Origin of the sequence: Pedobacter lithocola (assembly GCF_042650845.1) — a bacterium.
Taxonomy (GTDB): Bacteria; Bacteroidota; Bacteroidia; order Sphingobacteriales; family Sphingobacteriaceae; genus Pedobacter; species Pedobacter lithocola.
Genome location: NZ_JBHSBW010000001.1, coordinates 115,343 through 173,013, shown reverse-complemented (window position 1 = coordinate 173,013; position 57,671 = coordinate 115,343). Strand labels below are relative to the sequence as shown.

Below are 57,671 nucleotides of genomic sequence, written 5' to 3'. Positions count from 1 at the left end.
AATTAATGAACCTGCTGATCCATAAGTGCCGCCCACATTGCTTGAACCAATGTAAAAGGAGATAGCAAATTTACCTATCATAAATAAAACAGCAGTAACTACCGCACCTGATATCACATCTCGCCATTTAATTAAAGCATCTGGCAATACCTTAAAAATAACACCAAATATCAATGAAATTACCCCAAGCGTAATAATTTGATTGATTATATAAAAAACTACAACTGAGATATTTTGAAAACGGGCTTGCAATCGTTCATTAAAGCCATCTAAAACTGTTGTTACAGAAAGGGAAACCAATAAGATAAAACCTAAACTTACAATTACTGAGAATGATAAAAAACGATTTTGTAACATCTTTAACCAATCTCTTTTAGGTTTTGGTTTCAACCCCCATATCATATTTATTGAATCTTGAATATCGCCAAAAACAGTTGTAGCACCAATAAGTAGCGTAATTAAACCTATTGTAAATGCCACGGTACTTTTACCGTTCAAATATGCTCCCTTAATTATTTCTTGTAATTCTAAGGCAGTATCTTTACCTAAAAAGCCAGCCAACTGACCATAAACCTGACCTTCCGCAGCCTCTCTTCCTAAAAAAATACCGCAAAGAGAAATGATTACCACCAACAAAGGTGCCATCGAAAAAACGGTGTAATATGCTAATGATGCACTTAATTTAGTTACTTTATGATTGGTGAAACCTGTGAACGAAGCTTTTAAAACTTCCCAAATTCCCTTTGCTGATACTTTCTTCTTTTTCATAAATGCTTCGGCTGATATAATAAATATCAAAACCGAAGATTTTACCCATTTGTTTGCAAATCTTAATAAAAAGATAGAAATAAGTATTGGTTGGTCATTCTTAAACCATCCAAATATTCTAACAGCGAGAATTAAATGAATATTTTAAAAAAGAATAAAAATTCAATTTCTGTACTTATTTAATTTTAATCCAGGCAACAATATCATTAATTAATGTAGCCGATACGCTTGAAAATGCTTGGTATTGAGCGCCAGTTCCCTTTTCCACTTGCTGACTTAAAAGATGATTTAATTCAGGATAAAATTTAAATTCAGCGTTTTTGTTGTTTGCTAATCCAGCTTTCCACAAATCAAAATCCTGTTTCGAAACCTGGTAGTCATTTCCTCCTTGGATAACAAAAATTCGTGGTTTTGTTAACTTCTGTGCCGCCGCAACTTGGTTGTAATTATTAAGATCTATCCAATATGAGGCCGGTAATCCTAATATTATCGAATCTGGCTTAATCGTACCCAATTGAGTTATTCTACCTTTATCAATTTCTTTAATTGCTAAATCAAATTGCGATTTAGCATTTTTAGCGGTGTCGTTTGTTTTCTCGAACAAATATTTGTTTTGTTCTTCAATCATATCGGCTAGTTTTCTTGCGGGTGCAGCGGCCAAAATAATTCCGCCTAAATCAGGCACAGCGGTTGCAATTCTTGGAGCAAGCATTCCACCTAAACTATGTCCGAAAAGATAGATGTTCTTTAAATCAGCACCTGGAATTGTTTTTGCCATAGCTAGTGCGGCTTGCGCATCATCCATCACCTCTTCTTTAACCGTAAAAGCTTTTCCAAACTCATAAGGATAAATTAAAGTTCTTTTAACGTATCTGATAGAGCCAATGCCTTGAGCAGCCAATCCAGCCGCTAAATCTTTAAATGGTTTATTCGGCCCTACAGTTTCATCCATATCGCCAGGACCAGAACCATGCACAAAAACCACCACAGGAAAGTTTTTATTGTTTTTCGGAGTGGTAATTACCGCCGCAAGTTGGTGTTTGGCATCTGTAATATAAGCTTGCTTTTCTGAGTATAATGTTGTATCAGCATAAGATGGAGCTAAATATTTGGAAACTGTAGGTTTTGGAGCAAGAAAAAACCCGACAATTTTCTGTGTTTTGTTAAATCCTAAAATGAAATTCTGACTGCCACGTTCAAATTCACCTTCTACAGTTACTGCAAAAAACTCACCTTGAGTTTTACTTTGAGTTGCATCCAAAGCTTTAGCCTTACCTAAACTTAGATTAATGTCTGTCCATAGTTTTTTTAATTGCTCTTCTGATAATTTTGATTTAACTGTTTCATCAAAATTATTATAAGCTTCTGTGTATTTTTCCTCTGTTAGAAGTTGAAAAAAGTTATTAGCACTATTAAAAAGGCTGATTACGTTTTGAGAGAATGATGCGGTTGATATAAATAATAGCGCAAATGCCATTAAAATTACTTTCTTCATGAATGTTGTATTGTATAAATTGTTATAGCGATAAACCAAAGTTAATAATATTTGATTCCTATTTTATTAAATTACAACTAATTGATTAGTTTTTTTAATGTTAATAGAAGCTTTTGATTTATCCAAGTAACATTTAAATGTCTTCGATTTAAAAAAAATTAAATAAATTTTAAGATGCTTGCAATAAATAGAGATTTAAGCGTTTATGTATGTGAGAGCGTTAATTTAGATGACGGGGATGCTGCTTCGGCGGAATCCCCGTTTCTTTTTTTTACAAGCTTTTCCCTCAAATTATCGTATAAACAAAAAAGAGACAATTTTTAAAAAAGTCTCTTTTAGATATATGATAGAGTTACGAATTTTAATTTTTTATTTCATGCACATTTGCTGTGTTTTGAAAATCATTTGAGAAATTTTTAAATCTCCTAGGTTTTAGGATTACCCACAAACCTAAACCGATAAGCACTAAAGCAGTTGTAATTCTTGATAGTTCAAAATCCAGTACGGTAATGTCTTTCATTGTAAATATTGCACCAATAATGGTTAAAGCCAGCCAGCCACTACCTTGGAAATTTTTACGGTAACCCATCCACAAACCAGCACCGAGCATTATGGTATGCCAGCTTAATACCCAATGTGGTATATCCACTCCAGTATTTCGCAGCAAGAATACTGAACCAATTACAACGATTAAAATACCTAAACCCATTTGTTTATCTGCGTGGTTTTTTTTAATTAAATTTTCCATGACCTTTTGTTTTTATATATCAAATGTATCATGAAACCCCACGCATGAGAATGGCATATCTATGAAACAGATTAAATTCTCGGTGAATGAAATAAAAGTATCGGTAGAAATATTTGCGAAGTTTTGATTGTTAAAAAAATATCGGTGAAATAAATAGGCATCGTCATCTCGACAAAGGCGCAGCGTAACGAGAAGAGCTTTTAACTAAAACTAACTAATTAAAAAGATTTCTATACTTTGTTCGAAAGGGTGGTTTTATTAACCTGAGTTCGATTCTTAAACTTAATTTTCTGCTGTTTTATTGGCGTATTGCTTATACGACACGTCTTGCTGAATTTATTTCAGCATCTTTCCTGCAAAAAGAACCCTGAAATAAATTAAGGGTGACGTAAACAAAAAAAGGCAACTTATTATATTGTGAAGGAAAATTAATAATTGTACTCAGATTATTATTCTACCCGCCCTACTTAAAAACTAAAATTTCATCGCCATCAGCCATAATCACTTTAGATGTTAAGCCAATAAATAATCCATGCGCAAGTATTCCATCAATTTGGTTTAATGAAAAAGCAAGCTGTGCAGGATTTTCAAGCAATCCAAAATCCACATCTACGATGTAGTTTCCATTATCGCTTATAAAAGTTCGACCATTTGTTTTTCTTAATAAGGTTTTCCCATCAAGCTTTTCTATTTGATTTAAAACAAATTGCAGCGCTAATGGAATTACTTCAACCGGAACATTAAATGCCCCAAGCATTTTTACTTTTTTAGATGAATCGGTAATTATAATTGAGTTTTTACTTAAAGATGCTATTATTTTTTCCCGGAACAATGCTCCACCTCCACCTTTAATCAGGTTTAGTGATTCTGTAAATTCATCGGCACCATCTATACTAATATCTATCGAACCTAGCGTTTCGAGTTTTAAAATAGGAATGCCTAAAGAAATTGCAAGTTCTTCAGTTTTTACTGAGCTGGCTGACGCCTGAATTTTCAATCCACCATTTACAAGCTTTGCCAGTTCCTGAATTGCTAAAGTTGCCGTACTACCTGTTCCTAAGCCAACAATATCATTGTTTTTAACAAATTGAACGGCAGCCTTTGCAGCAGCCAGCTTTTCGGCATCCTGGCTATTATTTTCAAGTGGTTTCATTATTGTAAAAATATGGAATAATATTTATTTGCTATTGGGGTTATGAGCAATAAAAAGTTAGTGTAGCGTAATAACCTCACCCTATGAAAGAATGTGTTATCTATTATTCTGTAGCTATCCATCTCCTTTAAGAGATGGGAAACGAAGTCGAATGTTTTGAACTGGGATTGCAAGGTATAATTGGGTCAAACCAAAAAAAGGCTGATGTTTCCATCAACCTTTTTTAAAATTATTATTTTATTAATGTATTAAAACCTGCCAACTAAAGAAACGCCATAAGTTTTTGGGTTGCCTAAGTGTGCTGCACCAAAGTCGTATGCATAATCTACATAAGTCTTATTAGCCAAATTTCTTCCCCAGAAAAATAAATCGAATTTTTTGTTTGACACGCCCAATTTTGCATTATATATATTATAACCTTTTTGTTCGATTTGATTGGCAAGGTCGAAAAATTGATTGCCTGTGAATAACCATTCCCCTCTGGCAATCAAATTAATTTTGGAGGATTTATCCAATTCGTAAGCGTATTGAATCGCTAGCATCGAAGTAATTTCGGGCGTGTATATTTGTTTGTTGCCGTTTAAATTTACTGTAGCACCATTTTGAGGCAACTGTAACGATGTATATTTAGCATCTGTGTAACCGAAATTATAATCAATATTTAAGCCTTTAACTGGCTTTGCTGAAAGTTCCAATTCTACACCTTTACTGGTTAGCTCACCCGCATTTCTAGTAATGGTTACGGCATCAGGTAAAACCAAAACAGGAACTTGCGCATCTGTTAATTTGATATAAAAAGCTGCCAAATTAATGCTTAAACGTTCATCAAAGAAAGTATTTTTTGAGCCTATTTCGAAGTTATTACTGTATTCTGGCTTATATGGAACCAAAGGTAAAACTGATGGATCAGAACCTAATTGTGTTATCCCTCCAGCTCTAAAACCTCTGCTGTAGCTGGCATAAATAGAACTGTTATCTTCTATTGCGTAAGCTAAATTTATTTTTGGAGAAAAGGCTTTAAAATTAGCTGTTGATGAGGTATCATTTTGTGTAGTTACCGGATCCATTCCATCCATTAAAAATTCACCTAAGGCAGTTTGTTTTTTATGCTCATAATCATATCGTAAACCGGCTGTAGCAGCAAGCTTATCCGTAATTGCATAAGTTATTTGTCCAAATGCTGCTAAACCATAACTTTTACCCTTGTTTGTATTAAGGCTGGTAAAAAATGGAAATGGTGCGCCAACAAATGCAGCATCAGCACCGAAATAGGTTCCTTGTTTTACCGGACTATTTTGATGAAAACCATACAAACCGGCAACCCAACTTAGTTTCGAATTGCTCGATGCCGGAGAACTCAGTTTAAATTCCTGTGTGTAAACCTGAACTTTATTAAAGTCTTTTCCATAATTATTTACGATGGAAACCCCATCTATTGGAGAAAAATCGCCATCAATTGGTTGTGTGTAATAACGGTAATTTGATTGATAAGCAGTTTGAGAACTAAAATTTATTGATTCGCCCGCATAATTAGCAGATAATGAAGTGATAAATAAGTTATCTACCATCTTGGTTGTTGAATTCTGATTCAACACAAATGGATTTTGTAAGGCATCGTTAACAGAACCCGCTAAAGGAAATGTACCATTGTTACGGTTTTCATTGTGCTTAACATTTAAGGTTAACGCAAATTTAGAACTGGCTAAAAACTTTAAATAATAGTTACCAAGATAGCCATGCTGCTTATCAAATTTAGAATTGTTAAAAGCATTGGTGTAAAGCCCATCCATGCGATTGTACAAACCTGCGGCTCCAAAAAATAATTTATCTTTTACCAAAGCGGTGCGAATGCCTGCACTATAACGCTGCTGACCGAAATTACCTAAATCTACACCTGCAAAACCTGTAGTATAATTAGTAGGCTGTTTGGTAATGATGTTAATTACACCACCCATAGCATTTCTACCATACAAAGTTCCTTGCGGACCACGTAATACTTCTATCCTTTCCACATCAAATAATGAAGCAATATATGTGTCTAAACCAAATTGATTTACACCATCTATGTAGGTTGCTACCGCCGGATCGTATGAAGTTGTTCCAATTCCTCTAATTGAGGTTACATTTCTGCCATCACCTGGATTACTGCTGTAAAGGTTTGGAACAATTGTAGCTAAATCGCGAGTGTTTTGAATGCGAAAATCGTTCACCTTTTCTTCCGTAAATACGGTAATTGCCACCGGGATTTTCTGAACATTTTCTTCGGTTTTTTGTGCCGATACCGTTATTTCATCCAATCTGGCATTTGATTGCTGCAATACCACATTTAAGATTTCATTTCCACTAATGGGTTTAACAACGGTAGCATATCCAATTGCACTAAACCTTACATTAATCCTATTTTGTGGTACATTTTTTAATTCAAATTCGCCGTTAGAATTTGTTACTGTACTTAAATTTGTATTTAAAACCTGAACCGTTACTGCTGAAATTGCTACGCTGTTTGCATCTCTAACTGTTCCTGTAATTTTACTATTTTGCTGTGCATTCGCTGCAAAGCATATTAACATACTTATGCCTATCAATGATAAGAATCTCTTCATTTTCGCTTTATCCTTTTTTTAAAACAAAACGGCCGGCGTTTCCACCAACCGTTTAACCAACTTATACTAACTATTTTTGTTTTATTTATCCAACGAATTAATCCAGGCAGCAATTTTTAAAGCATCAGCTTTTTTTACCTGTGGCATTGGCGGCATTTCTGTTGAATAACCCGGCCAGTTTTGTGGCTGAGGATTATGAATTAAATTATAAATTTTTTCTGGAGAATATTTACGTTTTGCAATTTCTAAAAACGGTGGACCTATTTGCCTTTTGGTGGGGTTATGACAAGCCAAACAAGTATTCTTAGTTAACAATCCTTCTACCTCTTTATACGTTGGCGCTTTTGCTGATGCCAATGTTGTATTAACTTTTACCGGGGTAGTATTTGTTGCACCTTTAGCTTCTGGTTTAGTTCCTGTTGATGCTTTTGGAGTTGCCGATTTTTTAACTGGCGTTGCCGAAGCCTTCGGTCCGGATTCTGAATTTCTGGTACTTACTTCACTCATTGGCAATTTATCTCCATCAGCGATTTGATTTAAGGTATAATAAGCTACAGGATGAACTAAAGAATAAAAACCTTCTTTATCACGAACACCATCTAGAGTTAAAGTATGGATGTAATATTGACGGAGATTTGGAATGATAAGTCGTGCTTTCATACCGTCAGCTGAAACTTTAACACCAGCAATTTTTAAGGTTTCTACATTTACCGGAGGCGAACCATATACCGGGTGATATTTATAAATAAAACTTTCTGCTGCGTACGATGCCAAATCTTCTGCTGATTTACGGTCAACAGGTTTTGTAAATTCAACCTCAAATCCATCTGGCATTGAACGAACAGCTTTCATTTCGAAAGGCACTTTGTTGTTGTAAACCAAGCGTTCTAAACCTTCGTTTGCATCACCAGCCGAACCCCAACCACGGTTGGTTTCGCCAACAAATAATGAACCATCAGTTCCCCAAGCCAATCTTAAAACACCCGAACGGAATCCTTTTCTAAATAAGAAAGCAGCACCCTGTTCCTCACCTTTTACAGTTTCAAGGAAAATTCTTGAGATAATACTCATGCCTTGGTCGCCAGCTAAAATTTGCCCTGCAAAAGGACCAAATGTGTTTTCCGGAATTTTTACGGGTTCTGATGATGAGATGCCTAAAATGCCATATGGCAACCAAACCGATGGTAAACGCAATTCTGGAAACACTTTCTTCATATCAAAAAGCGTTTTAAAAGTTTCGTTAACTCTGTTCTCTGGTTTTATGTATCTGCCTTGTTCATTTTTAATGCGGCGTTCATCTATATTGGCGTAGAAAAAATCTGATTGTAATTTTACAGGAGAATCCGATCGGCTGCTCCATTTTAAACTTGCCGGATGACCCATAAAATCACCTTTGTTTACTTTCCATAAACCTCCAGAACCTACCCAATCGCCTTGGTTTTCGGTATAATAAAACTGATTATCAATCATTCCGATACCAGCAGGCGAACGAAAACCAGCTGCATAAGGTGTCATTTTTCCATCTTCGGTAATGTTCATTGCCCAGCCACGCATGGGCACTTTACTTTCTCCTCTCCACCATTCTTCATCGCCAAAAGCTACATTCGCCGTTACCAGGAATGTTCCATCAGCCGCTATTTTTGGTCCGAAACTATACTCATGATAGTGACCGCTTATTGGCCATGCATAAACTGTTTCATAAACATCGGCTTTGCCATCCATGTTTTTATCAACCAATTTGGTTAATTCGCCACGTTGTGCTACATATATTGCCCCATTTTTTTGGGCAATGCCTAAAATCTCGTGTAAACCTGTTGCAAACTTGCGGAAATAAGGTTTTGTACTCGTTGGGTTTTCAACAATCCAAACATCACCTCTTCGGGTAGAAATTCCTAAATCTCCGTTTGGCAGCGTAACTAAGCCCCCAACTTCTAAAATTGGTCCTTCCGGAACACGTACTTTATTAATTCTAAAAAAATCTTCTTCCTTGGGTGTTTCCTGGGCAAAAAGCGCTGAGCAACTTAGGCTTAGCGCCATCATTGCCAATGTTTTAAATGTATATCTCATCGTAATACAGACTAAAATAAAATAGAGTAATTCAATTTGCTTCCAATTGCTATAATTAGTTGCTTTTTACCGTCAGCATCTCTAACGATAGGTTTTTCGCCATTTGGAAATTGTAAGTAATATGCTTTATCGTCAACAACGTACAAGCCTTTAGAAACCTCATTTATATCCGCTACTTCGCCTAAAAGCAAGTATAAATCTTTAGCAGGTTGCTCTAAAGTAATCTCTCTAGATAAACCTTGACCGTTATCCAAAACCTTTACAGCATCAGTAACTTTATTTCCATAAATCAGGTATTTAAATTCCGGGCGATCTTGATTATCCAGTACATAACCTTTAGTACGAAAGCCTGTTCCTGCCGTATCAGTTGCCCATGCCGCATTAGCGGTTGCCAATTTTGAAATGGCCATTACCGGTTTTTTTATAAAGCGGGTTACGCTACCTAATGGACGAGAAGTTCCGTTACCACGACCATCCCACATTGGGGTTGCATCTAAAAAACCTCCATGCCAACCGTGTAATAATGTTCCATTGTCTAAATCGTAGCTGTAAGCGGTTTGTTGCGGACTGCCAACTGAAATAGCATGAACGGAACGTACACCCGGCATTTCATCAACAAAACTTCTAATCATGGTATTAACTGGCGCATCAACATAAATTGGGTCTGCTCCACCACCGCCACCTCGGCGACCAGTTTGTGCAGTAGCTGCTGGAAGATCTATTATAGAAATATTTCTAAAAGCGATAGAACCATGGTCGCCTTGAATGCGGATTGGTGCCATTGCTTTTTCTGTTCCGTAACCACCTCTTGTAGCACCCCAAAGTTCTACGTTTTCGTGAATGGTTACGCCATTTAAATCGACACTAATTAACCTTGCGTTGGCTATTTTTTTACCAGAACTATCAAATTTCGGTGCCTGAAAAACAATTTTAATGTGTTGCCATAAGCCTGGCGCTTTACTTGCATTTTGGCGTGGTGCAATACCCCCATAACCTTTTTCACCTTCAGGCTTATCATTATCCCAACGTTCGTACAAGCCGCCGTTATTTGATGAAAGTGGATTTTTAACTGTCCACGAATCTTCTAATTGAATTTCGTAATTGTTTTGCAAATAAATTCCAGAGTTGGTTCCCCTTGCTGTAAGGTAATCCAGTTCTAAAACCATATCGCCATATTCCTTTATCGTAGTTAAATCAAAACCTACCTTTTTGGGTTCCGATATGTTTAACAAGATACCTGTTCCTTTGGTACCTTTTATAGCATTTACTTCCTCTAGATTTACTGTTACATCGCCCACTACAGACCAAGAATTTCCTGGTTCTTTAAATGCCGATAAATCTGTAAGCGGGATGTTGGGTTGCTGAGCAAAGGCCAAGCATGTTCCAAACAGCCAAATAAAAGCCGTTGACCCAATTTTTAAGACGTTAATCTTCATAATATTTGGTTTTGATAATGTTGTTGTATTGGATAATCAATTTAGTGATTAATCTATCAATATGTGCCAGATTGAGCCTGTCGAAATCGAAAGTTTTCGACAGGCTCATCAGACAAATAATTTTTATAGTTTATTTTTCTGTAGATAATGAATATGGAAAATCTACCGGGTTTGTACCTCTGGTTTTATTTGGTGTAGCCGTCATATTAAAATTTAGTACAGCGCCTTTTTGTAAACCACTGTGGCTTATCCAATTTTTAGAGTAAGGTTTTCCATCCATTTGCAGCGATTGAACGTAACGGTTTTCATTACTATTTGCAGCAGCATTAATTACAACGGTTTTTCCGTTTTCTAAAGTCAGCGTTACTTTTTTAAATAAAGGCGCACCTAAAACATACTGGTCTGTTGCCGGGGTTACCGGATAAAAACCCATTGCAGAAAACACGTACCAAGCAGAAGTTTGTCCGTTATCTTCATCACCACAATAACCATCGGGAGTAGCTTTGTACATTCTATCCATAGTTTCGCGAACCCAATATTGAGTTTTATATGGCGCACCACCGAAATTGTATAAATAAATCATATGCTGTATTGGTTGATTGCCATGTGCATATTGCCCCATATTGGCGATTTGCATTTCACGAATTTCATGAATAACACCTCCGTAAGCACTTTCATCAAATACAGGTGGCATCGAGAAAACTGAATCCAGTTTGGTTACAAACTTTTCATGTCCACCCATTAATTTTGCTAAGCCATCAATATCCTGAAATACCGACCATGTGTAATGCCAACTGTTACCTTCGGTAAACGCACCACCCCACTTAAACGGACTAAAAGGACTTTGGAAGGTTCCATCCTGATTTTTTCCTCTCATTAAACCAGATGATGGATCGAAAAGGTTTTTATAATTCATTGCCCTTTTCTTATATATTTCAATTTCAGAAGCCGGGCGTTTTAGCGCTCTACCTAACTGATAAATTGCGAAGTCATCGTAAGAATATTCTAAAGTTTTTGCAGCGTTTTCATTTACCTTAACATCAAATGGTACATAACCCAATTCGTTGTAATATTTCACACCATCACGCCCTACCGCATCCATTGGCCCTTCGTTATTTGCACCATGTTTTACGGCATCCCATAAAGTATTAATATCATACCCACGAAGACCTTTTATGTAAGCATCAGAAACTACAGATGCCGAATTGTTACCAACCATAATGTTAGCAAAACCCGGACTGCTCCATTCTGGCAAGAAACCACCTTCTTTATAATCATTGATTAATCCTTCTTGCATTTCTTTATTTATCGATGGATAAACCAAATTTAAGAATGGATATAATGCCCTGAAAGTATCCCAAAAACCTGTACCTGCGAACATATAACCAGGTTTAATTTCACCTGTGTATGGGCTCCAATGTACAATTTGGTTTTTTGCATCTAGCTCATATAATTTATTAGGGAAAAATAATGTACGATACAAGCAAGAATAAAAAGTACGCATTTGGTCTATCGTACCACCTTCTACAGCAATTTTGCTTAACGTTTTGTTCCACACCGCTTTGGCTTTGGCCTTGGTTGCATCAAAATTATCACTAGCCAATTCTCTTTTTAAGTTTATTTCTGCTTGTTCAAAACTGATAAAAGAAGAAGCCGTTTTGGCCGTTACCTTTTCTCCTTTGGTGGTTTTAAAACCAATCACTGCACCGGTATGGTCGCTGGTAAGTTCTAAATCATTTCCAAGGGTTTTTCCACTCCAGGTTTTAGCCAAAGTAAAATCTTTATCGAAGTAAATAACAAAATAGTTTTTAAAATTTTTAGGCAATGGACCACGAGCATATTTAGTTGTGTAGCCTATAATTTTTCTTTCTTTCGGAAAAATCTTAATGTAAGAACCTTTGTTTTGTGCATCTACCACAACAAACGAACTATCTGTTTTAGGAAAAGTAAACCTAAACTGAGCGGCTCTTTCTGTTGGTGTCAATTCTGTTGTAACATCAGCATCAGCTAAATAAACACTGTAATAATAAGGTTTTGAAACCTCTGCTTTGTGGCTAAACCAACTTGCTCGTTCATCATCAGCAAATTTTAGTTTTCCGGTTACGGGCATAATTGCAAAAGCACCATAATCATTCATCCACGGTGAAGGCTGATGCGTTTGTTTAAAACCACGAATTTTGTCAGCATCATAAGTATATGCCCATCCATCGCCCATTTTACCTGTCTGTGGCGTCCACATGTTCATACCCCAAGGCACACCAACGGCTGGGTAAGTATTTCCGTTTGATAAGCTCGGCTTAGATTGCGAACCCATCAAAGGATTAATCCATTCTACAGGATCGGTAATTTTGCCTACCTGTTGAGCAAAACTTCCGGTTGCCGCAAAACTTAATAAGGCGATGAATAGTTTTTTCATTATTTATATATCAGTTTATGTGTTTGCTGTTTATCTTTTTTCGTTGTACACCTGGAATTCTGCCAGTTGTACCTGACCATCAAATTTATCAATCAATACTCTAACTTTTTTTCCCCAAACCCTGTTAAAGCGATGTATTTTTATTTTCGATGCATCTGTTCCTGAAGCAATTGGTTTCCAAATTCCGTTTTCGCTGTATTCCAGGCGATAGGCTTTTATACTTGGTTTTTTTTCGGCAATTACTATCATGTTAAATGGCTTGTCTCTTTCAAAACTAACTTCGTACCATGGTGCCTTAACGGTAGCATTTGATAACCATGCAGTGCTGTAGCTATCATCATTTGCAAAATCCATTATCCACATATCATCGCTCCAGCTTGCGTTTGCAGGCTGCTTTTTGGCGATATTTGATGAAATAATTGGTGCAGCAGATACGGGCAATGCTGGCAATGGTCCATCATTTTTCCATTTTTGCCCAACTTCTTTTAATGTTGCTAAAGCATTTGCATCAATCAATCCATCGCGGTTTGGCGCAACATTTAATATGAAATTGCAATATGCAGTGTTTAATGGTTTTAAAATCCCATCTACCAATTCGGTAGCGGTTTTTGTGGGCACTTTTGGGAAATCACTTTTCCAAAACCATGCGGTATTAATTGGTAAGCACGATAAAGCTGGTAATCTGTTGCTTTCTTTTTGAATATGCTGACCAGCACCTTGTTCATAAGATTTGATATCTGTATAGTACAATGCTTCTGCCGGATATTTTGCTGCATTTAAATCCATTACCAAACACTCGGGCTGGATGGATTTTATAAGCGAATATATTTCTTCAAATGGAACATCATCGTAAGAAATTCTCGACCATGGCGCATCCCAACCATCAATTATTAAAGCATCAATTTTACCGTAATTGGTTAACAATTCCCTAACCTGCGCTTTAATAAAATCAATTTTTTCGGGTGTGATTTGGTTTGGACGGATTTTATGATGTGTATCCAAAATAGAATAGTACAACATTACTTTTAAGCCAGCCTTGCGGAAAGATTCGGTATAAGCTTTTACAACATCTTTTTTGTAAGGACTATTCATTACGCTATAATCCGTTGTTTTGGTATCCCAAATTGCAAAACCACTGTGGTGTTTAGTTGTTAAACAGCCATAACTCATATTTGCCGACAAAGCTGCCTTAGCCCACTGGTCGGTATTTAGTTTTTTAGGATTAAATATAGAAGGCGATGCTTCAGGATCTGCCCAATCCTGATCCATATAAGTTGGAATGTTGTAATGAATGAACATACCAAAACGAAGATCAACAAAATCTTGCTGGCGCTTTGCTAGACTTACTGTTTGCGCCATTAAAAAAGTTGACCACAAACATGCAGCTATAAAGAATATTAAGGATTTAGTAGTTGGTTTACACATATCGAGCGGTTGGATATTTAAATTTGAGGATTTTTTACGTAGTCTGCCCACAGTCCATCTAAATCTTTACCTGTTAATTGATTCCAAATCCCAGAGGTATAGGTATGATCTCTTAATGAGGCATCAACAGCTTTAATCGTTCCTGATTTAACATTTTTTTCAATCCAGGTGAAAAATCTAGCGGTAATGCGGTAACTGTTTTTATAAGAATGTTCGGGCTTTAAATCGGGCATTGTCCATTTTGCACCAGGGTTATCTACACCAAATTTCGAACGGGCATAATCTGCAATACCTTCTGTTAACCAACCCGGGCCAACACTTCTGCCATAATCCTGAACGATATGCATTACTTCATGAGTTACTACATCAATATCTTCAGGATGTTTAACCATCCAAATTGAACTGAAAGTTACTTTGCCGTTACTTGTAGCAGCAACACCTTTGTAATTTGTATCAACAGCAAATTTTACTTCCTTTAATGTATTTGGATTATATTCTTTAGCCAGTTTAGGATAAACCTCAAAAAATGTTTCTATTAATCGTTTTTTTAGTTTTGGATCTAATGCGGCAAAATTGCTTTCGAAACTTAATGTGTAGCCCTTTTTCTTAATGATTTCTTGAGCTTTTAGCTGCGAAAGAGGAATTATTGCAGCGAAAAATAAAAAGCAAAGTAAATGTATTTTTTTCATGTGTTTAATTTTGTGTCTGATGCTTAAATTCTGAACTATAAATAATTATCGTTATCAAAAAAATAAAAATTGTTAATTTAATTGCCTACTAAATGGTTTTACCAATCTAATTAAAAAAAAAGGTTTTACCCTTTATTAACAAAACTTTTTACCTCATTGCCTAAACTGTCGGCAGTATTTTCATGGAGGAAAGTTGCATCGCAACAACTTGCCGCACCAATAAGCGCTGCATGTTCTTTTAGTTTTGTTACCTTAACATCTGCATCAATTGCATTGCCCTTTAAAGTTGCAATTAATTCTGGAGAAAATGCAGTAAATGCTCCTGATATATTACCGCCAATAATTACCAAATCTGATTTATTTTTTTTGATAACAGGCATTAAAAACTGGGCTAGGTTGTAACCAAACTCCATAAAAACTCTTGTAGCAGAATAATCTGTGGCGGTTAAAGCTGTTAATTCTTTTACGCCTGCAACAGTATTATTACTAAGTTGCTGGTAACGTTTTACAAACCACCTGGTTGATAAATAATCTTCTGCAATGCCATTTAGAAAAGGCGAGTTCCATAAATCAGCATCTTTAGCAATGCCACCTTCGCAGTATGCAGAACCAAGTCCGGTACCTAAGGTTAAACCTAAAACATTCGAATTACCACGCCCGGCTCCACCAAAAACCTCACCTTGTAAAAAACCTGCGGCATCGTTTATAAAATGAATGTTTGCAGCATCAATGTTTAATCTTTTAGATAGTTCTTGTTTAATGTTTACGCCATAAAGCGCTTTAAATTTATCTTGATCTTTGATTAGTGATATACCTTGTTCATAATCGAATGGTCCTGGCATTGCAATTCCAATTAACTTTACATCACTTGCCGATTTTTTAAAAGCCTTAGTTATAATTTCGCTCCAAGCCTTTAATATTACTTCTTTACTTTCCTGCGAATCTATTGCATTACGCTCAATAGAATTTTGAACGATTGTTCTACTTTCTAAATCTACTAACGCCGCTGTGATGTGCGAGCCACCTATATCTACACCTAATGCAACAGGTTTTTCCATTGTTTTAAAATATCTTTCTTATTAATTACTCCCCGGCAATATCCCAAAATCACTTCAGGCATTGCATTTATTTATTCGGAGAAGATGGTTAATCTCCTTCTAATTGTCCTTTATTAATTATTTGGCTTGCTGCTATTTCTAACTTAAGCGTACCACCTTTAAAAATATCGCTAATGCGATAAAAAGTTGCGAGTATAGTTATTTCCATTTAAAATTGCCGACTTTATATAAAAATTTGTCGGGCTGTTTGATGGAGCTTCTATTACAAATTTTCTAGAACCGCCTAAATTAATAGTTATTTTTTAAACATGGTATTGCATTAATCACATTCGTTATTTTTAAGTAGCCGCAGTAATTGAGTGCATCAAATTTATTTTCGTTACAAGTATCCTTTTATTAATTTTTAACGCCCCATTTATCTGCCAATAATTTTATAAAATAGCCCCCAACGACGCTTCTAGCCTGGAAGCCAACTTTAGCGCCAGTTGTGGTTTCATGCCAATCATTAAGTGGCACCCTACTTTCGGTTTCATTTGCAAACTTGTATATCGGCTTAATAAATTTTTGAAAATCGGTCTGGTTATCGGCAAGCGTTGCTGTCCACATTATCCAATCAGATTTAGTGTAAGTTTTGCGACTATCTAATGGTAAACCAAAGGTGTTTTGTTTGGTTAAATAGTAATTAATTTCTTTTTTATAAACTGCTTCGGGGAAAAGTTTTAAACCTAATAATTTATCCCAAACCAGATTGTATTTCTGGCTCCAAGTATTTTTATCATTAAAAGTTAAAGCAAAATGGTCGCCGTCATTAGCCAGTTGCTGCCACTTTGTAGCCATATCCAAAGCAATATTTCTGTACTTTTTGGCTTCATCTGTTTTACCTAATTGTTGCGCCAATTGGGCATAAGCACCAAGCGCCACAATAGCCTTCACAGATAAATTTGCATTTCGGGCAAGGTGACCAGCAAAATCATCAGTACATAATTGGTTAGCTGGGTCGAAGCCTTCTTTAGCTAAATAATCTGCCCAGATGGATAATGTAGACCAATGTTTTTCGGCATACTTTGCATTGCCTTGCGCTTTAGAAATTGCAGCAGTTAAAATAATCATATTTCCAGCTTCCTCAACTGGCATATCTTCTCCATAAGTTTGGCCATTTGCAAAAGGATAAGTTCCTAAATCGTGTGCCGGATAAGGTTTTTTCCATTTACCGCTTTCCGAATAATAAAAGATTCCATTCAGCATTCCAGTAAGCAATTCGGGATTATACAATAAATATTCGGGAGCGGAAGGATAGGTAACATCAACAGTATTGATAAAGCCACCGCTAAAATTTTCTTTAGATAGAAATAAAATATCACCATTTGGCGCATAGACAATTTTATGTGCTGCAATGCTTTGGCGGTAAGCTAATTCACATAGTTCTGCGTATTCTTTGCCGCCAGCTTTCTCTGCATCAGTATAAAGTTGCGCATTAAAATCGCTACATTTTTTTATAATTGATGCATAATTTTTATCTGCAATCGCCAATTGTTTTTCAAACTGCTCAGCAGATTTTTTCCAAATAGGAAGCAGTTGTGTTCCAAAATATTCAACTGATTTAAGATCATCATAACCCATCATTAAATATTTTTCTACCGAATTTGATGTAACCGAGCCGAATGGAATAATACTGGTAAGATTGAGTTCCTTTCCCTTCGCAGCATTACCGGTTTCAGCATACTTTCCGTTTAAAAAACCAGCCAAACTTTCGCTCTCTTTATTTATGTATTGAGTAGCGTTGAATTTATCGGGAATAGCGACGTACAAATAGCCCCAGTCTATCCTTACATCATCGCCCTTTTTCTGTAAAACTGGTTGCTCTAATGTTCCTGCACTTAAAATTGCAAGATTATCTGCATTGCTTTTCTTAGCGTTGACAGTTTGATCTGGAGTATTTACGGCGATGTTTGTTGATGCACTAAAGTACAAATCTACTTTATGTGCTTTCCCATCTTTTGATTTTACCGCATAGCTGATGTAGCTAATTGGCCGGGCGGTAAGTTCGATGTCATTTAACAACAAAGGAGAAGTAAACGTAACATCTAAATCCACTTCGCCACAGGTAAAATTGTACTTGGTAGATGTAGCTTCTACTTTAACATGATTTTGTTTAGCCAAACTAAGGGATGATTTTTGAGGTACTTCTTCAACGATTCCGGCATCGAGGTATCTTCCGCCAGCGGTGTTTTTTACATGAATAGCTAAAAGGTTCTCACCGGTTTTTAAAACTCCTTCTTTAATAGGAATATAAATGTATTCGTGTACCCAACCTGTTTTTTTATAAATTGATTTACCATTTATGGTTACATCAACATCATCATCATGGTTAAGCTTTAAATATTTTTTTACCGCAGATAATTTAGCGATTGAGAATTTTCTTCTGTAATATAAATCGTTGCTATCCCACTTGGTTTTAGCCGATTTGTCATCGCCAAAAGGAGCAGTTCCTTTTTTCCATTTAGCATCATTGAAGGCATTTGTGAACCAATTTTCATTGGGTTTATCGAATATATAATTTACCTGGTAAGCTGTTTCATCAGCCGCAGGAAGTATAGTTTTGTATGCTTTAGTTTCAGCGCCTAAGAAACGATAAAATTTATCATCAACTTTTAAAACGCCTGTTAGAGATTGGTTTTTGCCTGTCCAGTGTTTTGTAACGGATTGATTTAATTCATCTCCGAAAGACCAAATGCTAAAGTATGTATCATGGGTAATTAGCGGATATGCAGGAGCTTTATCCTGAGCATAAAGCTGAAAAGTGGTAAGGAAGCTTAATATTAGAAATGAGTAATATTTTTTCATAAATAATGATTTAAAGCTTAGGTTCTAGATTGGGATAATATCAATTGGTAAAACGATTTACCAATTTTCAATATTAACGAAAAAGGATGTAGGAAAAGGATTTTGACTTGTAATTTGTGAGTTACAAATCGTATTGTTTAAAGTAAAAGAGGTGCTCGTATTGAGCACCTCTTTTATTGAGATTGTTAATTAATTATAACCTGGATTTTGAGTTAAGTTTTCATTTAATGTTCTCTGCACCTGTGGTATAGGGAAAAGGTTACGGAACGCAGCTGATGGAGTATGATCCCACCATGAAGCTGTAGTAAACTTACCGAAACGAATTAAATCATCTCTTCTGAATCCTTCAAAAATAAATTCTCTTCCACGCTCAGCTAATAGTTCATCTAAAGTTAATGTTGCTGGCGTATAAGCTCTGGTTACAAAATCAGCAGCAGTGTAAGCACGTCTTTTACAATCATTAATTAATTGAACAGCTTCAGCATTAGCAACACCACCATTTTTACGCATTATGGCTTCTGCCTTCGCAAAATAAATCCACGTTAATCTATAAATATTCCAATCCGTGTTGTTGTAATTCGGATCAATAGGCACAGCTACACCGTTAACAACGCCAGCAACTTGGTTGCCTAACTTATATTTGTTGAAACGAACACCACTATTTTCTTCACCTTCACTCATATTAGAAACAGTAGAACCAATTTTATTTTTGCGAATGTTGTCAACAAAAACAATTTGCTGGTCGGTATACTCATTCCCACCCTTAGCTAAAGCCTGTTGTCCATTATCAAATCTAAATTGTGGACCTTCTAACAACCATCCTCTTTTTCTCAAGTCAGCAGTTTCGTAATTTGTAAATACACCTGGAATTACAACAATACCATCATTACCATTTCTAGAACCACCATAAATTGCATCTTGTTGAAAGTGAAAAAATTCACTAGGCCACGATGGTTCAAACGTTGCCAATTTATATTCGTAAGCGATTGAGAATATAGCTTCCTTAGATAATTCATTGCTCGACTTAAATTGATCAAAAATGTTTGGATCTAAATTCATTGCCCCGTTTTGACCACCTGCAGCACCAGAAATTAATTTATCGGCAGCTGCGATACAATCATCCCAACGAGCGGTTCCTGTCCAAACTTCTGCATTTAGATACAATTCAACAAGCATAGCATAACCACCAGCTTGGCTCATTCTACCTGTCATTGCTTTCGAATGCAATGGAACTTTAGCAATGTTATCTTTAATTTCCTTTTCAATAAATGCAAAAACATCTTTCCTTGCAACAGTTGCTGGTTTTGCAGGAATACCAACTTGCGTAACTACTGGAATGTTTCCAAACAAATCCATTAGTTTAAGGTAATGAAATGCTCTTAGCAATTTTAACTCAGCGATATATGCATCCTTTTCAACTTGAGTGATGCCCATTTTTGATATTTCACGGCTTTCAAGATTTTGAATTGGGTCATTACAAAAACCTACACCTCCATAAATTAACGACCATGCACTATTTAGTGGTACATCATCACTTAACCATGTGTGGTAATGTAACCTTTTCCATTTACCACCATCTTCACCATGCCTGCCTTTTGTTGGCCATGCAAGTTGATCACCAGATAGTTCTGCGGGGCGCCACCAACCATCTTGCCCAGATGGAGTTACCCAAGCATTAGCATGCGTGTAAGGTCTAAGCACTGCAGATAAAACTTCTGTTTTGTTATTGTAAAAGTTATCTGTAATTAACTGATCATATACGTTTTCATCCAATTTCGTGCAACTGTTCATTAAGAACATTGGTGCTGCAACTAAGCATGAGAGAATAATTTTTTTATAATTTTTCATTTTCTTTAATATTAAAATCCAAAATTAACACCGAACAAAAATTGTCTTGTGGCTGGGTATGGACCTCTTGTATCAATACCTAAACTCTTGCCATTTTGCTCCTGTCCTAAACCTGTATCACTAACATAATCAGGGTCGTTACCAGTATAACCAGTAATTGTCCATAAGTTTTGTCCAGTTAAATACAACCTTAAGTTTCTAACAACAGGGCTTTTCAATTTGAAGGTATAACCCAATGTAAGCTCATCAACTTTTAAGAAACTACCACTTTCCAGATAATAATCAGAATACATGTAAGTATCTTTTATTTCAGCATATTTAGTAAATGCACTATTTAATAGGTTTGTAGTAGCACCATTTTTGTTTCCATAAGATAATGCCATGGTGTTCAAAATATCAAAATCTAATTTACTTCTTAAAAACACACGCAAATCGAAATTTCCATATCTAAAACTGTTTGTTAATGATAGGTAGTATTTTGGAATTGCATTACCAATAACAGCTAAGTCAGTTTGATCCCTGAAAGAAGAAGTATTGATTTGTGCATTTGAAACAACCTCATTATTTTTATTAAAGAAAGTCCACTTGCCATCAGGTGTAAATCCTGCAAACCTTTTGCCCCAGAATTCGCCAATTGCTCTACCTTCGTAAGTACGGAAAGCATCGCCCAGCGCTCCAAAACCCCCAATTCCACCAAAAGTTTTTAAATCTCTTTTGTAAACATCATTTGAATATCTATCTAATTTATTTTGAGTTGTACTACCAGTAAAATCTATATCCCAAGAGAATTTATCTTTTTTAACAGCAGCATAGCTTAATGTTACTTCAATACCTTTCGCTGAAATTGTTCCAACATTTGTATAAATTGAGCTTTGTACAAAAGGCGGTTGTGGTGAAGTATAAGTATCCAGTAAATCTTGCGTTACCCTTCTGTAAAGCTCAATTGAACCGCTTAATTTGTTGTTTAAAATTGTAAAATCAACACCAAAGTTTAATTCTTTTTTTCTTTCCCATCTTAGATCAGGGTTAGGATTTCTGCTTGGACCATAAGTCTGAGCATATTCGCCGGTAGGGAATAGATAAATACCACCTGTACCTAATGTTACTAACGATGCATAGTTGGCAAAACCTGAATTACCTGTCTCTCCGTATCCTAATCTTAACTTTAAATTATTAACCCATTTCACATTTTTCATGAAATCTTCTTGAGTTACATTCCATGCAGCAGACGCAGCTGGGAATGTTGCCCATTTGTTATTAGCACCAAAACGAGATGAACCTTCTCTTCTTACACTAGCTTGGAAAATATATTTATCATCAAATGAATAGAATATCCTAGCAAAACCAGCAATTAATGTATTATCATTTTTATAACTACCGATTGCGATTCTGTTGAGCACAACAGGCACACTACCTAAATTATTTTCTTCGAAAAGATCATTCACGTAACCTCGGTTATTTGCGTTGAAACCTTCGCTAACTTCATAACGGTAACTATAACCTGCGATAGCTTGAATTTTATGTCTTTCAGCAAATGTTTTATTGTATTCAACAGTAGGTTCCAAGTTAAAATTCTGATCTAAACTTGTGCTTCTTGATGCATAACCACCACCAGGTGCATTTCCATTTTCTAATGAATTTTGACCTTGTTTATCTCTGTACTCGCCATCTATTCTCCAATCGCGTTGGTGAGCACCAAAAACTGAAGCTTTTAAACCTGGAATGATTTCAAAATCAATTTTTCCATCAGCAGACATGGTTTGTTGTTGCCTTCTGTTCTTTTCTTGATTTATTCTTGCAATCTCGTTAGTTAAGTTACGTGTAAATAAATAACTACCATCTGGATTAAAATATGATTCAGTTGGGTTTTTAGTCAACACGTTTTCCCAACCACCACCAGCTATTAGATTTGGATTGTTAAAATTTGTTGCAACGTTAAATAATGCCGTTAACCTTTTATTGAATCCCTTTTGAGTTAAGCTCAACCTTATTCCGTAGTCTTTCCTGTTGTTTTGTTGTGCAAAACCTTGTAAATCTCTATAATTTAAACTTGCACGATAGTTAGAATTCTCGCTACCACCAGAAACCGCAAAATTATGATTTTGAGAAATATTGTTTTGATTAATTAAATCGTAAAAATAATCGAAGTCACCCCCGTAATCTTGTACAACATATTCTTTACTTGCAATCCGTTGTCTTAATTCGGTAGCATTCATAAAATCTGGTCTTTTAACTAAGCGCTCATGACGTACATAAGAGTTATAATCAAACCTTGAAGGACCAGCTTTACCTTTTTTGGTTGTTACCAAAATTACCCCAGCATTTGCTCTTGTACCATAAATAGCAGCACCCGAACCATCCTTTAATACACTAAATGATTCAATATCATCTTGTGCTAATAAATCTAAGTTTCCACCGGGTATTCCATCAATAATAATTAAAGGTGTTTGTGTACCGGCAAGCGATGTAACACCCCTTAATTGAACTGTTACACCCGAATTTGGATTGGTACCACCTGGTCTGGTAATTTGCAAACCAGCAACTTTACCTACTAATAAATCAAGTGCACTTCTAGCACCACTTTGTCTAAATCCAGATGAATCGACCTTGGTAACAGCAGAAGAAATTTGATCTTTATTTAAAGTACCGTAGCCAATTACAACAACTTCATCTAATTTAGTATCTGCCGATACAGCTAATTTGATGCTCAAAGAATTTTGAGCTCCAACCGTTACATTCTGAGTTCTGTAGCCTACAGAACTAATACGAATCACATCGTTAGCATTTGCTTCAATGCTGAACTTTCCGTTGCCGTCTGTTACCGTGCTTTTCCCTGAGGTTTGGTTCCTAATACCAACACCCGGCATTGGTTGATTGGTTTCATCGAGGATTGTTCCGGTAATCACTTTTTGCGTTTGAACTTGCTGCCACAGCTTGTTCCCTTTCATGAATCCACTCGCTCCTTCCCACTCTGAATTCATTGAAAACGCAGGACCATTCAGCAATATAATTGCAGCAGATAGCCCCGTAATTTTGAGTAAATTAATTTTCATTAGCGGTTTTGTTAAATTTTAAATTGATTAGTTATAATTAGTTTTGTATTACTCTATTTTACCTTATTTAAATGCTCTGATAACATTTAAATCGATTTACTAAACGACAAAAGCTTATCGCCTTTTGTTAATTTTTACTGAATTTTTATGTTGATTCTTATTGTGAACGCAAGGATTCGGCAGATAACCGTAAATGATTAAAATACATATTTAACATACAGCTAGGGTACTGCGAAAGTCTCATAAATAAATTTGGTTACAGTAAAACGTTTTACTACATCAATATTAGATATTATTTTATTTAATAAAACGATTTAGTCGTAAAAATAACGTTACACAAACAAAGATTATAGAATTGATTAATCTCTAATTATAAGTTTGGCTGGAATAATAACTTGTTGGTTGGGAAGTTTTGTTTTTGATGATAACTGACTTAATATCAATTTAATAACTGTTTCGGCAATATCTTCTAATGGTTGTTGCACAGTTGAAATACCGGGAGTATGCAATTCAAATGCCTCATGGTCATCATATGCAATTACAGAAAAATCAGAACCAATTATCTTCTTTATTTGTTTCAGCACTTTTAACCCACTAATGGCTAAGTAATTGGTTGCGAAAAGTACCGCATCTATTTTTTGAGTATTAAATAGATTTTTGATTTGATTTATGGTTGTTTCCTCATCCTGATTGAAATGGATTTTAAGTACCAAGTCCTCATTATAAGCCAAACCATTATCAATCAGGGCTTTCTTATAACCGTCAAAACGTTCAGTTATCTGTTCAACATCAATATCTGTAGTAACTAAAGCAATATTTTTTTTTCCTTGTTCTATAAAACTTTCTATAGATTGGTATGAAGCATTAAAATGATTTGCCCCGACATAGTTAACATCAACATCAGCTAAATTTCTATCAAACAAAATAACCGGTTTATCATCGCTCAACAGCATTTTAATATCTTCTTCAATACCTTTAATGGGAGAGATAATATAAGCATCAACCTTGCGGGTTTTGAACATATTTATCAGTTCCTGAGCTTTTTCTACGCTATTTTCTGTGCTCGAATAAATGATTTTATAACCTCGTTTGTATGCTTTGTCTTCTATCAGCCTTGCAATTTTAGCAAAAAAGGAATTGGATATATCTTCTACTATTAAACCAATGATGTTAGAATTTCCTGTCCTTAAACTTCTGGCAATTTGATTCGGTTTATAACCGCTTTCTTGTATAATCTTTTCAACCTTCTCAATTACAGCCTCACTAATAGATTTCTCTTTTGCTTTACCATTTATAATAAAGGATACGGTTGTAATAGAAACATTTGCCTTAACGGCGATGTCTTTAATGGAGAGGGCTTTCATCGTACGGATTAAATATTTATGAACAAAGTCAAAACTAACTAAAAAATCGAGATTTATGATACCGTCCCATTTCTACGGTGTTTATGATTTAAGCTTTTAAATAATTTAGTATAAGTTTTGCCGTTTTCGCCGATGCTCCAGGTTTCCCCATAAGTGCTAACAAGCCATCGTAGTTGGCTAACATTTCTGCCCTGCTTTTGCCATCTACAATCAAAGCCAACTCTGCATTTACCTTTTGAGTACTGCAATCTTCTTGAATTAGCTCAGTTACTATTTTTTTATTTACGATAAGATTTACCAAGGAGATAAATTTTATTTTAACCAACATCCTGGCAATGGCAATTGAAACTGCCCCGCCTTTGTAAACCACAACTTGAGGCACTTTAAATAAAGCGGTTTCTAATGTAGCGGTACCCGATGCAACGATGGCTGCATGCGCATTATGAAGCAAATTGTAAGTATTATCAAACAATAGCTTAACTTTTTTTTCGCCTATAAATTGCTGGTAATAGTTTTCGCTAAAGGTTGGTGCCGCAGCAATTGCGAATTCATAATCAGGAAAGCTTTCTGTAATGCTTAACATTACTGGTAACAAACGTTCTATTTCCTGCTTTCTGCTTCCGGGTAATAATGCAATGATTTTATCTTCGCCAAAATGATTATTTTCTCTGAATTTATCATCTCGTATGAATTGGTCGATTTCATCCAACAAAGGATTACCTACGTAATCTACATCCATTCCCCATTCCTTGTAAAAATCGACTTCGAATGGTAAAATGCAGAACATATGGTCTACAACCTTCTTAATTTTAAGTACTCGTTTTTGATTCCATGCCCAAACTTTTGGAGAAATGTAATAGCAAACTTTAATACCGTTAGCTTTTGCAAATGCTGCAATTTTTAAATTAAAACCCGGAAAATCTATCAAGATAATAACATCAGGTTTCCAATCGACAATATCGTTTTTGCAGGCACTTAAGTTTTTATAAATGGTTTGGAGGTTTAAAAGCACTTCGGTAAAACCCATAAATGCCATATCTGCGTAATGCTTAACCAACTGACCACCTTCGGCTTGCATTTTATTACCACCAAAAAACCTGAAAACAGCATCGCTATCTTCTGCCTTTATTGCCTTCATTAAATTGGCGCCATGTAAATCGCCTGATGCTTCTCCTGCTACGAGGTAATATTTCATAATTGATGGAAAATGTTTTATGGAAGATGTGTTATGGTAGATTGAAGATGGTAGATGGATAATGGAAATTAGTAAATGGAAAACAGGATATATTTATTAGCTTGTAGTTAACATCATCCATTTTACATATTACATTTTCCATCCTAAAATACCTTTTCCAACTTAAAAAACTTTATAATAGAAAAAAATGAATGCGCATACAAACGTTGCGGCTAATATTCCTCTACCAATATTTTCTTTATAGTGCTTAAAAAAATATTGCATGCTATAAGCATTTATAGCAATGGCGCCGATATATAATAAATCGGCTTTTGCCAGATAAAACACATGATTTATAATGTACCAAACAATTACAGAAAGTATAGCAGGAACTAATAAACCAATCGCCAAACCTATCCAAACAGAATCTTTAAATTTACTTATTTGTTCAATCATTGGTTTTAATTAGCCTAAGTTTAAACTATCAGGGGCGTTGATGTTTTTCTTCTCTTTTGCCATTGATTTCTCCTCATTAAAACTCCATCCATTTAAAATTGGAATGGCATGATGGGCTGTTAAATCGAACTGAACTGGCACAACCGACGCATAATTATGTTCAAGCGCCCAAACATCGGTATCTTCCCCTTTATCAAAATTTTGGAAAACACCCGTTAACCAATAATATGGTCTTTTATACGGGTCGGTTCTTTCTTCAAATTCTTCAGCCCATTTTGCATTTGCCTGGCGACAGATTTTTATGCCTTTAATGTTATTGCCTTTTGGGAAATTTACATTTAACAAGGTTGCTTCAGGTAAACCATGCTCTAAAACCTGCTCGCAAATGGTTTTAATGTATTTTTTGCAATGACTAAAATCTGCATCCTGTGCAAAATCATCTAAAGAGAATCCTACTGAAGGAATTTTTTCAATCGCACCTTCTACAGCGGCAGACATCGTTCCTGAATAAATTACATTGATTGAATTATTTAAACCATGGTTGATACCTGAAACACACAAATCAGGTTTTTTACCTTTAAAAATTTTATTAACTGCAATTTTAACGCAATCTACCGGTGTACCGCTGCATTTATACATCTCAACACCTGTATACAAATCTACCTTATCAAAACGAATGGGTTTGCCAATGGTAATTGCATGGCCCATTCCGCTCTGCGGACTATCAGGTGCGACTACAACCACATTTCCAAGTTCCTGCATAACTTCCATTAGGTTTTTAATTCCTGTAGCCGTTATACCATCATCATTAACCACCAAAATATTCGGTTTTGTATTTTGCTTTGTCATTCGGTAAAAATACAGATTATCATATAAATTAATTTAGAGAACTCTTTAAAAACAAATAATATAAGGTATAAGATTCAATGATGATTGAGTTATGCTATGCAAACCCGATACAAACAACATCTAAAAAATAATTTCATTCAATACAATAATCCATATATATTTGGGTAAATAACTTATTACATGCGATTTGTACCTGTAAATCATCCCAAACCTTTTTACATCTACATGCTCGTTGCCACAAACCAAACTCAATTAAATGAAATTTAAACTATTTACACTAGCCTGTTTACTGGTTACGGGTTTGCTTGTAAAAGCGCAAACCTACCAATGGAAAACAGGTAATTCTGGAGGTTACACCTATAAATATGTAACCAACGACCCATCTTCTAGCCGTTTTTACACCTTAAAAAATGGCTTGACGGTAATTCTATCGCCAAATAACAAAGAGCCAAACATTCAATTTCGCATGAGTGTTAGAGCCGGTAGCAATACCGACCCAAAAAATGCCACAGGTTTAGCGCATTATTTAGAGCATCTTTTATTTAAAGGAACCGATAAATTTGGAACAGTAGATTGGGCAAAAGAAAAACCTTATCTCGATAAAATTGATGCACTTTACGAAAAGTACAATAAAACAACAGATGCAGCTCAGCGTAAAGAAATTTACAAAGAAATAGATAAAACTTCTGGCGAAGCATCGAATTTTTCTATCGCAAACGAGTACGATAAAATGATGTCGGGTATTGGCGGTAATTCTTCAAATGCACATACCTGGTACGAAGAAACCGTTTACAACGAAGATTTTCCTTCAAACGCAACCGATAAGTTTTTAGCCATCCAGGGCGAACGTTTTCGGAAACCCATTTTCCGTATTTTTCATACAGAATTAGAAGCTGTTTACGAAGAGAAAAACCGTGGTTTGGATAATGACCCAAATAAATTGGATGAAGCAATGATGGCATTGTTGTTTCCAACGCACAACTACGGGCAGCAAACCACAATCGGTACAATTGAGCATTTGAAAAACCCATCACTTGTAGAAATAAGAAATTATTACAACAAGTATTATGTGCCAAATAATATGGCAGCAATTTTTACAGGCGATTTTAATCCTGATGAAATGATAAAAAAGGTGGATAAAACCTTCAGTTTTATGGTTGCAAAACCTGTAACACTTTACAATCCTACTCCCGAAAAACCATTAACCAAAATACAAAAAGTTGATGTGTACGGACCAAGTGCAGAAATGGTAGAGATTTATTACCGTGGTTATGCCGAAAACACACAAAACAGCATTATGCTTAATTTAATTAAAAGCATTTTGTTTAACGGTAAAGCTGGTTTAATCGATATCAACTTAAATAAGCAGCAAAAAACACAACGCTCAAGCGCAAGCTATCAGCAGATGAAAGATTACGGTGTGTTCAATTTATCAGGGCAACCTCGTCAGGGTCAGTCTTTAGAACAGGTTTCTAAATTATTACTAGAGCAAATAGACCTTTTAAAACAAGGAAAATTTGACGATGAACTTTTAAAAGCCATTGTAGCAAACCAAAAGCTTAATTTTTTACAAGCTTTTGATAGCAATAATAATAGAGCTGAAAATTTATCGAACGAATTTATTTTAAACCGAGGAACCAAATGGGATAAAAGCTTAAGCGAAATTGAAGCAACAGCTAAAATCACAAAAACACAGGTAATTGCTTTCGCAAATATTTACTTTAAAGATGATTACGTTATTGGTTATAAACACAAAGGCGAAGACAAAAATATTGTAAAAGTAGAAAAACCAACCATTACGCCAATTAATGCTAATGGAAGCCTAACTTCTCCTTTTGTAAAAAATGTTTTAGATGCGCCTACTAAACCAATGGAACCAAAATTTTTAGATTACAAGAAAGACATCATCACTGGTAAAGTTGGTATCGCTGATGTTTTAACCACAAAAAACACAGAAAATTCTATTTTCAGAATGACGTATAGGTTTAACCACGGAGCAAATAACTACAAGTTATTGCCTTATGCCGCTGGTTACCTGCCATTTTTAAGTACCGATAAATATTCTGCAGAAGATATTAGCAAAGCATTTTACAATATCGCCTGTACTTATAGTTTAAACGTTGGTACTGAAGTAACTACAATTAATATAAGTGGCTTACAAGAAAATTTTGATAAAGCAGTAAGCTTAGTTGAACATATTTTTGCTAATGTTAAACCTAACGAAAAAGCATTAGCTGATTTAAAAACAACAATTTTAAAAAGCAGGGAAAATAACAAATTAAATAAAGGCCAAATTATGGTTGGTTTAACCTCTTACGCACAGTACGGAAGTGTGAATCCTTACAACAACGTTCTTTCTAACGAAGAAGTTAAAAACATGAAGGCCGAAGATTTAATTTATCTTTTGAAAAACCTTAGCAATTACGAGCATGTGGTTACTTATTATGGACCGAAAGATGTAACAGCTTTTACATCAGAGTTGAAAAAAGAACATTTGCTTCCAACCGAATTTACACCGGCAGCACCTGCCAAAGTTTATAATTACACCGCTCAAGATACTAACAAAGTATATTTTGCTAATTATGATATGGTTCAATCAGAAATTCGCTGGTTAAGAAATACAGGTCTATACAATAAAGCAGATAGAGCAAATATTGAGGTGTTTAATAATTATTTCGGTGGTGGAATGGGGTCAATTGTTTTCCAAACCATTAGAGAATCAAAAGCGCTTGCTTACTCAACTTATGCTACCTACCAATCGCCAGATAAAGCAGACAGACAATACAGCATGATTGCTTATGTTGGTAGCCAGGCCGATAAAATGACAGATGCAGTTAATGGAATGAACGAATTGTTAAATGTTTTGCCGCAAAGCGATAAATCTTTTGATGGTGCGAAAGCTAATGTTTTAACTTATTTAGAATCGAATAGAGTTACTAAGGATGGCATTTTTCAATATTATTTTGCGGATAAAAAACTGGGTTATGATTATGATTCGAGGATTGATTTATACAGCGCATTAAAGCCAATTACTTTTACTGATATCAAAAATTTCCACGACCAAAAGGTAGCCAATAAACCATATACTTATTTAATTGTAGCATCTGATAAAAAAGTTAAATTAGAGGATATGCAAAAATTTGGTAACGTAACTACTTTAACTTTAGAACAAATTTTTGGGTATTAAAAATATAGAATTTAGAAGGTAAAAAAACCTAAAATATTAAACTTATAGAGCAGCTTTCTTAAACAGAAAGCTGCTTTTTTCCTTTAGTCGAAACTTAATAACTTGAGTTCGATTCTTGCTCTTAATGTTTTACTGTTTTATCGCAGTATTGCTTATACCAAACGTCTTGCTGAATTTATTTCAGCATCTTTCCTGCAAATAAGACCCTGAAATAAATTCAAGGTGACGTGAACCAAAAAAAACGGCTTATTAATAGTGTGAAGGAAAATTCATAAAATTTTAGAATTTAAGCTAACAGTTTTTGGAAATGAACGTTCAGTATTTTATCGGGGTCTGGAGTCCTGCCATTCGCTTTAGCCCTCGTAGAAAAAAACTCTGGGCTGTCGCTCCTGTCAGGTTTAAAAACAATGGAAATTATAAGTAAACAATAACTATACATTGCAATACTGATCTTTTCTTGCCCATTGCTGTCTGCACCATGTATACTTCTCTGGAGGGGGCAATGGGGAGGATTTTATAATAACCAGAGTTTGAATCTTAAACTTAATATTTTACTATTTTATCCCTGTATTGCTTATACAACACGTCTTGCTGAATTTATTTCCTTTGATAGTCAATTATTACTCCATTAGCCAATACATCTTTATTGCTTTTGGTTATTTTGCTATTTGATGGTGTTTCAACAATTAGCACCGAATTTCTTTTTCCGATTTTTATTTTGGTTGTTGTAGTAACATTCCTAGCAACAAATTTTTGCTCAACGGCATCGTATAAATCTACTTTTTTATTGCCTTTAATTTTATAGATGATGTTTTTATCCTCCAGATATGGATTGTAAATTAAGTACGTTGGGTAAGCTTTGCTTCGATAGAAATCTGTTGCAAGAACATCTAATTTTAAGATTCCATTTACATTAGTTTTGGCTACAATTGCACCGAAAATACCAACGTGTCCGCTTCCATAAACACTAAATTGTGATACTTCAGGATTTTTTCCTGGCACCCATTTTGGTCCATCGCCTTGTGCAACAGGCCCAATCCTATCTTGATAAAGTGTATCAAAAGTTGATGTTTTGGCAAAACCTTCGTAAGCAATAACACCTTTGGTAACCGAAGCAAACTGAGGTATTGTTTGTCTGTTCGCTGGCATGTATTGAGGATAAAAAAACCTTGATGCATTTACGGCATTTAGCACCCATTTACCAATCGCATTGGCGTAGGCAGGTTTGTATCGCACCAATGGTACAAGCGGCCAAGCTGCATCAAAAGTATTCATCAAAAAACCATAACCACCATGATCTATGTTACTACCAACCACACCCGAAATATCATAACCATTCCAATTTCCGGTTAAAACGCCCCAACCCTCGCGACATACAGCTGTGCCATCGAACGTCCAACCTAATAGTTTTTCAACATCAAAATTGGTTCCTTGTTCTACATTCATCCTTGCAGCCAAGTAAGCGCCGAAAGGCATCAGCAATTCGTAGGTTGGGTTTATTTTATTTGCTTCCAAAGCTGTCATTGCACTTATGGCACCCCTTAAATATCGGTCATCACCAAACTTTTTATAAGCTGCATACAAAACCCAAGCATGTCCTGCAGCAGCATCTTGTTGAGCACAAATTTGATTTTTCATCGGTTTCATTTGTGCATAATCAAAATACGAATAGTTGTAATTACCATTCAAAATAGAATCAGCCTTGCAGAATTTTTCTGCAATACTTTTGGCAATCCAATCAAAATCCTTTTCATTTGGATATTGTTCACAAATGGCATAAAACAGAACATTTGGATAAACATCATACCACCAATCTCTACCGTATCCTCCACCTAAAAGAGCAACTTCTGGTGCCGTATTATTCATCATAATATTCCATTTGGTATCGCTGTTGAAATAATTTTTCAACATGGCAACATAATTCATATTGCCTTGTTTGCTTTTATCGATTCCGATTAAAGTTGCACCTAAAACAGAACCCATATTAGCTAAAGCTTCATGAAACATACCTTTGTTGTTTTGCGGTCCTTGCCGAACATCGCCAATTGCGGTGTAAATTCCCATTACCGGTTGAGGGAAATTTTTATTTGTACTATCCAACCAAACCAAAGGCCAATATTTGCCTTTAGCATTAAAATCGTAAACCGTTTTATCAAAATTTTGAGCCATTAATTTCCAATCGATAATTTGCAGTGGTTGAGGAAGACCAGCCATCGCCTCTACTCGATTAAGCTTTAATTGCTTAACCTGTGCTTGCGTTAAAATGCAAACAAACATAAATGCTATTGGAAGAATCAACTTTAAACGAAAACTCATAATTATTTATATTTATTGGTTAGCGATAGGCAAGCACAAATTAATTTAGTGGTATCAGTTTGGATAATATTTCCTGAATCGAAAATTTAGCGCCACACACAAACTCATCTGCAGCACCATAGTAAATAGTCAATTCATCGCCATTTATTAGGTGGCCGTTTGTAAAAACTACTTGTCCAAAGAAACCATGCAGCTCATATTCATCTAACGACTGCATTATTGGTTCATCAGTTTGAGCCAACACAATTGATGGATTGTCTAAATCCATCAAAAATGCACCTAAACCATATTGATTTTCTGCATTAGCCCCATGGTAAATTTCAAGCCAACCTTTTTCTGTTTTAATTGGCGCTGCACCTGCACCAACACGTTCACTATCCCATTTATTTTTTCGTGTTTTTATAATACACTTATGATTTCCCCAGTAAATACCATCTAAAGATTCTGCTATCCAAATGTAGTTACCACCCAAGCTTACGCTACTTGGGCGATGTAATGCATAAAATTTACCATTAATTTTCTCCTCAAAAATTGCACAATCTTTATTATGAGGCGGTAATATCATTCCATGTTTCTGAAAGTTTTTCCAATCCGATGTAGTTCTCAATCCAACGCCAACCCCATGTTCTGAAACAGCAGTATAAGTTAAATAAAAAACACCATCAATTAAGGCAACCCTGCAATCTTCAATGCCAAAAATTTCATCTAAACCTTCGCCTTGTAATAAAGGGAAACCTTCTGGCTCATAAAAATTAAATCCATCATCACTACAAACCAACCGAAGATGTGATAGTGTTGTTAAATAATCAAATCCTTTGTAGTTAATTACCCGAGGATCTGTAGCATTTAAATCATTATCATTCTCTTCAATTTCCAGAATATCAATTCCTGTTGTTGTTAAAATTGGAAAAGAGATTATGCCATTTTTTTGTTTTGGTCGTTCTGCTACGCGAATAAGCAACCATGTTTTATCCTCAAATCTAAAAACTCCGGGATTTAAAAGACAAGCAATTTCTAAACCATCATGACTTGGAGTTAAATCTTTAGGTGATAAAATTGGATTTTGAGTAAATCTTTGAGCAATGTCGGCCATACAAATTGTTTTTAAACAAAAACAGGCAATCATGTTTGATTGCCTGCTCCTTTTTATATTTTAAAATTTATTTACAATGAATTAATCCACTTCACTAATTCATCTCTTCCTTTACCTGTTTTTTGTTGCAGTTTCCCTAATAATTCATCATCCTGACCTTCTTCATGTTTCAAATCATCGTCAGTTAATTCAGCATAGGCTTGTTTTACTTTGCCTTTTATCTCATTCCATTTGCCTTTTAATTCTAACTTATCCATGTTGCTATCGTTTTATATGTTTTACTATTTGCTTTTGTTATTAATTAACAGATAACAATTACATATTGTTTCACACACAATAAAATTCTTTCATATGCTAAAAAATAATATCCATCATTATTTTTTAGCTATTATTTGTGTTACATTTAAATTTCATTCCTATTTAAAGTAAAACATTATTAACTAAAATTAAAATTTGATGAAAAAACTACTACTAAGTTTCTTTTTATCTTTTTGTGTAATTTCATTTGTTTTTGCACAAGAGAAAGTGATTACCGGAAAGGTAACTACTCCAAATGCTGAACCAATTCCTGGTGCCAGTATATCCGTAAAAGGTTCGCCATCAATTGGCACACAAACAGATGCAGCAGGGATGTACCGTTTATCGGTTCCTGCCAATACAAAAACCGTAATTGTAAGTTTTATTGGTTACACCAGTAAAGAGGTTGCTATTACCGGTACTACTGTTAATGTAAGTTTAGCTGAAGAAAATACAACCCTAACAGACGTAGTTGTTGTAGGTTACGGAACACAGTCAAAGCGTGATTTAAAAGGCTCACAATCATCAGTAAGTGCTAAAGATTTAGAAAACCTTCCGGTAACTTCATTCGAACAAGCTTTACAGGGTAAAGCCGCTGGCGTGTCAATTTCTGCACAAAACGGTAAGCTTGGTCAAGGCATTACGGTACGTGTTAGGGGTGCTGCTTCGGTTACAGCAGGTAGCGAACCACTTTATATCGTTGATGGAATTCCTATTACTTCGGGTGATTTTTCTGGTACTACTGCACCAACAAGTGCTTTAGCAGATTTAAACACGAATGATATCGAATCTATCGAAGTATTAAAAGATGCATCAGCTTCGGCAATTTATGGTGCAAGAGCATCAAATGGTGTTGTTTTAATTACCACAAAACAAGGTAAAGTTGGCAAGAGTGTAATTTCATTTGGTGCATTGGCTGGTGTAAGTAGTCCATCAAACCATAGAGAATTTTTAAATGCCGAGCAATACGTGCAACTTATGCGTAGAGCGGGTGAAGGTGCTGCTAATCAAGATTTTTTAAATGGAGATTACGCTACTTTAGCAGAAGCAGTTGCCGATTATAGAACGATTGTAGAAAATAGATTAACCAGATATTCTGCCGGAAATACCGATTACCAAACCTATAAAGTAAATACTAACTGGGAGAGAGAATCATTTCAGGATAATCCAATTACCCAACAATATGATTTAAATGTTACTGGTGGTAACGAAAAAACTAAATTTTACATTGGTGGCCAGGCATTAGATCAAGAAGGTATTATAGTTGGAAACAGTTATAAGCGCTACAGTGGCAGATTGAATTTAACCAATAAGGTAACCGATTTTATTGAACTTGGGGTTAATTTAAATTTCTCCAATAGTATTAATAACAGGTTATCAAACGATAATGCTTTTTCTAGTCCGTTACAATCAGTTGCATTATCACCAATTACACCATTTATCGACCCACGTTCGGGCTTAATTAGTGGTACGCTTCCTGGTGCAGCTACAAACTATCCAGTATATTATAATCCATTTATTGGAATAGAAAATGCTGCATACAAGGCTACTGTTTACCGTACCATTGGTAAAGCTTTCGCAAATGTTAATATCGCTAAAGGTTTAAAGTTTACTTCTGAATTCTCGATTGATAATTTAAATCAAAATGAAGAAGCCTACTATGGTTCATTAACCTTTAGAAATACAGGTACAGCAAACGGTGATGGCGTAAATATTTCTACGTTTGTTATCAATGCAAACACAAACAACTTTTTTAGTTACAAAACCAATTTTGGTGAAAAAAGTGTATTTGATGCTGTGTTAGGAACAAGTTATCAAAAATCAACTACAAAATATAGTACAATAGAAGGTCAGGATTTTCCAAGTGATTCTTACATTAAATTAGGAAGTGCCGCTACAAAAGTTACTGCATCAAGTAATGAAGGTGCTTTTAGTTTTCTATCGTATTTTTTAAGAGCTAATTATAAATACAATGATAGATATTTAGTTGGCTTTAGCGTAAGAGCAGATGGTTCATCACGTTTTGGTGAGAATGAAAAATATGGTTATTTCCCTGCTGGTTCATTGGCGTGGATTGCATCTGAAGAAGATTTCTTAAAAAGCAGCGAAACCATAAGCTTATTAAAATTGAGAGCAAGTTATGGTTTAACAGGTAACGCAGAAATTGGTAACTATTCTGCCCGCGGTTTATTTAGCGGAACAGGTGCTTATGGTGGTTTGGCTGGTCAAATCCCTTCGCAGATTGCAAATCCTGATTTAACATGGGAAAAAACAACGCAATTAGATTTAGGTTTAGATTTAGGAATCCTTAAAAACAGGGTTTCTGCCACTTTTGATTACTATCAGAAAAAAACTACAGAATTGTTATTGAATGTTCCAATTCCTCAAACTACAGGTTTTGCAACTAAAACACAGAATTTGGGTAAACTAACCAACACAGGTTATGAATTAGGTATAAACACAGAAAATTTTGTAGGTGCCTTTAAATGGTCTACCGCAATAACAGCTGCAATTAACAACAATAAAATAACCGATTTAGGTGGACAAGTTTTAAATACGAATGAGATTAATGCAGCTATTGCTGGGCAACCTATTGGTGTATTTTACTTGCCTGAGTATGCTGGTGTTGATGCAGCAAATGGTGATGCTATTTATTACAAAAATTCAGTTAATGCAGATGGAAGCATCGATAGAAGCACAACGAATGATATTAATGAAGCTCAAAGAATATTTGCCGGTAACCCTAATCCAAAATATACATTTGGTATAAACAATTCATTCTCTTTCAAAAATTTTGATTTAGGTGTGTTTTTTCAAGGTGTATCTGGAAATAAAATTTTTAACGCAGGTGGTCAGTACATGAGTACAAGTGGTTCTAATGGCTACGATAACCAAACAGCAGACCAAATGACTTACTGGAACAAACCAGGCGATATCACTCAGGTTCCTGAGCCACGGTTAGGTTATGGTAATGGTATTGGCAACTCAACCAGGTATTTATCTGATGGTAAATATCTTCGTTTAAAAACTTTAACATTAGGATATACATTTACACCAACTGTTTTAAGCAAGCTTAAATTAAGTAAATTAAGGTTATATGCTACTGCACAAAACTTGGCAACTATTACAGGTTACAAAGGTTGGGATCCGGAGGTTAACGCAGATTATCAATCAACCAACATCAATCAAGGTGTAGATTTTTATTCAGCGCCACAACCAAGAGTAATATCATTTGGTATAAACATCGGACTATAATTTAACAGATATTCATTATGAAAAAGACATATATATATAATTTAATATTTGCATCGATGCTTTTAGCCGCAGCATCATCATGCAAAAAAGCTTTGGAAATAAATCCCGTTGATACGATTGAACAAAGCAATGCACTTTTAACCTCGAAAGATGTAGAGGTTGCCTTAGTTGGGGCATACGCCGAGTTTGGAAGTAGAAATTTTTATGGAGGTCGCCCTTTTTTAATGGCCGATTTTTTAGCCAACACCAACGCCATCCAGTGGTTTGGTACTTATGAAGAGTTAACGCAAACCATAAATAAAAGAATTTTAAAAACAAACACCTTTGTAAATAATGTTTGGGCTGATGGTTACACCGCAATTAACGATGCAAACAATGTAATTTCTGCTATTGCTAAAGTTGATGCAGCAAAAAAGAATAAAGTAGAAGGTGAAGCCAAATTTATAAGAGGCGCATCTTACTTCGAATTGGTAAGGTTATTTGGTAAAGCATATAACGATGGTAGCCCAACTACAAACCTTGGCGTACCTGTTGTTTTAACGCCAACTACCGCAGTTACCGAAGCTAGTTATGTGAGCAGAGCTACTGTTGCAGCAGTTTATACACAAGTTATTGCAGACTTAACTGATGCAGAAGCAAAGCTACCAGCTACGAATGGATTTTTTGCAACAAAATCATCTGCTGCTGGTATGTTAGCTAGAGTGTATTTACAAATGGGCAATTATGCGGCAGCAGCAGCAGCGGCAAATAGAGTTATCACATCAAACAACTACTCGTTAAATGCAGCCTTTATTGATGCTTTTCCAGCAATGGGTTCTAGTCCTGGTGTTAATTCATCAGAAGATATTTTTGCTGTCCAAGTAACTACGTTAACAGGTTTTAATGGTTTTAACGAGTTCTATGGTTCATCTACTTATGGAGGTAGAGGAGATGCAATTATTTCTCAAAGCTGGGTTAACTCAACCTATGCTGCAAATGATGATCGCATTAATGCTTTTTATGATGATGGCGATTTATTTACATCAAAATATGCAAACTTATACGGAAATGTTCCGGTTATGCGCTTACCAGAAATGTACTTGATTAGAGCTGAAGCCAATGTTCGTTTAGCACCAGCTGCACCAGTTGGAGGCAGAACACCTTTACAGGATTTAGCTGTTGTTAGAAGCAGAGCTGGTTTAACAACTACAACAGCAACTTTAGCAGATATTTTAAACGAAAGAAAACTTGAGTTGGCTTTTGAAGGCTTTGCACTTCACGATGCGAAAAGAACACAAACAAACATTGGTTCTATCGCGTGGAATGCAAACGAACTGGTATTTCCAATTCCTCAAAGAGAGATGGATGCAAATAAAAACTTAGTACAAAATGCAGGTTACTAAAATTTAATTATTAAACAAAAAATGCCTTCCAGATTTTGGAAGGCATTTTTTATTATATCCAACTTGAACATTATTGGTTCTTTGTTGCCTCTATAATCTCATCAACAACTGCTGGGTCTAACAAAGTTGAAGTATCACCTAAATTAGCAGTATCACCTTCGGCAATTTTCCTTAAAATACGCCTCATAATTTTACCAGAACGTGTTTTTGGCAAACCAGAAACAAACAAAATTTTATCGGGTTTTGCAATGGCACCAATTACTCTTGTAACCGTTTGCAAAATATCTTTCTTGGTTAGTTCCGCCTCTCCATGCATTTCCGGATTAATAACAAAAGCATAAATTCCTTGTCCTTTAACATCATGTGGGTAACCTACTACAGCACTTTCTATAACACCGGCATGCATATTAATGGCATTTTCTACTTCGGCAGTTCCAATTCTATGTCCTGATACGTTTAATACATCATCTACCCTACCTGTAATTCTATAGTATCCATCTTCATCACGCAAGCAACCATCGCCTGTAAAATACAAGTTTTCATATGTAGCAAAATAGGTTTGTCTGCAGCGCTCATGGTCGCCATAAGTGGTGCGTAGCATGCCTGGCCAAGGGAATTTTATACATAAATTTCCACTTACACCATTGCCTTCAATTTCCTTTCCACTTTCATCAACTAAAATCGGTTGAATACCGGGAAGTGGTAAAGTTGCAAAACTTGGCTTTGTTGGTGTAACAGTTGCAATTGGAGAAATCATAATTCCACCGGTTTCGGTTTGCCACCAGGTATCAACTATTGGTGCTTTACCGTGACCAATTTTTTCATCAAACCAATGCCATGCCTCTTCGTTAATTGGTTCTCCTACCGAACCTAAAACGCGTATAGAGCTTAAATCTTTTCCATTCAGTGGTTCTTCGCCAAAACTCATCAGCGAACGGATAGCAGTAGGTGCTGTGTATAATGTATTTACATTGTGTTTTTCTACGATATCCCAAAAACGAGATGGATTTGGATAAGTTGGAATTCCTTCGAATAATACAGAGGTTGCTCCTTGCGAAAGCGGGCCGTAAACGATGTACGAATGCCCCGTAATCCAACCAATATCTGCGGTACAAAAATAAACTTCTCCAGGCTTGTAATTAAATACGTTGGTAAAAGTATAGCCTGCATAAACCATGTAACCGCCACAAGTGTGCACAACACCTTTTGGTTTTCCTGTAGAACCAGATGTGTAAAGGATAAATAGCATATCTTCCGCATCCATTTCTTCGGCTTCGCAAATATGATTAACGTGCTTTACTTCATCTTCCCACCAAACATCTCTACCTTTAAGCATGGAAACAGGTGTACGAACATGGGTTAAAACAATACATTTCTCTACAGTCGGGCAGCCGATTAAAGCATCATCAATTACATCTTTTAATGGTATTTGCTTATTTCCACGGTAAGCTCCATCAGCAGTAATTACCAATTTACACTGCGAATCGTTAATTCTATCGGCTATTGATTTTGCAGAAAAGCCACCAAAAATAACGGAATGTACGGCGCCAATTCTTGCACAAGCTAAAACTGCAATAGCCAGTTCAGGTACCATTGGCATATAAATACAAATGCGGTCGCCTTTCTTTGCGCCATTTCGTTTTAAAACATTTGCAAAGCGACAAACACTTTCATGAAGCATTTTATAAGTTAATGTAACGCTTTCTTCTTCAGGGTTATTGGGTTCCCAGATGATTGCGGGCTTATCTCCATCGGAAGCTAAATGCCTATCTAAACAATTTTCGGTAATGTTTAATTTTGCGCCTTCAAACCACTTTATGTTAGGTTCTGAAAAATCCCACGAAAGTACTTTATACCAAGGTTTACGCCATTGAAAATTTTGTGCAACTTCGCCCCAAAACTGTTCGGGGTTATCTACACTTTTATTATAATCTGCTTCGTATTGCTCTAGAGATGTAATTTGCATTTTGCTCGTTATATATATTGAATAGTATCGGCTAATTTAAATAAATATTGATGGATTTAAATAAATCATAAGTATTAAAAACAATAGAGATACATTTGAAGAAGATGATATAAAAAACTATTTTTGAGAATGATGAAAAAAATAAACTTCCTTATACTGATTTTTTTTCTAGCAATTTCATTGAACTCTTTTTCTTCGAAAAAACAATCGTTTACTAAAATTGACACACTAAAAAAAACGGATCAGTTTATTCTCTTTAATAAAACAGCCAATATTGGAGATGTTTTTTTTAGTAAGAATAAAAAATCGACTGAGCCTGTATTATATTTCAAGATAGGCTATACAGCAGATCAAACAAATTCTAACGCGATAAAAACCGCAGTTCAAGGCGGCCAACAGTACGGAGAAGCAAACCGACCAAGTATTACCGAAGTGAAAATATTGATGGGTAAATATCGTGAAATGAAAGCAGAAACAGCTTCAAAAACCGCTAGCTTATATACCCTAACTGAAATAGAATTCCCCTTGCATTTGCAAGTAAAAATTTTGAACGAAACCGTTGAGTTTGAACTTTTACAGCCCGGTAAATGGACCATTGATTTAAATTTAAAAAAATAAACCTTACACTATTGCTGTTTACAAATATTTTTCAGATATTTGCACACTCTTAAAAAAATTAAGCGGACGATATTAACAACTATATTTACAAGTCATGTCAAGAGTTTGTGATTTAACAGGAAAAAAAGCAATGGTAGGTAACAACGTTTCTCACTCAAACGTTAAAACCAAACGCAAATTTTACCCAAACCTACAACTTCAGAAATTTTATATTCCTGAAGAAAACCGTTGGATTACGTTGAAAGTTTCTACTTCAGCGATTAAAACCATCAATAAAGTTGGTATTAGCGAAGCGATTAATCGTTTTGTAAAAAAAGGATTTTTGTAAAAAACATTAACTGTTGAGATTAACAGTTTTCAATTTATATTAAAATGGCAAAAAAAGGTAACAGAGTTCAGGTTATTTTAGAATGTACTGAACATAAAGAAAGTGGCATGCCGGGTATGTCTAGATATATTTCTACCAAAAACCGTAAAAACACTACAGAAAGATTAGAATTGAAAAAATTCAATCCTGTATTGAGAAAAGTAACCGTACACAAAGAAATTAAATAAGGTTTATGGTTTTAAGGTAGAAGGTTTAGGGTGCGTAACCCCCGTTCTATCAATCTATCATTTAATCATTAAAATACAAGAAAATGGCAAAGAAAGTAGTTGCAACCCTTAAAACAGGTACAGGTAAAGAATATTCGAAAGTAATTACAATGGTAAAATCTCCAAAAACTGGTGCTTACTCATTCAAAGAACTTATCGTACATAACGACCACGTAAAAGATGCTATCGCATCTAAATAAGGTTAATATTTTTAATTGAAAATATTAAAGGCCGTTCCGTATTTATCGGGAGGGCTTTTTTTGTTATATAAAAATACGCTGCAGAATATTTGGTTACCTTTGTACCAGTAACAAAATAACCGCTTTAACACCTACCGAATTTTTAGCAAAATATAAACACTAATGGGCTTATTCGATTTTTTCAAAAAAAAAGAAAATGCACCTGAAGCTCAGGAAGCTTTAGATAAAGGTTTAGAGAAAACCAAAGATGGTTTTTTTAATAAAATTACTAAAGCAGTTGCAGGAAAATCTTCTGTTGATGATGAAGTACTTGATAATTTAGAGGAAGTACTCGTAACATCTGATGTTGGTGTAAGTACAACCTTAAAAATTATTAAACGTATTGAGGAACGTGTATCAAAAGATAAATACTTAAATACATCCGAACTAAATTTCCTTCTTCGTGATGAAATTCAACTGCTTTTATCAGAAAACAACAGCAACGATTTCCGTCAGTTTGAATATGGCGAACACAAGCCTTACGTAATAATGGTTGTTGGGGTTAACGGCGTAGGTAAAACTACAACCATTGGTAAACTTGCGCATAAATTAAAAGATGCCAATCTTAAAGTTGTTTTAGGTGCTGCCGATACCTTTCGTGCCGCAGCGGTTGACCAATTAAAACTTTGGGGTGAACGTGTTGGCGTTCGTGTTGTTGCTCAGCCTATGGGTTCTGATCCTGCCTCTGTTGCATTTGATACATTACAATCTGCAGTAGCCAATGGCGAGGATGTGGTAATTATTGATACTGCTGGTCGTTTACACAATAAAGTTGGTTTAATGAACGAACTTGGTAAAATTAAACAGGTAATGCAAAAAGTTGTTCCAAATGCGCCGCATGAAATATTACTTGTGCTTGATGCATCTACAGGGCAAAATGCTTTTGAGCAGTGTAAACAATTTACGGAAGCAACTGATGTAAATGCTTTAGCCATTACAAAATTGGATGGCACAGCAAAAGGTGGTGTGGTTATAGGCATTTCAGACCAGTTTAAAATACCTGTTAAATATATTGGCGTTGGCGAGAAAATAGGCGATTTACAGCTTTTTGACAAGAAAGAGTTTGTGAATAGTTTGTTTAAATAGTCTTTAAAAAAAGTCAAATTTCTCTCAGCCGTTATGCTGAATTTATTTCAGCATATTTTATATATGAGACCCTGAAATAAATTCATGGTGACGACCATTATAATATGATAATCAATAGCAGATTAGTGTAAAAGATGAATACCAAAATAATAAAAAGTAAACCTTTAATTAAGCAACCTAAAATCAATGTAATTACGTTAGGTTGTTCAAAAAACATATACGATTCGGAAGTTTTGATGGGACAGTTGCGTGGCAATAATCTAAACGTTGTTCATGAATCTGATAAAATGGGTAAAGATGATATTGTAGTCATAAATACATGCGGATTTATTGATAATGCAAAGCAAGAATCCATAGATACCATTCTACAATTTAGCGATTTAAAGGCGGCTGGAAAAATTGGAAAAGTAGTTGTTACAGGTTGTTTATCAGAACGGTACAAACCAGAGCTAGAATCGGAAATTACAAATGTTGATGCATTTTTTGGCACCAATGATCTACAAAATATTTTACATGAATTAGGTGCAAATTACAAGCATGAGCTTATTGGCGAACGCTTATTAACCACACCTTCACATTTCGCTTACTTTAAAATTGCCGAAGGCTGTAACCGCCCTTGCTCCTTTTGTGCAATTCCGCTTATGCGTGGAAAACACTTAAGCAAACCAATGGAAGAATTGGTAAATGAAGCTAAAATTCTGGCTAAGAATGGCACAAAAGAGCTTATTCTAATCGCTCAAGATTTAACTTATTATGGCTTAGATTTATATGGAGTTAGGAAATTAGATGAACTGATGCGTCGTTTATCTGATGTTCCTGGTATTGAATGGATTCGTTTACAATACGCATATCCTTCTGGCTTTCCGATGGAAATTTTAGATGCCATGAATGAACGCGATAACATTTGTAAGTATTTGGATATGCCTTTGCAGCACATTACAGATAACATGTTAAAATCTATGCGCCGTGGTACCACCAAGCAAAAAACGATAGATTTGGTAAATCAAATTAGAGATAAAGTCCCAACCATTGCAATGCGCACCACTTTGATATGCGGTTATCCGGGAGAAACTGAATACGATTTTCAAGAAATGAAAGAGTGGGTTGCAGAAACTAAATTCGATAGATTAGGCTGCTTCACTTACTCACACGAAGAAAAAACGCATGCCCATACTTTAATCGATGATGTACCAGATGAAGTAAAACAGCAACGTGTTGATGATATTATGGAAATTCAGCAGGGCATTTCTTTCGATATTAATCAAGAAAAAGTTGGCAAAACCTTTAAAGTTTTGGTAGATAAAAAAGAAGGGGAATTTTTTATTGGTAGAACAGAGTTCGATTCACCTGAAGTTGATAACGAAGTTTTAATCAATGCCTACACCGGCTACGCTGCCAATGGAAGCTTTGTTAACGTTAAAATAGATAGGGCTGAAGATTTCGATTTATACGGTCAAATTGTATAAACGCAAAAAGCATGATTGAAATTCAATCATGCTTTTCTATTTAAACTTAATTCCTAATTACTTCTTTTCAACTCTTGTTTTAATTTGGCTCGGTTTTAACCAAATTTTTGCTCCTTTAGAGTTTACATAGTATTTCTCGTTTTTAGAGTTGATATATACATCAGAACCATCTGGTGCCATTTTACCTTTCCAGGTTTTATCAGCTACTTTCGAACCACCTTTTACTGCAACTTCAGCAGTTTTATTACCAACAGATTTAGCACCCTTACCAATTGCTTTACCAGTTTTATCTAAAGTTTTACCAACCTCAGTTTTCTTTTCTTGTGCGTTTACATTAAGGGTTAAACCACCAATTAATGCGATTGATAACAATCCTATTGCAAATTTCTTTTTCATGACAGTTATATTTTTATTTGAAAGGATAACGTTTAGCATCATATTTTGTTTTAACATCAAACAGTTTTAAAGTTTACTAAAATTAAAAATGCAACAGCTTCTAATTTTAAATAAATCTAATGGTGTTTTAGGTATTAATTATCAAAGCGGTAAGAAATATATGATTGGTGATTTTAAACTAATTTAGCTTCTCTGCAAGTAATTTCATTTCAATATGTGGCGACCTACCTTCATATAAAATGTTATGTACAGCTTTACAAATAGGCATTTCCACATTGTGCTCGTTATTTTTAATATGCATGCATTTTGCAGCGTAATACCCTTCAGCTACCATATTCATTTCCAGCTGGGCAGATTTTACGTTATAACCCTTCCCTATCATATTACCAAAAGTTCGGTTTCTACTAAATTGAGAATAAGCAGTCACTAATAAATCGCCCAAATAGGCCGATTCCATAATATCTCGATTGATTGGATGAACGGCATCAACAAATCGCTTTATTTCTCTAATAGCATTGCTAATAAGTACTGCTTGAAAATTATCTCCATAACCAATTCCATGGCAAATTCCACTCGCTACAGCATAAATATTTTTTAAAACGGCTGCGTACTCTGTACCAAAAATATCATCAGATACATTAGTTTTAATATATCTTGTATTTAAAAACGATGCAAAGGTTGAAGCTTTCTCCAAATCTGTGCAAGCAATGGTTAAATAAGAAAGTTTTTCAAATGCCACTTCTTCTGCATGGCAAGGACCACTAACTACTAAGATATCTTGATAAGGTATTTCATATATGTCATGCAGGAACTCGCCAATAATTAAGTTATCCTCTGGTACGATTCCTTTAATGGCAGAGACAATTTTCTTCCCTTTTAAATCGTTCGGGGTGATACTAGACAATGTTTCTTTTATAAATGCCGCAGGAACATTCAAAATCACATAATCTGCCGATTTTATGATGCAATGTATATCAGTAGAAATATTATCGGGCGATAATTTAATTTCTACCGAAGACAAATAATGAGGATTGTGCTTAAACTTTTTGATGTGGTCGATTGCTTCGGTATTTCGCATCCACCAATAAATTTCTTTTTCCGTTAAATTATCGGATAGCATTTTTACGATGGCAGTTGCCCAGCTTCCGCCACCAATCATTGCTATTTTAGGTATCATGGTTAAAAAGGTTTTAAGGTAAAATTATAAGGTAAATGGTAAAAGGTGTAAGGCTTATGGCTTAGACTAATTGCCTTAAACCTTAAATCTTACACCCCAAACCTTATTTTACACCTTATAATTTGCAAGATAGTATTTCTTGCGAGTAATTATACCTTACTTTTTAGCGTCTTTGTTAAACAATTGGTCTTTAGTGGTTTTTTCTACCACCATACCATCTTTTAACTTGTTTTGAATAGCAGAATATGGACCCGTTACAATCTCCTGACCAGCTTTTATGCCAGATTTTACAATGATAAATTGATCGTTTTGTATGCCTGTTGTAACCTCTGTTTGTTTCACTTTTGTACCATTAAGTACATATACAAACTGCTTTACAGTTTTATCAGCAAGTTTTGATTTTTGCTTATCACTGCTTTCCTGATTTCCTGATTCTGCAGAAGCCTCAGCAGATTTATTTTTGTTGTCAGTAAATATTGCTTGTATTGGTACAGATAACCCTTTTAATGATTCGCTTTCGATATCAACCGTAGCTGACATACCCGGACGGAAAATAGATTGTTGTTTGCCAGAAAGCTCTTCTGTAATTCTAATTTTTACCGAGAAATTAGTTACCTGATCTACCGATGTTGAAGTTGTGGTTCCAACCGCGGTTGAAGAACTTGCAATTTCAGTAACCACACCTCTAAATTTTTTATCAGAAAATGCATCTACTTCTATTGATGATTTATCGCCAACTTTAACACGTGTAATATCGTTTTCGTTTACATCAACATTTACTTCCATTGATGAAAGGTTTGAGATACGCATAATTTCCGTACCTGCCATTTGCGAGGTTCCTAAAATACGATCGCCTAATTCTATTGAAAGTTTAGAAACAACACCATCAACCGGAGCATAAATAGTTGTTTTTGCAAGGTTTGCACCAGCTTCTTTCACATTGGCACCAGTTTGTTCTAATGTATATTTAGCACCAGTAACGTTTTCTTTAGCACTTGCTAAATTTGCTTTCGCAGTTAAGTAAGCAGCTTTTGCAGCATCAAATTCTGATGCTGAGATTACTTTTTTGTTGAATAATTCTACATTACGTTTGTATGTAGCTTCAGAGTTAGCAAAGTTTGCCTGATTTTGAATTAATTGTTGTTGAGCTGCTGCAACACTTGCTTTTTGAGCATTGAAAGAAGCAACTGTTCTTTCATAGCCTGATTGCAATACATCTGGTCTAACTTTACAAAGTAACTGACCAGCCTTAACAATATCGCCTTCTTTTACTTTAAGTTCAACCACCTCACCAGATACCTCAGAACTTAATTTTACTTCGGTTTCAGGCTGTATTTTACCACTTGCCGTTACTGTTTCAACAACAGTTCTTTCTGATGCTTTTTCGGTAGTTACTTTTTCGGTTTTATCACCGCCAATAACACCGGCAAGTTTTAGTCCGACAAGAATAACCAGGATAACACCAATGGTAATTAAAATGTGCTTCAGTTTCATAATGTTTTATTGTATTTCGTTTATTAGTATTGTTGTGGTAATGTTAAAACGTAATTTGCTTGCCTAAGTAATAGTCAATTACTTTAGCTCTAAAAAGCAAATCGTATTTAGCTTGTATAAAATCAATTTCAGCTTTGTTTCTATTGGTTTGTGATGTGCTGTAATCCAACGAATTTACTAAACCTTGTTCATACCTTAAATCTACAGCGTAAAATGCATCCTTCTGAGCAGTAAACGCATTCTCTGTTGAACGGTAACGGCTTTCTGCAGCTTTTAAATCTGTAGTAGCCTGAAATATAACCTTGTTTAAATTATTTTTAGCCAGCTGCTCTGTAGTTAACGAGTTGTTGTACGTTATTTTTGCTCGGCGTACATTACTACGGGCAGAGAATCCATTAAATATTGGTATTTGCAAACTCATGCCAATGCTTTGTCCTAAACGTTGATTTATTTGATCGGTAAAAGATGATTGAGGAAACAAACCAACATAATTAAACTGATACGAATATGAAGTATTAATTCCTGCACCAAAAGTTAATGATGGGTAATAAGAACCTCTAGCAACATCAATGGCTTGTTTTGCAGCTAATGATCGCAAGTTAGCCAATTTAATATCCGGGAAAATATTTAAAGCGTTATTATAAATTTCTTCGGCACTTTCGGTTGTTGGTGCAGCTTTAATATTATCAACCAACGGTGCCTGTACAACAAACTTTTGGTTTGGTTGCATTTCCATTAATTGACCTAATGTTAGATAAGAGATAGACAATGCATTTTGGGCATTTGTTAAATTTAACTCTGCAGTTGCCACCTGCGATTTTGCCTGAGAAATATCTGCAATGGTTTTATTCCCTGCATCAAGCAAAGCATTTTCTCTTACTAAAGTTTTATTCGCAATATCCAATTGTTCTTTAGAAGCACGTTCTAAATCTGTGTTATATAAAACTTGTAAGTAAGCCGTTACAACATTTAAAATTAAGTCGTTTTTAACTTTCTCTACGTTGGTTAAATCGGCTTGTAATAGCGTTTTATTTTGCCTAATCTGATTAATTTTCGAAAATCCTTGAAACACATCAACATTGGTGCTTAAATTACCACTTGTAAATAATGAGGTTTGGTTGGTAACCTGGAAGGTAGTTTGATCCAATCCCCTACCAAAAGTTAAGTTTGGATTTACACTTGCACTTAAGTTTGGGTATAGGGCAAACTTAGATTGTGTTAAATTTTCTTCAGTTATAGCAGCACTAAATTGAGCTTGCTTAATGGTTAGGTTATTTTTTAAGGTATTATCTACCGCTTGTTGTATGGTTATTACTTGTTGAGCTTTAACCATTTGGCTTAAGCATAAGGCAACTAGAAATACAGAACCAGCAGTTAACTTTGTTTGGGTAAACATCTTCATAATTTGTTTCAAATCTATATAAACAACTTTAATAATTTCAATCTATCCTGGCAATTACTAACTTTGTTTGTAATGTACCTGGTAAAATCGCCGCTTCTGCTTAAATGGTATTATCCATCTTTATTATGGAATAAGCCTCGAACCGAAAAAGTTATTTATTTAACCTTTGACGATGGACCCATACCCAATGTTACAGAATTTGTTTTAAAAACTTTAAAAGCTTTTAATGCAAAGGCGACATTTTTTTGTATCGGTGATAATATTTCTAAATATCCCGAAGTATTCCAGCAAGTAAAAAATGACGGCCATGCCATCGGAAACCATACTTTTAACCATTTAAAAGGATGGATTACGGATGATAAAACATACATTGAAAATACCCTTAAATGCCAGCAACTTACTCAAACCAACTTATTTAGACCGCCGTATGGAAGGATTAAAAAAAGCCAAATTAAGAAGTTGGTCAGTTACCAGTTACCAGTTACAGGTTTACAAGCCCAAACCGGTAACAAGCAACACACAACACACAACACATCGCTACAAATTGTTATGTGGGATGTTTTAAGTGGTGACTTCGACATTAATCTCTCTCCCGAAAAATGCTATCAAAATGTGATAAAGCACACCCGAAATGGCTCGATTATCGTTTTTCATGATAGTTTAAAAGCGTTTGATCGTTTAGAATATACACTACCCAAAGTTTTAAAATATTTTGCGGATAAGGGTTTTAGTTTTTCAACACTTTAGCATTTAGCGATTGTTGTGCCAACAAAATAACTGTCTAAACAATAAGGCATTATACTATTTGCCGCATTTAATTTGTTCGTTTCCGAACATTTCCGTTCGATTTTGAACACTGCTTAGGTATCTATTCTATTACCGCATTAAAAAGTTATTAGCCCCGATTGAACGGAAAGCCCACAGCGAAGCGAGGACTTGAAGAGAAAGCGGGAACAGACTTTTATAGAAATACAGGCATTGCGCTTCAAGATAATTTGATAAAGACTATCATATTCTATTTAGAATTCTTCCAAATAATACAATGATCCTGCTATGACTGTAAGAGGTGCATTTTTTTTGTAAATTCGCAGCTATTAGAATAGAAGTATTACCTTTTAACCAATAAAATCGATGGCTTTTGATATAGACATGATTAAAAAGGTGTATGCAAACTTTGGTAGCCGCGTTGAAGCAGCTCGTAAAGTAGTTGGCAGACCTTTAACATTATCTGAAAAAATATTGTATGCTCACCTTTGGGACGGAGATCCGAAAAAAGCATTTTCTCGCGGAACTGATTATGTTGATTTCGCACCAGACCGTGTAGCAATGCAAGATGCAACTGCTCAAATGGCGCTTTTGCAGTTTATGCAAGCTGGTCGCCCGCAAGTAGCAGTACCATCTACCGTTCATTGCGATCACTTAATTACGGCTAAAGAAGGTGCTGCAATAGATTTGCCTCATGCAAAAACAGAAAGTGCTGAAGTTTTCGACTTCTTATCATCTGTATCAAATAAATACGGGATTGGTTTCTGGAAACCGGGTGCTGGTATTATTCACCAGGTTGTTTTGGAAAATTATGCATTCCCTGGTGGAATGATGATTGGAACTGACTCGCACACTGTTAATGCAGGTGGTTTGGGTATGGTTGCAATTGGTGTTGGTGGTGCTGATGCATGTGATGTTATGGCTGGTTTACCATGGGAATTAAAATTTCCTAAATTAATTGGCGTAAAATTAACAGGTAAATTAAACGGCTGGACTTCTGCTAAAGATGTTATTTTAAAAGTCGCGGGTATTTTAACCGTAAAAGGTGGTACTGGTGCAATTGTAGAATATTTTGGCGATGGTGCTGTAAACCTAAGTTGTACAGGTAAAGGAACGATTTGCAACATGGGTGCAGAAATTGGCGCTACAACATCTACTTTTGGTTACGACGAGAGCATGGAACGTTATTTACGTGCTACTGGAAGAGACGAAGTTGCTGATGAAGCTAATAAAATTGCAGCTTATTTAACAGGTGATGATGCGGTTTACGCAGACCCTGAAAATTATTTCGACCAGGTTATTGAAATTAACTTAGATGAATTAGAGCCATATTTAAACGGTCCGTTTACACCAGATTTAGCTACTCCGGTTTCGCAAATGAAAACTGAAGCAGAGAAAAACGGTTGGCCTTTAAAAGTAGAATGGGGATTAATTGGTTCTTGTACCAACTCATCTTATGAGGATTTATCAAGAGCAGCTTCTATAGCAAACCAGGCTATTGAAAAAGGGTTGGTTACTAAATCTGCTTTCGGTATTAACCCAGGTTCTGAGCAAGTTCGTTATACAGCTAATCGCGATGGTTTCTTAAAAACTTTCGAAGATTTAGATGCTACAATATTTACCAACGCCTGCGGACCATGTATTGGTATGTGGGACAGAACAGGTGCAGAAAAAGCAGAGAAAAATACTATAGTACACTCATTCAATAGAAATTTTGCTAAACGTGCCGATGGAAATCCAAATACTTTTGCTTTCGTAGCTTCGCCAGAAATGGTTGCTGCAATTGCAATTGCGGGAGATTTAGGTTTCAATCCATTAACAGATACTTTAACAAACGATAAAGGTGAGCAGGTTAAATTAGACCCACCTACTGGTGATGAATTGCCAACCAGAGGTTTTGCTGTAGAAGATGCAGGTTTCCAAGCTCCTGCTGCTGATGGTTCATCGGTTGAGGTATTGGTTTCTCCAACTTCGCACCGTTTGCAATTATTAGATCCTTTTACACCTTGGGAAGGAACAGATTTAAAAGGCTTAAAACTTTTAATTAAAGCTAAAGGTAAATGTACAACTGACCATATTTCTATGGCTGGACCGTGGTTAAAGTTCCGTGGGCATTTAGATAACATTTCTAACAACATGCTTATCGGTGCAGTAAATTACTTCAATGATAAAACGGATAATGTTAAAAATGAATTAACTGGCGAATATGGTCCTGTTCCGGCAACGCAACGCGATTATAAAGCTGCAGGAATTGGTTCAATCGTTGTTGGTGATGAAAACTATGGTGAAGGTTCATCTCGTGAACATGCTGCTATGGAGCCTCGTCATTTAGGTGTACGTGCTGTTTTGGTAAAATCATTTGCTCGTATTCATGAAACGAACCTTAAAAAACAAGGTATGTTGGGCTTAACATTTGCCGATAAAGATGATTACGATAAAATTTTAGAAGGCGACACTATCGATATTTTAGGCTTGACTGAATTTGCTCCAAACAAACCATTAACTTTGGTTTTACATCATTTAGATGGAACTGAGGAGCAGTTTTTAGTTAACCACAGTTACAATGCTCAACAAATTGAGTGGTTTGTTGCTGGTGGTGCTTTAAACATTATAAGAAGAGAAGCTGCTGCGAAAGCTGCGCTTTAGCATAAAGAGCAAAGACAGGAAATCAAAACCCTGTTTTGCTTTTATAACAATTTACAATCCCATTTTGAGTAAAATCAAAATGGGATTTTTTTTGATAGTAAAATACCAATGTTTTAATATTAAATTTTATGAGCAAGCTTTGCACCATTAGGCTCACTCAAATACATGTTTAAAATCATAATAATAGAGATACTAATTTACATTCAAACAGTTTAAGCGAAACCATTAGAATTATTGATACACCAACTTTGGTTTGCCATCTACACATTCAACACGTTTTGGTGCTAGAACTAACGCACAATCTGAATATAACTTCCATTTCTCATTAAAAGCTTGTTCTTTTTTTGTGTACTGTTCTACTTTTTGAAGAAATAATAAAGTATCTATTTTTGAAGAATACGCAATAAAACTGCTATATCCACCACAGGCTTTAGACCCGATAGGAACTATTCGCCAATCTGCAGCGTTATCACAACTTATTTGATCAGACATTTTTTGGATATCACTCATTAATAATTTTAATTCCATTTCATCTCTCTCTTTTGATTTGGAAAAGAAATTATCCTTTTTACAAGATATAATTGTAAAGATTATGACTATAAATAATGGCACTGAGATTTTTTTGAAGATATTCATTGATTAAGTCGATTATAATTTGAACGTATAACGCATTGTTAAAACAAAACGCTACAAACCAATTAAGTCGTCAAAAATTGCTGCCACCAATACCCTGAATTTTTGATTGTTCTTTCCAGGGTTTTAAAATCGGTATGTACCAAACCAAATCGAGCGTCGAAACCTTCTGCCCATTCAAAATTATCCATTAAGGTCCATGCCATATAACCAGAAATAGGCATGCCATCATTTTTAGCCTTTAGTAAGGCCTCAAGATATAATTCGAAATAAGCAATTCGTGCCTCATCTTCTATTTTGCCATTTACAATCTTATCGTGATACGCAGCTCCATTTTCTGTTATTACAATGCTTTTCACATTTGGATAAGCCGAAAACTGTTTGATGATATTATAAAAACTATCTGCATTAATTTCCCATCCCATAGCCGTATGAGGCTTTTTCCGGCTTTTCGCTTTAACTTCCCAAGCCTGAATTACCGGAATAAAAGCATTGTATTTAACCGTTAACGGGAAATAATTTTGCAGACCAATGAAATCAAAATCAAATGTATAGCGTTTGGTATGTCGCCATGTGCCATATTCTATTTGAAATTTCTCCAGTACATCCCAATCTGAAGTTGGAAAACCCATGCCTAATGCAGGTTCAATAAACAGTCTGTTCATCAGGCAATCCACCCTTTTTGCAGCTAAAATATCATTATCACTTTGTGTGTAAGGAATAATCTCGGAACAAGAAAAGGTTGTACCAATATTGGCATCACTTACCTCAGCCCGTAAAATCTTCGCTCCATCTGCCTGTGCCAATGCCGTATGATGAACAGCCGAAAAGAAATTACTCAAACCAGTTTTACCAGGTGCGTGTACACCAAGCATATATCCTAAAGATGTAAAACCAAACGGCTCGTTAACCACAATCCAGTTTTTAACTTTATCACCATACTCCTTTGCACACAAACTTACAAACTCATTAAACGCAGCGTTAATGCTAAAGCTTGTCCAGCCGCCTTCTTGCTCCAAAGCCTGAGGCAAATCCCAATGATAAAGGGTTACGTATGGCGTAATTCCAAGTGCTAAACACTCGTCAATTACATTATGATAAAACCGAATTCCCTCCTGGTTTATTGTTCCCCTACCTAAAGGCAAAACCCGCGACCAGGCGATTGAAAATCTAAAAACCTTAAATCCTAATAACTTTACTAAAGCAATATCATCGCGATAGCGGTGGTAAAAATCGCAGGCAACATTTGGTTTATGCCCCCTTTTTATCTTCCCTGTTTTAGAAGAAAAAGAATCCCAAATGGAGGGACCTTTGCCATAATAATCTGATGTACCCTCTATTTGAGCTGCAGCAGTTGCAACGCCCCACAAAAAATCCTTACCAAAATCATCTGATTTAATCATTTAAATGCTTCATTCTATAAATATGAGAAGTTAATATTAAATTGATGTTAAAGTTTATATTTACATCTTTAAATTTTTTAAGTGAAGATTACTTTAATCGCCATAGGCAAAACGGAAGATAAATATTTAATCGAGGGCATTGAGAAATACATCAACCGCCTTAAGCACTACATTAACTTTAGTTTTTTAGCCATTCCTGATGTCAAAAATGTTAAAAATTTATCAGAAGCACAGCAGAAAGCAAAAGAGGCAGAACTGATACACAAACAAATTAGTAATGGAGATGTTGTTATTTTACTCGATGAGGGTGGAAAAAAATACAGTTCAGTTCAGTTTTCAGCATATTTAAACAAACAAATGGTTGGAAGCGTTCAGCACTTAATCTTCGTCATCGGTGGACCTTATGGTTTTGATGAAAGTGTGTATAAAAGGGCAAATGGATTGATTTCTTTATCAGATATGACTTTTTCTCATCAAATGATTCGCCTGTTTTTTGTAGAACAGTTATACCGCGGTTTTAGTATTTTAAAAGGAGAACCATATCATCATGCTTAGCTTAAACGTTAATTATGGAAACCTTATTTTTTAATCATCATTAAATAAAAATATTATGTTATTAGATAAATATAAAAGGCAATATAAATTTAAAAGTAACCAAAGCGGAAATGATAAATACCTGTGGATAAGCATTATTATCTCATTTATTGTTGTAGCTATTATTTGGTATTTCTTTTAAAATTTTGGTCAAAAAAAAAAGCACCGATAAATCGATGCTTTCCTATTTTTAAGAAGATTTTAAACTCCTTTTTTACTTGTCATGCTTGCTTTTTTAGCTGGTGCTGATGTTTTTGTAGATACTTTGCTGTTTGAAGATTTTGCTCCTGTAGCTTTTTGTTTCTTATCTGCTGCCGCTTTTTCTTCTGATAATTTTACCTCAGCCGGTGTACCTTGAGTATCTGGAGTTTCTTCGGTAAACAATGGCAAATCTTTAATGATGTTATACCAGCCAATAATCTTTTTCATGTCTGAAGCATAAACTTTATCCTCATCATGTCCCGGTGCTACTTCATTAAAAAAAGCCCGAAGGGTAGCCGAATCTGCTTTGGCATCTGGAGTTGTTCCTTTGGCAGAAATTTTGGTAAAAACATCAACCAATTTAATTTCTTCATCCTCACCGTAAACGGTTATATCTTCTAACGAAGCAAGTTTGGTATTTGTGATATTTGCCACAACTTTAAGTTTTTGAGCGTCTAAACCCTCTAAAATATACCCAACTTTATTTTGTCCTACCAGCTTAAACAAACCTGGTCTGCCCGATACGGCAACTATTCCTCTTAAATTCATATTTTTTTTGAGATATGAGATGTGAGATATCAGATGCGAGAAAAAACCTTCCCATCAAATACTTCAAATCAAGTTCTAACTATTTTAAAGAGAAAGAGCAAAAGTTAAAGACCATGTCTCAAATCTAATGTCTCAAATCTCAAATCTATTTTTTAATCTTCTACAATTTCTACACCTAAAATTTTGTCTCCCTGACGGATATCATCAACAAGATCAACATTTTCGATTGCTTTACCAAACACAGTATGTACACCATCTAAGTGTGCAGTATTTGTTCTGCTATGGCAAATAAAGAATTGTGAACCACCAGTATTACGACCAGCATGTGCCATTGATAACACACCACGATCATGATATTGATTTTCTCCATCCAATTCACAATCAATTTTATAACCTGGCCCACCTGTTCCTGGCATTCCTGTTGCACCATCTTTTGAATTTGGGCAGCCAGTTTGTACCATAAAATTAGGAATTACACGGTGAAATGTAACACCATCGTAAAATCCTTCGGTTGCTAATTTTTTAAAGTTTGCTACTGCTTTTGGAGCATCTTTCTCAAAGAACTCTACAGTTATATTGCCTTTCTCGGTTTTTATTATTGCTTTACTCATATCAATTTTTAATATTATAATTACCCTAATGGCTTTTAAACTTTTTAAGGAACCGCAAAAATAACAAAATTGTATAAATAGAACATCTTTAAATATTTAAAATGCAAATAATACTTCGAATTTTCTCAAAATTGAAATATTTTGTAAATGAGCGGCAAAGTAATTCTTGGTTTCTACAGCCCCGCCATACGCTACAGCCCTGGTAAAAAACTCGGGGCTGCCGCTTCTGTCGGGTTTAAAAACAAGGGTAAGATTTTCTTCGGATAGTTTTTAGTATTGAGCTTATATTATCTTAAATGTCTAATATGGTAAAGAATTATCTGCCTAGCTGTGAATTCCTTCGCAACCTCCTGGTAAAATACATTTAAGGAGATTGAACTATGTTATTTTTTGGAAAACAGGGGTAATAAGCTTTTCGGAGGCTGCAGTCCCGCTAAACGCTGTAGCCCTCATTGAAAAAATTCGGGGCTGCCGCTTTTATCGGGTTTATGAAGAAATGATAGTAGTTCTTTGGAGACTTTAGGCATTTAGTATTGAGCTTATATTATCTTAAATGTCTTATACGGTAAAGAGTTATCTGCCTAGCTTTGTATTCTCTTTGATTTACTTCACAACCTATGCGGTAAAATACAATTAAGGAGATTGAACTATTTTAATTTTTAAAAAATAATGTATAAAATCGAGGCTGCCACTTCTGTCGCGTTTAAAAACAAGGGTTCTGAACTGACTACATAAATCATTGCTTATTAATTCATAAAAGCAATTAATTGCAAAGCATCATCAAGTTAACCTAAAACAACTCTTATAGTAATTACAACTAGATAAATCATTAAAATTTTCATAAACAGACTAAAT

General features: G+C 35.3%; 43 protein-coding genes (1 of these 43 cut by a window edge). 12 read left to right on the top strand and 31 right to left on the bottom strand.

Annotation, left to right across the window (positions count from 1 at the left end; genetic code table 11):
* The 19 genes from ACFOWA_RS00685 to surE form a co-directional block, all read right to left on the bottom strand.
* A protein-coding gene (locus ACFOWA_RS00685) for a YihY/virulence factor BrkB family protein (protein WP_378980835.1) crosses the window boundary here: on the bottom strand, positions 1–768 show its 5' portion. The gene continues 201 nt to the left of window position 1, outside the view; only the first 768 of its 969 coding nucleotides appear in the window; it begins with the start codon at positions 766–768; its stop codon lies off the left edge, out of view.
* A gap of 175 nt (positions 769–943) precedes the next feature.
* The gene (locus ACFOWA_RS00680) at positions 944–2,263 is read right to left on the bottom strand and encodes a DUF3887 domain-containing protein (RefSeq protein WP_378980833.1); all 1,320 of its coding nucleotides are present in this window, start codon (positions 2,261–2,263) and stop codon (positions 944–946) included.
* Positions 2,264–2,624: 361 nt separating this feature from the next.
* The gene (locus ACFOWA_RS00675; RefSeq protein ID WP_378980831.1) at positions 2,625–3,011 is read right to left on the bottom strand and encodes a LiaF transmembrane domain-containing protein; all 387 of its coding nucleotides are present in this window, start codon (positions 3,009–3,011) and stop codon (positions 2,625–2,627) included.
* Positions 3,012–3,474: 463 nt separating this feature from the next.
* Entirely contained in the window at positions 3,475–4,164 is a 690-nt protein-coding gene (gene rpiA / locus ACFOWA_RS00670) for a ribose-5-phosphate isomerase RpiA (RefSeq protein ID WP_378980829.1), read from the bottom strand.
* A gap of 248 nt (positions 4,165–4,412) precedes the next feature.
* Positions 4,413–6,767, bottom strand: a complete 2,355-nt coding sequence (locus ACFOWA_RS00665; RefSeq protein ID WP_378980827.1) for a TonB-dependent receptor — start codon at positions 6,765–6,767, stop codon at positions 4,413–4,415.
* Between the two features lie 81 nt (positions 6,768–6,848).
* Positions 6,849–8,834, bottom strand: coding sequence for a c-type cytochrome (locus tag ACFOWA_RS00660; RefSeq protein WP_378980825.1), 1,986 nt, complete (start codon positions 8,832–8,834; stop codon positions 6,849–6,851).
* A gap of 11 nt (positions 8,835–8,845) precedes the next feature.
* Positions 8,846–10,270: a 3-keto-disaccharide hydrolase gene (locus ACFOWA_RS00655; protein ID WP_378980823.1), complete on the bottom strand. Its 1,425-nt coding sequence runs from the start codon at positions 10,268–10,270 to the stop codon at positions 8,846–8,848.
* 130 nt (positions 10,271–10,400) lie between these two features.
* Complete coding sequence (locus tag ACFOWA_RS00650) at positions 10,401–12,686, bottom strand: GH92 family glycosyl hydrolase (protein ID WP_378980821.1); 2,286 nt, start codon at positions 12,684–12,686, stop codon at positions 10,401–10,403.
* 30 nt (positions 12,687–12,716) lie between these two features.
* Positions 12,717–14,045, bottom strand: coding sequence for an alpha-L-fucosidase (locus tag ACFOWA_RS00645; protein WP_378980819.1), 1,329 nt, complete (start codon positions 14,043–14,045; stop codon positions 12,717–12,719).
* 83 nt (positions 14,046–14,128) lie between these two features.
* Positions 14,129–14,800 (bottom strand): basic secretory protein-like protein, encoded by a 672-nt coding sequence (locus tag ACFOWA_RS00640; protein ID WP_378980817.1) that lies wholly within the window; start codon positions 14,798–14,800, stop codon positions 14,129–14,131.
* A gap of 125 nt (positions 14,801–14,925) precedes the next feature.
* Positions 14,926–15,858, bottom strand: coding sequence for an ROK family protein (locus ACFOWA_RS00635; protein WP_378980815.1), 933 nt, complete (start codon positions 15,856–15,858; stop codon positions 14,926–14,928).
* Between the two features lie 170 nt (positions 15,859–16,028).
* Positions 16,029–16,121 carry a hypothetical protein gene (locus ACFOWA_RS00630; RefSeq protein WP_378980861.1) on the bottom strand — a complete coding sequence of 31 codons (93 nt, stop codon included), beginning with the start codon at positions 16,119–16,121 and terminating at the stop codon, positions 16,029–16,031.
* A 133-nt stretch (positions 16,122–16,254) separates the two neighbouring features.
* Complete coding sequence (locus tag ACFOWA_RS00625; RefSeq protein WP_378980813.1) at positions 16,255–18,702, bottom strand: glutaminase family protein; 2,448 nt, start codon at positions 18,700–18,702, stop codon at positions 16,255–16,257.
* A 189-nt stretch (positions 18,703–18,891) separates the two neighbouring features.
* Positions 18,892–20,550, bottom strand: coding sequence for a RagB/SusD family nutrient uptake outer membrane protein (locus ACFOWA_RS00620; RefSeq protein ID WP_378980811.1), 1,659 nt, complete (start codon positions 20,548–20,550; stop codon positions 18,892–18,894).
* A gap of 11 nt (positions 20,551–20,561) precedes the next feature.
* On the bottom strand, positions 20,562–23,603 hold the full coding sequence (locus ACFOWA_RS00615) for a SusC/RagA family TonB-linked outer membrane protein (RefSeq protein ID WP_378980809.1): 3,042 nt from the start codon (positions 23,601–23,603) through the stop codon (positions 20,562–20,564).
* Positions 23,604–23,962: 359 nt separating this feature from the next.
* Positions 23,963–24,967, bottom strand: coding sequence for a LacI family DNA-binding transcriptional regulator (locus ACFOWA_RS00610; protein WP_378980807.1), 1,005 nt, complete (start codon positions 24,965–24,967; stop codon positions 23,963–23,965).
* A gap of 88 nt (positions 24,968–25,055) precedes the next feature.
* Positions 25,056–26,162 (bottom strand): lipid-A-disaccharide synthase, encoded by a 1,107-nt coding sequence (gene lpxB, locus ACFOWA_RS00605; RefSeq protein WP_378980806.1) that lies wholly within the window; start codon positions 26,160–26,162, stop codon positions 25,056–25,058.
* A gap of 162 nt (positions 26,163–26,324) precedes the next feature.
* Positions 26,325–26,597: a stationary phase survival protein SurE gene (locus ACFOWA_RS00600; protein ID WP_378980804.1), complete on the bottom strand. Its 273-nt coding sequence runs from the start codon at positions 26,595–26,597 to the stop codon at positions 26,325–26,327.
* A 9-nt stretch (positions 26,598–26,606) separates the two neighbouring features.
* Complete coding sequence (gene surE / locus ACFOWA_RS00595) at positions 26,607–27,446, bottom strand: 5'/3'-nucleotidase SurE (protein ID WP_378980802.1); 840 nt, start codon at positions 27,444–27,446, stop codon at positions 26,607–26,609.
* Positions 27,447–27,702: 256 nt separating this feature from the next.
* Here surE and ACFOWA_RS00590 point away from each other — a divergent pair, with 256 nt between their 5' ends.
* Entirely contained in the window at positions 27,703–30,633 is a 2,931-nt protein-coding gene (locus ACFOWA_RS00590) for a M16 family metallopeptidase (RefSeq protein WP_378980800.1), read from the top strand.
* Between the two features lie 597 nt (positions 30,634–31,230).
* Here ACFOWA_RS00590 and ACFOWA_RS00585 read toward each other — a convergent pair.
* The 3 genes from ACFOWA_RS00585 to ACFOWA_RS00575 all read right to left on the bottom strand — a co-directional run bounded on the left by ACFOWA_RS00585 (position 31,231) and on the right by ACFOWA_RS00575 (position 34,299).
* Complete coding sequence (locus ACFOWA_RS00585; RefSeq protein WP_378980798.1) at positions 31,231–32,949, bottom strand: hypothetical protein; 1,719 nt, start codon at positions 32,947–32,949, stop codon at positions 31,231–31,233.
* A gap of 40 nt (positions 32,950–32,989) precedes the next feature.
* A complete protein-coding gene (locus ACFOWA_RS00580; protein ID WP_378980796.1) occupies positions 32,990–34,042 on the bottom strand; it encodes a glycoside hydrolase family 130 protein in 1,053 nt (350 codons plus the stop codon).
* A gap of 71 nt (positions 34,043–34,113) precedes the next feature.
* On the bottom strand, positions 34,114–34,299 hold the full coding sequence (locus tag ACFOWA_RS00575) for a CsbD family protein (protein ID WP_109926271.1): 186 nt from the start codon (positions 34,297–34,299) through the stop codon (positions 34,114–34,116).
* Between the two features lie 199 nt (positions 34,300–34,498).
* Between ACFOWA_RS00575 and ACFOWA_RS00570 the strand changes: the two genes are divergently transcribed.
* The gene (locus tag ACFOWA_RS00570) at positions 34,499–37,594 is read left to right on the top strand and encodes a SusC/RagA family TonB-linked outer membrane protein (protein ID WP_378980794.1); all 3,096 of its coding nucleotides are present in this window, start codon (positions 34,499–34,501) and stop codon (positions 37,592–37,594) included.
* A 17-nt stretch (positions 37,595–37,611) separates the two neighbouring features.
* Positions 37,612–38,976, top strand: coding sequence for a RagB/SusD family nutrient uptake outer membrane protein (locus ACFOWA_RS00565; RefSeq protein WP_378980792.1), 1,365 nt, complete (start codon positions 37,612–37,614; stop codon positions 38,974–38,976).
* A gap of 70 nt (positions 38,977–39,046) precedes the next feature.
* Here ACFOWA_RS00565 and acs read toward each other — a convergent pair whose 3' ends face one another.
* Complete coding sequence (gene acs / locus ACFOWA_RS00560; protein WP_378980790.1) at positions 39,047–40,942, bottom strand: acetate--CoA ligase; 1,896 nt, start codon at positions 40,940–40,942, stop codon at positions 39,047–39,049.
* Between the two features lie 132 nt (positions 40,943–41,074).
* Between acs and ACFOWA_RS00555 the strand changes: the two genes are divergently transcribed.
* The 6 genes from ACFOWA_RS00555 (at position 41,075) to rimO (ending at position 44,945) form a co-directional block, all read left to right on the top strand.
* Entirely contained in the window at positions 41,075–41,560 is a 486-nt protein-coding gene (locus tag ACFOWA_RS00555) for a hypothetical protein (protein WP_378980788.1), read from the top strand.
* Positions 41,561–41,654: 94 nt separating this feature from the next.
* On the top strand, positions 41,655–41,888 hold the full coding sequence (gene rpmB, locus ACFOWA_RS00550) for a 50S ribosomal protein L28 (RefSeq protein ID WP_025145121.1): 234 nt from the start codon (positions 41,655–41,657) through the stop codon (positions 41,886–41,888).
* 44 nt (positions 41,889–41,932) lie between these two features.
* Positions 41,933–42,115, top strand: coding sequence for a 50S ribosomal protein L33 (gene rpmG, locus ACFOWA_RS00545; protein ID WP_010599807.1), 183 nt, complete (start codon positions 41,933–41,935; stop codon positions 42,113–42,115).
* Positions 42,116–42,198: 83 nt separating this feature from the next.
* Positions 42,199–42,354 carry a DUF4295 domain-containing protein gene (locus ACFOWA_RS00540; RefSeq protein ID WP_010599808.1) on the top strand — a complete coding sequence of 52 codons (156 nt, stop codon included), beginning with the start codon at positions 42,199–42,201 and terminating at the stop codon, positions 42,352–42,354.
* Between the two features lie 162 nt (positions 42,355–42,516).
* A complete protein-coding gene (gene ftsY, locus ACFOWA_RS00535) occupies positions 42,517–43,479 on the top strand; it encodes a signal recognition particle-docking protein FtsY (RefSeq protein WP_378980786.1) in 963 nt (320 codons plus the stop codon).
* A 134-nt stretch (positions 43,480–43,613) separates the two neighbouring features.
* On the top strand, positions 43,614–44,945 hold the full coding sequence (rimO, locus tag ACFOWA_RS00530; protein WP_378980784.1) for a 30S ribosomal protein S12 methylthiotransferase RimO: 1,332 nt from the start codon (positions 43,614–43,616) through the stop codon (positions 44,943–44,945).
* A gap of 57 nt (positions 44,946–45,002) precedes the next feature.
* Here the strand turns inward: rimO and ACFOWA_RS00525 are convergent, their stop codons facing one another.
* From ACFOWA_RS00525 to ACFOWA_RS00510, 4 genes are all read right to left on the bottom strand, one after another.
* Complete coding sequence (locus ACFOWA_RS00525; RefSeq protein WP_123204625.1) at positions 45,003–45,341, bottom strand: hypothetical protein; 339 nt, start codon at positions 45,339–45,341, stop codon at positions 45,003–45,005.
* 178 nt (positions 45,342–45,519) lie between these two features.
* Positions 45,520–46,518, bottom strand: a complete 999-nt coding sequence (locus ACFOWA_RS00520) for an NAD(P)H-dependent glycerol-3-phosphate dehydrogenase (RefSeq protein ID WP_378980782.1) — start codon at positions 46,516–46,518, stop codon at positions 45,520–45,522.
* Positions 46,519–46,674: 156 nt separating this feature from the next.
* Complete coding sequence (locus ACFOWA_RS00515) at positions 46,675–48,012, bottom strand: efflux RND transporter periplasmic adaptor subunit (protein WP_378980780.1); 1,338 nt, start codon at positions 48,010–48,012, stop codon at positions 46,675–46,677.
* 43 nt (positions 48,013–48,055) lie between these two features.
* Positions 48,056–49,414 carry a TolC family protein gene (locus ACFOWA_RS00510; RefSeq protein ID WP_378980778.1) on the bottom strand — a complete coding sequence of 453 codons (1,359 nt, stop codon included), beginning with the start codon at positions 49,412–49,414 and terminating at the stop codon, positions 48,056–48,058.
* A gap of 72 nt (positions 49,415–49,486) precedes the next feature.
* Between ACFOWA_RS00510 and ACFOWA_RS00505 the strand changes: the two genes are divergently transcribed.
* Both ACFOWA_RS00505 and ACFOWA_RS00500 read left to right on the top strand, forming a co-directional pair.
* A complete protein-coding gene (locus tag ACFOWA_RS00505) occupies positions 49,487–50,161 on the top strand; it encodes a polysaccharide deacetylase family protein (RefSeq protein WP_378980776.1) in 675 nt (224 codons plus the stop codon).
* A gap of 384 nt (positions 50,162–50,545) precedes the next feature.
* The gene (locus ACFOWA_RS00500) at positions 50,546–52,825 is read left to right on the top strand and encodes an aconitate hydratase (RefSeq protein WP_378980774.1); all 2,280 of its coding nucleotides are present in this window, start codon (positions 50,546–50,548) and stop codon (positions 52,823–52,825) included.
* A 231-nt stretch (positions 52,826–53,056) separates the two neighbouring features.
* Here the strand turns inward: ACFOWA_RS00500 and ACFOWA_RS00495 are convergent, their stop codons facing one another.
* Both ACFOWA_RS00495 and ACFOWA_RS00490 read right to left on the bottom strand, forming a co-directional pair.
* Complete coding sequence (locus ACFOWA_RS00495; RefSeq protein ID WP_378980772.1) at positions 53,057–53,461, bottom strand: hypothetical protein; 405 nt, start codon at positions 53,459–53,461, stop codon at positions 53,057–53,059.
* A 62-nt stretch (positions 53,462–53,523) separates the two neighbouring features.
* The gene (locus ACFOWA_RS00490) at positions 53,524–54,861 is read right to left on the bottom strand and encodes a GH1 family beta-glucosidase (RefSeq protein WP_378980770.1); all 1,338 of its coding nucleotides are present in this window, start codon (positions 54,859–54,861) and stop codon (positions 53,524–53,526) included.
* A gap of 81 nt (positions 54,862–54,942) precedes the next feature.
* Between ACFOWA_RS00490 and rlmH the strand changes: the two genes are divergently transcribed.
* On the top strand, positions 54,943–55,416 hold the full coding sequence (gene rlmH, locus ACFOWA_RS00485) for a 23S rRNA (pseudouridine(1915)-N(3))-methyltransferase RlmH (protein ID WP_378980768.1): 474 nt from the start codon (positions 54,943–54,945) through the stop codon (positions 55,414–55,416).
* A gap of 240 nt (positions 55,417–55,656) precedes the next feature.
* On the opposite strand, the gene ACFOWA_RS00480 is transcribed toward rlmH, so the two are convergent.
* Together ACFOWA_RS00480 and ACFOWA_RS00475 are read right to left on the bottom strand one after the other, a co-directional pair.
* Entirely contained in the window at positions 55,657–56,205 is a 549-nt protein-coding gene (locus ACFOWA_RS00480) for a DUF5606 family protein (RefSeq protein ID WP_378980766.1), read from the bottom strand.
* Positions 56,206–56,357: 152 nt separating this feature from the next.
* The gene (locus ACFOWA_RS00475) at positions 56,358–56,816 is read right to left on the bottom strand and encodes a peptidylprolyl isomerase (protein WP_378980764.1); all 459 of its coding nucleotides are present in this window, start codon (positions 56,814–56,816) and stop codon (positions 56,358–56,360) included.
* Between the last annotated feature and the right edge of the window lie 855 nt (positions 56,817–57,671).

Bases quoted from the DNA above. Each gene is read 5' to 3' on its own strand.
- ACFOWA_RS00680 (WP_378980833.1), bottom strand. From the start codon at position 2,263: ATGAAGAAAGTAATTTTAATGGCATTTGCGCTATTATTTATATCAACC.
- ACFOWA_RS00675 (WP_378980831.1), bottom strand. From the start codon at position 3,011: ATGGAAAATTTAATTAAAAAAAACCACGCAGATAAACAAATGGGTTTA.
- rpiA (WP_378980829.1), bottom strand. From the start codon at position 4,164: ATGAAACCACTTGAAAATAATAGCCAGGATGCCGAAAAGCTGGCTGCT.
- ACFOWA_RS00665 (WP_378980827.1), bottom strand. From the start codon at position 6,767: ATGAAGAGATTCTTATCATTGATAGGCATAAGTATGTTAATATGCTTT.
- ACFOWA_RS00660 (WP_378980825.1), bottom strand. From the start codon at position 8,834: ATGAGATATACATTTAAAACATTGGCAATGATGGCGCTAAGCCTAAGT.
- ACFOWA_RS00655 (WP_378980823.1), bottom strand. From the start codon at position 10,270: ATGAAGATTAACGTCTTAAAAATTGGGTCAACGGCTTTTATTTGGCTG.
- ACFOWA_RS00650 (WP_378980821.1), bottom strand. From the start codon at position 12,686: ATGAAAAAACTATTCATCGCCTTATTAAGTTTTGCGGCAACCGGAAGT.
- ACFOWA_RS00645 (WP_378980819.1), bottom strand. From the start codon at position 14,045: ATGGCGCAAACAGTAAGTCTAGCAAAGCGCCAGCAAGATTTTGTTGAT.
- ACFOWA_RS00640 (WP_378980817.1), bottom strand. From the start codon at position 14,800: ATGAAAAAAATACATTTACTTTGCTTTTTATTTTTCGCTGCAATAATT.
- ACFOWA_RS00635 (WP_378980815.1), bottom strand. From the start codon at position 15,858: ATGGAAAAACCTGTTGCATTAGGTGTAGATATAGGTGGCTCGCACATC.
- ACFOWA_RS00625 (WP_378980813.1), bottom strand. From the start codon at position 18,702: ATGAAAAAATATTACTCATTTCTAATATTAAGCTTCCTTACCACTTTT.
- ACFOWA_RS00620 (WP_378980811.1), bottom strand. From the start codon at position 20,550: ATGAAAAATTATAAAAAAATTATTCTCTCATGCTTAGTTGCAGCACCA.
- ACFOWA_RS00615 (WP_378980809.1), bottom strand. From the start codon at position 23,603: ATGAAAATTAATTTACTCAAAATTACGGGGCTATCTGCTGCAATTATA.
- ACFOWA_RS00610 (WP_378980807.1), bottom strand. From the start codon at position 24,967: ATGAAAGCCCTCTCCATTAAAGACATCGCCGTTAAGGCAAATGTTTCT.
- lpxB (WP_378980806.1), bottom strand. From the start codon at position 26,162: ATGAAATATTACCTCGTAGCAGGAGAAGCATCAGGCGATTTACATGGC.
- ACFOWA_RS00600 (WP_378980804.1), bottom strand. From the start codon at position 26,597: ATGATTGAACAAATAAGTAAATTTAAAGATTCTGTTTGGATAGGTTTG.
- surE (WP_378980802.1), bottom strand. From the start codon at position 27,446: ATGACAAAGCAAAATACAAAACCGAATATTTTGGTGGTTAATGATGAT.
- ACFOWA_RS00590 (WP_378980800.1), top strand. From the start codon at position 27,703: ATGAAATTTAAACTATTTACACTAGCCTGTTTACTGGTTACGGGTTTG.
- ACFOWA_RS00585 (WP_378980798.1), bottom strand. From the start codon at position 32,949: ATGAGTTTTCGTTTAAAGTTGATTCTTCCAATAGCATTTATGTTTGTT.
- ACFOWA_RS00580 (WP_378980796.1), bottom strand. From the start codon at position 34,042: ATGGCCGACATTGCTCAAAGATTTACTCAAAATCCAATTTTATCACCT.
- ACFOWA_RS00575 (WP_109926271.1), bottom strand. From the start codon at position 34,299: ATGGATAAGTTAGAATTAAAAGGCAAATGGAATGAGATAAAAGGCAAA.
- ACFOWA_RS00570 (WP_378980794.1), top strand. From the start codon at position 34,499: ATGAAAAAACTACTACTAAGTTTCTTTTTATCTTTTTGTGTAATTTCA.
- ACFOWA_RS00565 (WP_378980792.1), top strand. From the start codon at position 37,612: ATGAAAAAGACATATATATATAATTTAATATTTGCATCGATGCTTTTA.
- acs (WP_378980790.1), bottom strand. From the start codon at position 40,942: ATGCAAATTACATCTCTAGAGCAATACGAAGCAGATTATAATAAAAGT.
- ACFOWA_RS00555 (WP_378980788.1), top strand. From the start codon at position 41,075: ATGAAAAAAATAAACTTCCTTATACTGATTTTTTTTCTAGCAATTTCA.
- rpmB (WP_025145121.1), top strand. From the start codon at position 41,655: ATGTCAAGAGTTTGTGATTTAACAGGAAAAAAAGCAATGGTAGGTAAC.
- rpmG (WP_010599807.1), top strand. From the start codon at position 41,933: ATGGCAAAAAAAGGTAACAGAGTTCAGGTTATTTTAGAATGTACTGAA.
- ACFOWA_RS00540 (WP_010599808.1), top strand. From the start codon at position 42,199: ATGGCAAAGAAAGTAGTTGCAACCCTTAAAACAGGTACAGGTAAAGAA.
- ftsY (WP_378980786.1), top strand. From the start codon at position 42,517: ATGGGCTTATTCGATTTTTTCAAAAAAAAAGAAAATGCACCTGAAGCT.
- rimO (WP_378980784.1), top strand. From the start codon at position 43,614: ATGAATACCAAAATAATAAAAAGTAAACCTTTAATTAAGCAACCTAAA.
- ACFOWA_RS00525 (WP_123204625.1), bottom strand. From the start codon at position 45,341: ATGAAAAAGAAATTTGCAATAGGATTGTTATCAATCGCATTAATTGGT.
- ACFOWA_RS00520 (WP_378980782.1), bottom strand. From the start codon at position 46,518: ATGATACCTAAAATAGCAATGATTGGTGGCGGAAGCTGGGCAACTGCC.
- ACFOWA_RS00515 (WP_378980780.1), bottom strand. From the start codon at position 48,012: ATGAAACTGAAGCACATTTTAATTACCATTGGTGTTATCCTGGTTATT.
- ACFOWA_RS00510 (WP_378980778.1), bottom strand. From the start codon at position 49,414: ATGAAGATGTTTACCCAAACAAAGTTAACTGCTGGTTCTGTATTTCTA.
- ACFOWA_RS00505 (WP_378980776.1), top strand. From the start codon at position 49,487: ATGTACCTGGTAAAATCGCCGCTTCTGCTTAAATGGTATTATCCATCT.
- ACFOWA_RS00500 (WP_378980774.1), top strand. From the start codon at position 50,546: ATGGCTTTTGATATAGACATGATTAAAAAGGTGTATGCAAACTTTGGT.
- ACFOWA_RS00495 (WP_378980772.1), bottom strand. From the start codon at position 53,461: ATGAATATCTTCAAAAAAATCTCAGTGCCATTATTTATAGTCATAATC.
- ACFOWA_RS00490 (WP_378980770.1), bottom strand. From the start codon at position 54,861: ATGATTAAATCAGATGATTTTGGTAAGGATTTTTTGTGGGGCGTTGCA.
- ACFOWA_RS00480 (WP_378980766.1), bottom strand. From the start codon at position 56,205: ATGAATTTAAGAGGAATAGTTGCCGTATCGGGCAGACCAGGTTTGTTT.
- ACFOWA_RS00475 (WP_378980764.1), bottom strand. From the start codon at position 56,816: ATGAGTAAAGCAATAATAAAAACCGAGAAAGGCAATATAACTGTAGAG.